The organism is Vagococcus acidifermentans, assembly GCF_003987655.1.
GTDB lineage: Bacteria > Bacillota > Bacilli > Lactobacillales > Vagococcaceae > Vagococcus_B > Vagococcus_B acidifermentans.
In genome coordinates this window covers 1-52,635 of record NZ_NGKC01000018.1, presented here as the reverse complement: position 1 = coordinate 52,635, position 52,635 = coordinate 1, and the positions used below count along the sequence as shown (strand labels likewise).

The following is a 52,635-nucleotide window of genomic DNA, read 5'->3' as shown; positions in this document are numbered from 1 at the left end:
ATTTGCTGTTTAAATTCCTTGGTAAATGTCCGTCTCGGTCTACGTTCTGACATGTTGATTCCTCCAGTGTGTTTTATTATAGTTTACACACCTTATTTTTATTGTCTAGTCCAGTGTAGCCTGTCCATATAGTCGCCTTTTAAGGTTAACCAAACACGTGCATATTCAATCTGAGAATCTGAGTATCCTTTTAAAATGTTTGAATCAGTCATATTTTGCTGCTCTGTTTCTAACTCAGATGAAGTTGATTTTGAACTCTTACTTTCGCTTTCTGCTATTTTATTTTTAGATTCAGAATGCAGCACTTCAGTTTCTGAAGTGTTTGTCTTGCTCGAATCCTTCTTTGAAATATTCTTTTTATCACATGCTGTAAATATAAAAATAATGATTAATAAGGTAGTACAAATAGCTAATTTTCTTCTTTTCATTTTTAATTAACACTCCTTTTATTAAGATATAAATAAAATTATACCATTTTTCTCATTTATTACAATAATATTACTTATATATTTCTTTAATGTTTCTTTAATATTTCATTATTCTTTTTTATGTTTTTTTCTGTTACTCAAAAAAAGCATATTGATGCAAGCATCGATCTTTTTCTCAAAAAATTTCAACTTCTGCAAAACTATCACTTTCATGTGCATGAGAAATTTCTTCAAAAGAAAGATTAATACGACTTAATAACTTTATAAAGTTTGCAAGAGAAATATCTGACTTTCCTCGTTCAAAATCTGACAAAAAATGTGTGCTTACAATCCCACCTGCTACTTCTTTCATTGTAAATCCCTTGGATTTTCTTAACATTCTAAATGTATTCCCATAATTTTCCATAATATAACTTATTCTGTTGCAAAGTTTTCCAGCAAAGCCATTTTAGGAAAAACTTTGCAACAAAACCATTTTAACAGTCCTCCAGTTTTCTGACCCTCGCCTAAAAAAATCCATAAGTATCGTCTAATTGATTAGCATAGCCTTCATACTTTAAAACTTCCCGAAAAATCATAATCACTTTTTCGCTATCATTTTCTTTCCCGTTAAATAAATCATAAATCCCTTCTAAATAAACATAAAATAAGTTACAGTGAATATTTTTCAAATCATTTTTCATAAAAACTTTTTCACGATACCTTATGAGGATTTGTTTTGCCTTTTGAAGATGATGATTGATGAGTAGATTAAGACAAAAATGAAGCGAAACATCCCAACGCCAGTTATTGATTGAGAGGCGTGTTTTTGTTTCAACAAATTTAACCCATAAAAAAGGGCTTCCTCCTCGGAAAATTCTTGGTAACAATAGGAGCTTAAAAATAATTCCAGTGTAGCCTGTCCATGACTTTCTCGCAAAAAATGTGTATGAGAATTCTAAGCAACTTGTTGACAAAGAGTTTCCATTTCTTGAGGAGTCAAATAATTAATGCTGCTGTGGATTCTAGTACGATTATAAAAACCTTCAATATATTGAAACAATGCTAGTTTAGCCTGCTCAAAAGACTGGTACTGGTTTTGGTAGACCTCTTCCTTTTTCAAAGTGGCATGAAAAGACTCGATACCCGCATTATCGTAAGGACACCCTTTGTGACTAAAGGAATGTTGAATCCCTAATTTGTTTATTTGATCTTTGTATTCTTGGCTTGTATACTGGCTGCCTAAATCTGAATGTAAAACGAGTTATTTAGACATCGTTTGTGTTTGAACTGCTTGGTTCAATGTGTCTAACACTAATTCTGTCGTCATCTTCTTACCGAATGACCAAGCAATAATTTTTTTAGAATGTAAATCCTGAATAGATGACAAGTACCACCAATCATCCTCGACAGTATGAATGTACGTGATATCTGTTACCCATTTTTGATTCAACCTTGTGGTTGAAAAATCGCGTTTTAAAAGATTCTCACGTTCTTGAATAATTCCCTTGTCAAAGTTGGACGGTCGCCATTTTTTAACAATAATGGAACGAATATTTAAGTCTTTCATTCTTTTTTGCACACGTTTGAGGCTGATGAAAACGCCTTGTTTGGCTAATTCCTGATAGCTTTTAGGTGCACCGTAGCGACGGCCAGAATCTTCATAAATCTTAAGGATCCTGTCGTTAAGCTCTTTATTCTCTTTTGCACGCTTGGATTCTTTCCGATTAATTTGTTCTTGGGCTTGTCTTTAAAAGTAAATTTGTTAACTAAATATCCTTGGTCACCAAAAGCCTTCGTTTTTGATACATATCGTTAGTAACATGAAGCTTTTTTGGTCCAGGATTATGTCCGCACCCCCTATTGTGTAGAAAAGTCTTGCAAAACACACCAGATTTTCGATTTACTTAAAGATGCGCCACATGAACTGCCAGAGGAGTTGAAGCATATCAAAAAAGCCTTTTTTAAATACGAGAGCGGTATTCCGCTTAGCCTTTACCACACCGTATTCCAATGGTCGGTTAGAGAACCTGCATACGCATATTAAGACCTTAAAACGAATCGCTTATGGCTTTAGGAGCTTTACCAATATGCGCACACGCATCTTTTTGCTGAGTGGCTTGATTCAAATAAAATAAAAAAACACCAGAGAAGGAAAACTATTCCTTACTCCGATGTTCATAGGTGATACTATCGGTCCGATTTGACGAAGTGCCTTAATACGTTGCTTTTTTCTTGGTCTTGCCGCTCCATTCGCTAAAGCCTTTTTTCAAAATATAAACATCCGTGTAGCCTTCTTTTTTCAGCATGGAGGCCACACTGATGGCTAGCTTCTTGCGGTCTTCATACAAATAAATCGGCTGGTCTTTACGAAGTGACGTCAAGTATTCTTTGTGGGAACGCGCCAGCGTGTATGGAATGCTGCGTGCTCCAAGAATATGACCGGCATTATAGGAATCTTTTTCGCGCACATCAATGACTTGTGCTTTGCGCATGCCTTCGATAAACTCATCCTGCTCGATCCACTCTGCGCCGCTCAGTTTGCGTTTAATAATAAAATACAGTTCATATAGTCCGAACAATGCGATGATTGTCAGCAAAAAAATGTTTAATGTTCTCAAAAAACTCATTACCGCAATTACTCCTTCTTTTCAATAGAATGACTACTTATTTTGCCGCCATTAAAACTAATGACGCCGCACCGATGACACCCGCTTCATTTCCCAGCTGTGCCAGTCTGATGTCCGTACTTTCCGTTACTTGCGGAAAAGTGAATGTTTTAAAATAGTCTTTGACGCGCTCCAATAAAAAGTTGCCTGCTGCCGATACGCCGCCGCCGATAACAATGCTTGACGGATTCAGCATATTGCCGATATTGCCGCATGCCAATCCCAAGTAAAAGCAAACTTTGTCCACGACCATCAACGCAAATGTATCATTGTCTTTGGCCAAGTCAAACACCAGCTTGCTTGAAATATCCTGGCCGTCGTCAATCATGTCTTTCAAACGGGAGTCGCCGGCAAATGCTTCGGACATCGTACGTGCCACACGTACCACACCGGTTGCACTGGCGACTGTTTCGAGACAGCCTTTTTTCCCGCATGTGCATTCAAAGCCTTCCGGGTCAACTGTGATATGGCCGATTTCACCAGCCGCACCGACAGCACCGTGCAAGAGACGCCCTTCAGCGATGATACCGCCGCCGACACCAGTCCCCAGTGTGATAAACGTCACATCGTCAAGATTGTCGCCGGCGCCTCTCCAGCGCTCTCCCAAGGCCGCCACGTTGGCATCATTATCAATATAAAACGGGATGCCCAGCGCGCTTTCAATTTGCTCTTTGACCGGCTGGAGCGTTTTCCAATTTAAATTGTATGCACCGATAACAGTCCCCTTATTGCGGTCCACGGTTCCCGGTGTGCCCATGCCGATACCGGCAAAGTCATCTTTTGTCAGCTGAAACAAGTCCAGTTTGTGTGTGATAGAGTCAATGATATCCGGCACGATATGCGACCCGCCATCAACAATATTTGTTTCAATACTCCATTTCTGCTGAATATCGCCGTCCATTGTCAGAATGGCAAATTTCACTGTGGTCCCACCTAAATCAATTCCTATCAACTTCTTGCTCAACTTTAAAACCCTCCCGTGATTGTTCCAATTCGTATTCTTTTGTCAGTACACGTACGGCAGACACATATTCCTCTTTTTGAATCAAGCCTTCGGTATACAACGCTTTTAACTCAATCTTCATTAATGCGATGTCACGAAGCCGGCTGCCGACATAAATAAAGGTACCGAACCGTTTCAGCAGCTGTTGCACATCGTATAATGTTTTCATTTTGACACTTCCTACTCTATTATACAGATTACTGCGCAAAATGACAGTCTCTTTCAGAAAATTCGAGAAAAATCTACAAGCCCACCTGACTGAATCCTAAAACGATGGAAAAGACGATAAGAAAAAGAAACACAATCAGCGCCAATATCCGTTTATGGATGTCGATGCCATCTTCAATATAAACACCGCTGCTCTCGACCCGCGGCACGGAGACAATCAATGTCATGAGGATACCGCCGATTACCCCGCCCAGATGGCCGAGGATATCAACGCCGGAGCTGAATAAATTCATCACCAGGTTTAAGATGATTAACATCGACATCGTACTGGACATGTGTCTCAGCACCGGATTATACGGATAGATTCTGCCGAGAACGATAAAGGCGACAAACATGCCGAAAATAGCTGTACTGGCACCGGCAGAGACAGATTGAAAGTTTCTGCCGAAACCGAAACTGATGACATTCCCGAGGATGCCGCTCAGCATGTACACCAAGAAAAAGCGGACATGACCAAGCACGTCCTCCAATATCCGGCCGACAAAATACAAGCTGACAGAATTCAGCAGGAGATGGGTCAAGCCGATATGCACAAATATCGGTGTGACAAACCGCCAGTATTCATGCTGAAAGACAATGCTCAGCGGCGACATCGCACCGAACTTCATTAACACGCTGATTGAAGTCGAACCGCCCAATTGGCCGAACCGCAACCCGTAAACTTCCATCATCAGATAGACAGCTACCTGAATAATTAAAAAGGCATATGTTAATAGCGGTTTGTTTAAAAAACGTTTTAATTTCATTTGCTGTTGATAATTCATTTTTCCACCTCGTCAAATTACTAGCCGATTAACAATTTTTGTACCGGACGGTCATACTCTTCCGGCTGCCAATCATTATTCAACTGCTCTGTAAAAATCAAACTGATTGTCCGTCCCTGATACCGGTCAAGGTACCGGTCATAAAAACCGCCGCCAAAACCGATGCGGTAACCGTCATCTCTAAACACGACCCCCGGGACAATCAGCAAATCAATCTGCTCCGGCCGTATCAGCCGGTCCGTTTCCGGTTCCAAAACACCAAAAGATGTGCGTGTCAGCTTGGTCTGACTGTCATATGCGTAAAAATCCATCTGCCCAGCCGGAAATGTCCGGGGCACACCGACTGTCTTGCCGTCTTGCAATGCCTGGCGGATGATGCGCTCGGTATTGAATTCAGTGTCCATAGACAAAGTCACTGCGACCACATCAGCCTTTTGCCATTCCTCGGCCAGAAACAAACGGTCAGTGACTTGCTCCTCCCGTCTGCATTTTTCCTGATAATCCCGGGACAATTCTTTCATGCGTCGCCGAACTGACTGACGGTATGTTTTCTTATCCATAGCTCTTCCCTTTTTCATCTTACTATACAAAAAAAACAGACTTATGGCAAATGGAACACGTATGCCCCAGCTAAAAAAGCGAAAAGACTTTCTCATCACTAAGTGTGAGAAAGTCTTTTTGTTGTTACCGTTTGACATCAGTCGGCGATGCCATATAATCTAATACGAACTCCCTGCTCAGAACCGGACTGTCTCCCAGCGTGGTATGGGCAAGTTCGCCGCAAGCTGTTGCATAATCCACCGTTTGCTGGCCGTCCCACTGCTCCAGCAGACCTGTCAGTATCCCGGCGGCAAATGCGTCACCGGTGCCGATTCGGTCAAGAATATGCACTTGACGCTCTGCCGACATAAACTGTGTCCCGTTTTCATACAGAAACCCTTTGATGGTTTTTGCCTGCTTGTCCTGACCGCGGATAGTACCGGCAAACCGTGACACCTGATACTCAGACATGAAACGCGCCGCTACCTCATCAGCAGTCTTGCCTGAGATGTCCAGCAACTCCTTCAAGTCCCTGGTCGAACCAAACACGATTTCCGCATGATGGAGAACTGTTTTATAAGCCGAAAGCAGCTCGGCGCGCTCGTCATCCGTATTCAACGAACTCCGGAAATTGAAATCAAAACACACGCTGATATGCCGGCTTGCCGCCTTCTCAGCCAGACGCAAGGCATTTTTACGCGACTGCTCCGACGTTGACAAGGCAATGCCGCAAATATGCAGCATGTCCACATCTTTCAGGGCAGCAGCCATCTGCTCATCTGACAAAAGGTGCTGATTAAATGCACTCTCTGTTCTATTCAGATACGTCACCTCTGAAGGGCGGTTGGCATAGCCCATCTCAAGCATGTAAATCCCCAGATGATTGCCCTCAAAAATCAGCGCTTCAGAGGATATACCTAGCCTGCGGACAGCCGCAGCAGCCGCCTTTCCGAGATTGTTATCCGGCAGCACTGTCAGAAGTTTTGCATTAAAGCCGTTTTGGATCATCCCTGCCATGACATTCAACCCGGAACCAGTATAATACATATCCAGCGTCTCAGTCTGCATCAATGTTTTGTATAATGGCGGATTCAACCGCAGCATCACTTCTCCATATGCTAATATGTTCACAGCTACTCTCCTTTAGCTAAAACCGCCTTCGTCATCTCAAAAAGCTTGCGCACATCTTCCGGACGCGTATCTCCTGTTTCAGAGTCAATAATCGAACTGTAAATGTGCGGGATGATTTTTTTCACTCCGGCATCAACGGCGATTTGCAGTATTTCCTCAAAATTAGACAAATCAATACCACCCGTCGGTTCCAGCGCAAAATCCATGGCCGCACAAGCTTCTGCCACCGCTTTGTACTCATCACGGTGTGCCAGGCCTTTCATTGGAAAATACTTAATAGACGTGCCGCCCATGTCCTTCAACAGATTGATCGCTGCTTCAATGGTGACTTCCACAGGTTCCATTCCGGATGTAATCGGACCCGTTGCAATGTTGACATAGCCGACTTTACCGGTTGGTGATACCAGCCCGTTAATCACCGTATCATTTTGTTTCAGCACACTGCGGGATCCACCGACTCCTGTAAACACTTGGTTCACATGCTGAGGCTGCAGCACCTCCGACAAGCGGATAACCATCTGGCTCTGGTTCGGGTCGCCGGCACCCAGTCCGACTGACAACGCATTGTCAGTTTTCTCCTGATACCGTTTCATGTCGGCGATGGCTTCTTCATCCGAGTCATAGTTTTTTGACAAAACGCCCAAGACCACATGACCTTCTGCCGCTTCAAAACAATCCACAGCATTTTCAACGGAATTAGCCAATACATTCAAACAAACTCTGTCTTGATAATATGATGGTACTTTTTTCATCTAATGTTCCCCCATAACTATTGATGTCATTTTTTTTGCAATCTCATTCAGTTCAGCTTCATTCACCGAACGGATATCAAACTCGATAATGCCGTTGTTCACTTGATACTCCCGCGTATATACAGCCGTATCCCCTGATTTCAATTGTGCCACAACATCAGCCGCGGTCAGTTTGTCCGAATCAACACGGACACGCGCCCGGTAAATATCCCGGCCTGCCCCGTCCTGTACGATGTCTGCCTTTATCCCGTCCAGCTTGTTCAGCGAGTCAATGAAAGGAGCCAGCCGCTGCTTCATTGATTCGCCGCTTTCAGCACCATGAGCAACGTAGCGTTCAAGCGCAGTTACAAGCCCGAGTATGTTGTCCTTGCCGATTTTCATTGATCTGCCCAACCCTTTGGACTGGCTCTGCACCCATTTCACATAAGGATTCCGCCCGATCACTAGACCGGAACTTGGTCCCTCAAATGCTTTCGCACCGCTGTAAATAACTAAATCCGCCCCGGCCTGATAATATTTCTGCAAGTCTTCTTCTGCAGCTGCATCAACAATGACCGGCACATTATTCACACGTCCGACAGCGACCATCTCTTCAACAGTCAGCATACTCTTCTGAACCGTATGATGACTTTTTATATACAGCAGTGCCGCCGTTTTATCAGTGATTTGCATCGCCACTTGTTCCGCTGAGCACTCATTTGCATACCCGGCTTCGACAACTTGGCCGCCGCCTTGCTGGACCATCAGTTCAACCGAAGTGCCGTAATTCACATTGTGGCCTTTAGGAATCACGATTTCCCGTTGCGTGATACGTTCCGAGTAAGGATGCATCGTGTGGTAATCATCGCCTCTGCCGATAACAGCACTGACTGACTGAGCAATAGCCGCACTGGCAGATGAAACGACGGTGGCATTTTCAGTACCGAGCATCTCGGCAATATAAAGCCCTGTGTTGGCAGTCAGTTCCGCCATCTCAAAGAAACTCTGACCGGCAAACCGCTGCATGTCAGCAACCTCGTCACTGACTTTTGACACACCAAGGATAGTCATTTTCCCACTGGCATTGATAACTTTTTTCAGATTATATTTTTCATAGATATTCATGATTTACTCCTTTGAAATAGGATAGACGTTGCCTGCGACAATTGCATATAGCGGCTCGACTGTTTGATTGACAGATGTTTGATTGCCATTGGAGTCAATCAGCATCTTCTCCTTGTCCGTCACATGGAAGACAGTGATATCGCCGTCTTTACCGACCGCCAGCTGACCTTTTTCCGTCAAATGAAAAATCTCCGCCGGATTTTTTGTCACCATGTCAATCACCGTTTTCAAAGAAAGACCCAGCGACAGCATTTTTTCTAAAGTAGTTGAAAAATCAAATACCGGACCATTTTCGCGATTGCGGTGATAAATATCTGTGCTGATTGTCCGGCAAATAACCCCTTCGTCCAGCGCTTCCTGAGCTACAGAAAAATTAAAACTGTCCGTGCCGTGCCCGATGTCAAAAATAATCCCGCGCTTGTATGCATCCCAGACAAAATCTTTGATTTTTCCTTCCTCACTCATAATACCATTTAATTTGCCATTGTAACAATGCGTCACAATGTCCCCCGCCTCCAGAAGAGCCAAGATATCAGACAGCTCTGGCGGAGCCGAACCGATGTGTACCATCAGCGGCAGATCCGCTAATTCTTTCTGCAGTTCCTTCGCCATTTTCAATGGGATGACATCATTATTGCCGACGACCGTCCTGCTCATCCGCGCCTTAATGCCGATAATAAAATCAGATAACTCTTGAATGCGTTCCTTGTCCGTCTCAAGATTGATATTGCCCAAGTCAGACAGTTCGTCCTGTTTGATGATGCCCCATTTAGATATGTTCAGCAATGCATACACATTCGTGGCCGCTTTTTTGGCCAACTCGTAAAAATCTTTGATGTTCGCTTCTCCTGTACTTCCCGCATCAATGACTGTCGTCACGCCTTTTTTTACCCCGATTTCATCAGGAAAATCATAGTACAACGTCATCTTTTCATAGCAATGGACATGACTGTCAATCCAGCCTGCAGAAATAATGGCGTCGTCCGTAAGACGCAGCACTTTTTCTGCCTCTTCTTCAATCTTGGCAGACACGTGACTGATTTTCCCATCTGTGATTCCGATTTCCAGCGGTTCGCCCGCCACATTTCTGCCATTTTTAATTAAAAGGTCAAGCATTTTTTTCAACTCCCATTATTAGTGAAACAGAAACTTGCTCCATGGGTTGATGTAATCCAACAGCAGCAGTTCCGCATCGCAAATACGTCCCACTTTGTTTTTCCGTTCATCTGTATGAGCTTCTAAGACGATTTGCAATTCATTTTTATACTTTCCGAATAAATCATTTCCGATGACAATGTCGCCGCGAGTGAATTCACCCTGATTATCATGCGGCGGATTTTCTCTGTTTTCGTAGATTTTACGAACAGCTGTTGAACGAATCATCCGCGCTGTGATGTCGCCTCTTCGAACATGCTGATTGTCGAATAAAATGTCTCTTTCAACATCATTAATCCCTGCTGAGACCTCAATACGAAAATCAACTTGATAACGATTCACTTCGCTCAGTGCACGCAGTTCCTCATCAGAGGCGTAAGCATTGCCGATAATCACATCATCAATCAGATTTGTTGCAAATAAGTGTTTAGCCTGCACGTCAATCGGCAATGTCCGGTGGATTTCAAGAGTAGGCAGTCCGTCATTAATGTCCCACGGTCCCAGCTTGCCGGCTTGCGAATTAACAAATGCGGCCGTTCGAATCCCTTCTTTCTTAAATCGTTCTGAGCAGCTGATGAAAAAGTCAAGCGGTAAAGCCGTCCCTTTTTGCGGATAAAAGTTGTGACACCCGTAAATAAACGGACGGTTTGGCTGATACGTCAAAATATTGTCCAGATACGCCACATCATTACTCATATTCAGCTCAATGAACAGCCCGTACGGATTAAACGAAAGCAGAGCTTCTTTGCTGCTGTCAAACGCCACATCCAGACGAAGCCCATCCGCACCAAGCTCGGCAAAATAACGCAAATCATCATACGAAATACCCAGCGCATCAAAAATCCCTGGTGCAATGTCCAAAGCGACTTCAAACCCAAGTTCTTTTGCATAACCAATCACTCTGCTGAATTTCCTGAAAACCGCTTCTTTATCATCGCCGATTTCCAACATACTCATAAAAACTCTTGAAAAGCCGAGTTTACCGGCTTTTTCAAGATACACTTTATCCTTTTCAAAATCACTGGAATCCGGATAAAGCGACAAACCAATCCGTCGTTTCATATTACCTCTCCTCTTTCAATAGCTGCATATTTACTGCGCAGTTTCCAATTGATGACAGACGCACAAAATATAGTTGCTGAAGCCGGAATAAAGCGCACATTCAACCATATACCAATAATGACACTTCCTAAAATGACCACTATTCCCAACAAAAGAACACGGAAAAAACGTGAAGCAAAAACAATCTTCGGCAACTTCTTTTTCTCAATGACAACCTGCGAAAACGTAAAAACTAGAAGATAACTTAACAGTTCCAGCAAATGTTTCACCTTCTTAATGTTGCTGTTATAGTATTTTTTGATTATGCTTTTAATTCAAGTTCTTTTTTCAACTGTTGTTGTTCGAACATTTTGAAAAATGGATAGTAGATAGCTAGTGTAATAAAGAAATTAATCACAACTAATACCCCTGCCATCACATTCCAATCTGTACTGATCCAAGCCGCAACAGGTGAAATAGTAGTAAACGGTAACCTTGCCATCATAACAGGAACAAGATTTGTAATTGTCAAGAAATAAGAAATTGTTGTCGTAACTAACGGTGCAAGAATAAAAGGTATACCCAAAATCGGATTCATCACAATTGGTGCTCCAAATATGACTGGCTCATTAATATTGAATAAACCTGGCAAGAATGATAATTTGCCCAAACTCTTCAAATACTCTGACTTAGAAAACAAGAAGAGTGTAACCAGTGCTAATGTCCCACCAGCACCGCCAATCCAAACAAACCATTGTAAAAATTGTTCTGTAAACAAATTAGGCAACTGGTCAGCTGGAACCCCGTCGGCAAATGCTTCAATATTCTCAGCAATTGACATATCCCAAAAAGGCCTGATAACCGGTCCCATAATAGCTGGGCCATGAATTCCCAATACCCAGAAAAAAGTGATTAAAAATACTGTAATCAATCCGCCGAATAAACTGTTGCCCGCCAATACATCTTTAAATGGCATAAGAAGTGTACTTAAGAAACCGTTAATATCAAAATGAAGTAGATATTTAATCGACCAGAATAAAAGAATAATAACTGCTGCCGGCGCTAGTGCTATAAAAGAATTTGATACTTCCGGCGGCACACCCTCAGGCAACTTAATCGAAATATTTTTGGACTTCATGAAATGGTAAATTTCAACAGACACAAGTGCAGTAACGATTGAACCAAACAATGATGCAGAACTGAGTGAACCGATGCTCATATACCGGCCGGCATCTATCACCCCTTCAACATTTTCAGCAATTTTAATCGGATTAACTGATGTAATCAAAAATGCCATGACTGCCAGCATACTGCTAGTCAAACCATCCAATTTATAACTTTGGGCCAATGAATAAGCAATGCCGAATGTCGCATACAGAGCTAAAATACCAATCGTAAACCGATTAGGAATGTCCAGTATCGCTTGATACGGCGCAATCATATCTGCAAGTGACTGAATAGGCGGATTGTTCAGAATCGTAAAAAATGAACCGACAATCGTCAACGGCAAAGTGGCAACAATCCCTTTTCTGATAGCAGCCATGTGCCGTTGAGAGCTTAACCTTCCTGCCACTGGTGAAACTTTTTCTTCAAGGAACAAAACAAACTTATTCATAACTAATCCCTCCAATAAAACTTTTTACCCCTACTTCAATATATCATTATAATGTTAAAAAGTAAACCTCCTCCTTTTAAATTTCATACTCAATTTCGTAAAGTTTTTTCATGGTATCATAATGGCCAATCGAATATTCCACCAATTTATTGGTCGCATTGTAAGAGTGACGTGTCCGTTTCAAGACGATATCCCCTTTTAACTGCAGCGCTTGTTTGACTTCCTCACTGGCTGTTTCAACAGAAAATGCGTCTTTAATGTATGAAATCCCTGTGCCTTGCTTTGTCAGCCAACTATACAATGATGTTTTATCTTTTTTCAATTCAGCCAAATTGCCTGCATTCGGTAAATAATGATCGAATAAAATATACGGTTCATTATCCAACAGATACATCCGTGTTAATTTCACGACATGAGTACCCATTTTTTTGACTTCTGGAATGGTAGATGCCGGGTCGACTTCTTCAAGTGCGATAACTTTTTTCTCAAGTTTGTGACCCATGTTTTCTAAAATATGGGAAAAGGAAACGGCTTTAGACAATTTGTTAAATGCACGGTTGCTGATAACACGTGTGCCTTTCCCGCTTTTTTTCACCAAATACCCTTCCTGAACAAGAATATCAACAGCTTTACGCACTGTAATTTTACTCACCTGGTATTTTTCTTCCAGCTCGATTTCTGTAGGAATATATGAATCAACTTCGTAAACGCCGCTTAAAATATCTTCTTTAATGTCGGCTGCAATTTCAATGTAGAGTAATTTTTTTGTTTTCACTAACGTCACCTCTCAAATAGTTTATCAAAAAAGAAAACAAAAAGCTATGCATTGTTTATCCTCTCAACAGCAAGTTTAAATTCCGTCATTTCTCCGTCTAACTTTTTCCGGATAGAGAACAAATCTGCTTTTATCAATTGTTTGTCCCGAACCAGCTGGCGGCCGTCAACCCACGTGTTGCGGACATCATGCGGACCGGCTGAATAAACGAGCACACTGTACGGGTCAAACATTGGAAACATCGCTGCTGATTTTGTGTCTATTTGAATGACGTCGGCCTTTTTGCCGGCTTCAAGACTGCCCGTAACAGCTGCCATACCCAGCACTTCTGCGCCGCCGATTGTTGCCAAACGAACGATGTCCCGTGCCGGAAAAAGTGCGCGGTCCTGCCAACGGGTTTTGTGAAAATTAGCAACCAGCTTCATCTGCGTAAAGTGGTCTAACGTATTACCGCTGCTCGGTCCGTCAGTCCCCAAACCGACTGCAACACCGCCGGCAAGCAGCTGCGGTATCGGAGCGACACCTTTGGCAGATTTTGTATTGGCACCGATACAATGGGCGACACCAACCTGACGCTTTTGTAATAGACTGATGTCTGATTCCTGGATAAAAATACCATGCGCTAAAATAAACGGCTGTTCCAGCAGCCCGATATCGTCTAAAAATGCAATTGGCGTTTGCCCATATGTTTCGGAAAAATAGGCCATCTCATAATCCATTTCTGAAACATGCATCGTCACCGGCGTGTTGCTGCGTTGAGACAGCTGTTTTATCTTGAGGAGCGTATCTTTTTTGACTGTGTTTGTGGCATGAGGTGCGATGACAGGGGTAATGCGCCCATGTGCCTGCCATTTCTGAATAAACGCATCCGCATAAACTAGTGCTTCGTCTGCATCTTTTGCATCACAGGTCGGCATGTCGATAATCGTTTCGCCGAGAAAAGCCCGTATCCCCATCTCATCGCAAACTGCCGCAATTTCATCTTCAAAATAATACATGTCACAGACTGTCGTGGTACCTGCAAGCAGCAGTTCGCAAACAGCGTAACGTGCGCTTTGAGCGGCCAGAGCGGCTGTCATGTGCTGTTCCAGCGGAAATAAATACTTGCGCAGCCGGTCAGGCACATCATCTGCTAAAGACCTGAAAGGAATCATGCCGAGATGGCAGTGCGTGTTGATAAATCCCGGCATGATAATATCGCCGTCAGCATCCAGCACTTGCCATGATGCAGCGGCATCGGGGCAGTCAGCCATCTGACCGAGCTGTTCAATCCGCCCCTCATCAAATAAGATAAACCCTTTGTCAAAAACATCAAAAGAGTCGTTCATTGTCAGTAGTAATCCATTAGTTATCAGTGTTTTCATGTCAGCTCTCCTACAAACATCGGGTAAAATTCATGTGTTTTCGTATCCATCATGCCGACATCTGTGACTTTTACTTGCGGCGACACAGGGAGTGACAAAGTTGAAAACGACATAATTTCATTGGTGTTCCGATAGCCCAGCTCGACCATTCCCCGCCGGACTGAATGCAGCGCTTCACCCAGCACATCAATGGGTTCCTGTGATAAAATACCGCCGATTGGCAAACAACATTCCCCAATCACCTCTTGATTTTTTACCACGACATAGCCTCCCTGCATTTCCAGAAGCCGTTTCTGCGCAGCAAGGATATCCGCCTTATTATTGCCCATAATCATCATGTTGTGATGGTCATGAGCCCAAGTTGTAGCAATACTGCCGTGTGTGTCAATCGGTTTTTCAATGAGCGAAACTGAGATGTTGCCGTTTTTGCCGTAGCGTTCCAAAACAATCAGCAAACAGCAGTCAGAATCTTCCCATTGCAGGATGCCGTTTTTGACAGGCAGTTCTTTTTTTACCAGTTCCGTAAATGTGCCGACTTCTTGTTTGCGGATAGCATGACATAAGACGGTGCCGTCCTTGACCGGTGCGCTGATGGTTAAATCGGACTCAGTCAGCTCGCGGCACACAACCGAGTGGTAATACGCCTCGGGAAATGTCTCGACCACAGCGGGATACGGGCGTGCATCACCTTTGACATAAACACAGGCTCCTGATTTGTAAACAGCTTCAATCGTCAAGTCAGTCAAATCGGAAACCAGCATGAAATCAGCATATCTGCCAGGGGCAATCAGCCCTCTGTCATGCAGTCCCATACGGCGGGACGGCGTATAGCTCGCCATATAAAGAGCCTGCTCCAATGGCAGTCCCATTTCAACCGCTTTAAGGACGATTTTATTCAAGTGTCCTTCGCACAAGTCATCTGCCATGACATCGTCTGTCACAAGACAGGCGTAGTCATAGTAGTTGTTGTCTCTAATGACAGCCATATTCTCACGGGTAATGGATTTTTCTTGGAACTGGATAAACATCCCGGCATTGATTTTCTCTTCCAGAGATTCCGGGAACTGATGCGTGTGATCCGAAGTGATGCCGCTGTACATGAAAGCGGCAAGCTCTTCGCCGGCGATTTTCGGCACATGCCCCTCAAGCGGCATCGTCGGCCGCTCTTTTTGGCATAGTGCAATCATCTGGCGGATGAGCGACTCCGGCTGGCTGGTGATTCCCTTAAAGTTCATCGCTTCGCCGAGACAGATGACTTTCGGGTGGGCAAGCAGTTCTTTGACTTCCGCCAGGCCGATGATACCACCGGTCGTTTCCAACTCGGGAGTAGTGGACGGCACTGAAGACGGAATGGCATAAAAAATGTCCAATTCCGTCTCAGCTTGCAGAAATTCGTAAATCCCCTGGATACCGGCAACATTGGCGATTTCATGGGTGTCTGCAACAACAGTCGTCACACCGTAAGGCAATACCGCTTTTGAAAAAATACTCGGTGTTGTCATGGAGCTTTCGATATGCATGTGGCTGTCGACAAATCCCGGAATCATATACTGGTTTTGCCCGTCAATCACCTGTTGCGGTTGCAGATAAGACAAGTCGTCGTTACTAATATAATAAAATTTCTCTTTGATAATAGAGACATTTTTCCGTTCAAACGTGCGCTTGATGCTATTAAAAACGTGAATATTTGTTATCAAAATGTCAACTATCACTGTTTCAACCCTTTCTACTGGTTCAGCAGTTTATTCCACTGATCGATCCATGAATCCAGCTGTTTATTCACAAATGTGTAATCAATGTTTTTTGCCCGGTCAGCCACTGCTCCATAAGTCATATTGCCGATGACATCATCCGCCAGCTCAACCGTGCTGTTCGTTGGCGATTCATTCAATGATGACGCGGTTTGTGTCTGCACTTCCTGACTGATACGGTGATTGATGTATTTGTATGCCAAATCAGTGTTTTTACTGTTTTTTGGAATATTGATAGTGTTGTAGTTGGCGTACGTGCCGCTCTCAGGCACCAAATAGGTCACATCTTCATCAGCGCCTTTGATGATGTCGACTGCAAAGTCGGACACGACCGCAACTGCTATTTCCCCTGACTGGAACATGTTCGCCAAGTCGGAGGATTTGGAATAAGTCTTGACAATATTCGGACTGAGTTTTTCGATTTCTTTAAATGCCGCTTCACCGTTATCAGATGCGATATCAACGCCGGCAACATCGCTTGCCAAATACATCATCGGAATACCGGCTGTTGACGTGATTTCCGGAATGGAAATTTTGCCTTTCAGGCTTTCATCCCAAAGATCGGCCCATTCCTTGATTTCTTTGCCGGCTTTTTCTTTGTTGTAGATGATGCCCACGCTGTTCAACGTATACGGCACACCAGCACCGGCATCAAATATTTCCCGTGCCCCGTCTGTTAAATTTGCCACATTTTCGATTTTGGATTCGTCCAGTTCAAGGAACAGGTCGTCTTCATTGGCACTGACGGCGTTGCCTTGTGCCAGTTCGATAATATCGATGGCTGCGTTAGGATTGTTCAGCAACTTCATATAGCGGTCTGCGCTGTTGCCGACTTCAAGCGTCACTTTGGCTGAAAATTCTTTTTCAAAAGGTGCCATGACATCACTCTTGACGATGTCTTCGCTTAATCCGAAGGTCGAGATGACCAGTTTGCCGTCGTCTTTCGCATCCTTCCCTGAGTCGCCCGAACCACATCCGCCAAGTGTCAAAGCTGCAATACCTGTCAACAAAGCTAAAGTCATTTTTTTCATTTTTTATGCTCCTTTTTCATCATTGTCTGTTAAGATTATCAATTTTTCTTTCGGCAGCTGCAGCCGCAACTGGTCATCAGTCTGGTAAATATCCTGATTGTCGCCGTTGACGATTAAATCGCCGACCGCCGTTGCCACCTCATACTGGTAGCTTTTGCCAAGAAATGTTCTGACTTTGACCGTGCCGCTAATTGTATTGGTACCGTCATTTTGAACAATCTTGATGTCATCCGGACGGATCGTGCCGACCAGATTTTTTCCGTCTTCGCCACTATATATACTTTCCAGTTTTTCGGAATGTTCAGTCAAATATAGATGGTCGCCCTGTTTTTTTAGCGGAATGAAATTTTCAAACCCGATAAACTGCGCCACAAATTTTGTTTTTGGCTGGCGGTAAATGGCTTCCGGCGAATCAAACTGCTCAATTACCCCTTTATTCATGACCGCGACCCGGTCGGAAATGGAAAAGCATTCTTCCTGGTCATGGGTAACAAAGACGGTTGTAATGCCCAGCGACTGCTGGATTTTTTTGATTTCCATCCGCATTTGAATCCGCAGCTTGGCATCAAGGTTGCTGAGTGGTTCATCCAGCAGCAGCAGTTTTGGTTCCACTACCAGCGCCCGGGCTAAAGCGACCCGCTGGCGCTGACCGCCTGAAAGCTGTTTAGGATAGCGGTCGCTCAAAGCCAGCAAATCTGTCGAGGAGAGTGAATTGTTGACTTTTTCCTTGATACTTTCCTTGCTTTCTTTGCGCAGCTTTAAACCAAACGCAACATTATCGAAAATCGTCAGATGAGGAAATAGCGCATAGCTTTGAAACACCATGCCAAACCGCCGTTTGTGGGTCGGCACTTTTGTCATGTTGTCGCCGTCCACTAGAAAGCTGCCGTCGTTGGGAGAAATCAAGCCGGCCATCACACGCAGTGTGGTTGTTTTGCCGCACCCGCTTGGCCCCAACAATGACACCAGCTCTCCTTTTTTGATTGATAAATGCAATTGTTTTAAAATGTCGTGTTTGCCGTCATAGGACACACGGATATTATTCAATTCTACAAAAGACATGTTTCTTCTCCTTCTATTTCCGCTAGACTATGGCGGAAAGTCCCAATGTTTTTTCGATGATGAACATCAGTACCACTGTCAGTATCATCAGTACCACTGAAATAGCGGAAACTGTCGGATCATAATTGTATTCCATATAGCTTAACAATGACGTCGGCAGTGTGGTCACGCCCGGGCCTGACAGAAACATCGACACCGGCACATTGTTAAATGAATTGACGAAGGCCAGCATAAACGAGGCGAAAATGCCGGATGAAATATTCGGCAGGACAATCTTGCCGAATGCCCGGACTTTGGTACAGCCCAGTGTCCACGCCGCTTCTTCAATGGAAACATCCAACTGTTCCATGCTGGCACCGACAACCCGGATAATATAAGGCAGGCTGATAAAGAAATGACCAATCAGCAAACCTTGAATGACCGGAAACTGAAACCGAATGACAATAAACTGAAAAAGGGCATAACCCACGACAATTCCGGGAATAATCGTCGGCGACAGGAAGAAACTTTTCAGAAATTCCCTGCCTCTAAATGTATACCGCGACAAAACATAGGATGCCGGTATACCGACCAGCAAGGCTAAAAGCGTGGCGCCAACGCCTATCATCAAGCTCAGTTTAAAACTTTCCATAAATGTTTCCGATTTAAAGGCTTGGATGTACCAGTTAAAGGTAAACCCTTTAATAGGAAACTGGATTGTGGATGCTTCACCGAAAGAGGTGACAATGATGACCACCAGCGGAAGAAACAGAAAGAGAAAAACCATAACGGCAATGACTGACATGAACCGTTGCTTACGCATGTGCTTCCCTCCTGTCTACTACTCTTAACATCAAATTCAATCCTTTCATCACCACAACAGTTGATAATATCATAATGAACGCAATGACACTGGATGCCTGCCAGTCACCGACGGTCATTGCTTTCTGATACAGCATGGTTGCCAGCATCATGTTTTTATTACCGCCAAGCAGCTGCGGTGTGGTATACGCTGTCAGCGTACCGGTAAATACGAGAATACTGCCAATGATTACACCGGGAAAACTCAGCGGCAGCACGATTTTGCGAAAAGCTGTAAACGGGCTTGCTCCCAATGTTTCGGCTGCTTCCAGCACTTCCCCGTCGATAGTTTCCATCACACCGACAAGCGTCATAATCATCGTCGGCAAGAACAGATAGACCGAGCCGACAATGACCGAAAACTCTGTGTACAGCATGGTCAGAGGTTCTTTGATAAGCCCCAGCGACAACAAAAGCGTGTTGATGACGCCGTTTTTTCCAAGAATGGTTATCCAGGCAAAACTTCGGATAACTGAATTCGTCAGCAAAGGGAATAGTGTCATCGCCATTAAAATCCCTTTCCATTTTGCTGAAACGCTGGCGATAAAATAAGAAGCAGGTATTCCTAGAACAGCAGACACCAGCGTGACAATCAGCGCAATGCGCAAAGTCCGCGTAAATACGCCGGTATTGTAGCTGTCAGTGAAAAAAGACGTGTAGTTCTGCAGGCTGAACGCGCCGTCAAAAAATGTCGGGAAAATAATGCCTGCCAATGGTAAAATCAGGAAAAATAAAATCAGTACGACACCCGGTACTAACATTAAATACTTAACATTTTTAGCCACTTAAACACTCCTTGTTCGTATTTCGGATAGATATATTATAGATTCTTTTGTCTTGCAACGCAATAAATTTTTAGACTTTTATTCGAATTAAGAGATTATTGTTCGGTTTTCAGTTATTTTACCGATTGTTTTGTGAACACCAAAAGAAACTGCGGCACAGTCTGCCAAACTTTTTTAAAAAAACAAATCCGTGTCATACACCGTGTAATCACAACGGTACACAAAGAGATAGCGGCCGTCTATCAGCAGGCCGGTGCTTTTGGGGACGTCGGTCTTGTAAAGAGAGACTTTATTTCCGGCATAAGTTGCCAGCGGTGTACCGTTTTGACTCCTGATAAGCACCACTTTCTTTTTGCCGGTAAATGATTGTTTGTATTGATTAACCATGGCATTCAAGACAGGTATCCCGCGTTCGATGTTTTGGTAGTCAACCGTTTTGGCATAGTCGTCGAAGATGTTTTCAAGACCTTGCTCCTCAATGACCATCGACGAGCCGACATGGTGCAGCTCCTTGCTGCCGATTGTCACACGAATCACGCTTGAGTCAGCACGCTCTTCATCTGAGTCGAACTCGCTGTCCCGCTCAATCATAATTGATTTGCCGCTGATTTCATCCATCACCTGGCTTTCTTCATCGTAAGTCCGAATCGTCATTTCCAATCCTTTGAAACTCTGTTCAAATCCTTTGAACCACATCCGCACATCCTGACAACCCGACAACGTAAACACCGCCCCAACCAGCAGGACTAACAGAAACGGCTTCTTGCTTTGTTTCATCCCTTCAACTCCCTCACTCAAAATAGCTTGCTTCTTATCTATCATATCATTATCCGGGCTCGGCGGATATTTTTTTATAGCTACCCAACGACAACTGACTTTTTTCGCAAACAAAAACATCCTTCAGTCGTTACTATGAACAACTGAAGGATGTGATTAACAGCTTATTTTGTTTCACGGTGCAATGTCACTTTACGCTGACGCGGGCAGTATTTTTTAACTTCCAGACGGTCTGGGTTGTTACGTTTATTTTTGTTAGAAAGGTAGTTTCTTTCTTTGCACTCAGTACATTCCAAAGTTATATTTACGCGCATGATTTTCCCTCCAATACTTGAAAAAGATATGGTCTCATCCGGACACTTGAATATCATATCATGTTTTCCGTGAATATTCTACCCTTTTGGCTAAATTTGTTAAGGAGTTCTACTTTACATCAAAAGTCAGCGCCTACTGGACTTTGTCGTCCATCATCTCATAAAAAGCATTAAATATCTGTGTGCCGATGGCGGTGTTCAGTCCATTGCTTTCATCAGTGATTTTCGGCAGAACAATGCTGATTGCGACTTTCGGATTATCAAACGGCGCATAGCCGACCAGTGTGCTGTTCACTACCGGCGTGTTGCCCACATAAGTTTCTGCTGTACCGGTTTTGGCTGCAACTGTGTAATTGGCCCCTTGCAGAGCCCGGCCTGTTCCGCTGCCGCCGTAGACAACTTGATAGAGTCCTTGCTGAATGATATCAAACTCCGACTGACGGCCTTCGATTTTACTTTTAACTTTCGGTTCAACTTTTTCTTTCAGCTCGCCGAGGTTGCCCTTCTCGTCATTGCCGTAGACTCCTTCGACCACATGAGGGGCCACCCGCACGCCGTTATTGGCAACAGTGGCAATGTATTGCGCCATTTGAAGCGGTGTATACAAATCATAGTTACCATAGGACAAGTCCAGCAGATTACCCATGATACCGGAAATCAAGTTGCCGTCTTCGTCTGTATATTGTTTATTGGCGTAGCCGGTTGATTCGCCCGGCAAATCCAGACCGGTCGCTGAGCCGAGCCCGAACTGCGCATAAGTATCGCGGAGTGTTTCAAACACGTCGGTGCGCGCCGGCAGCGTCATTCCGTCCCGGTATTCAATCCCCATCATCCCCATGGCAATTTTCATCATATACACGTTTGAGGAGACTTCCAGTGCCGTTGTCGTGTTGATGGCAACTTGGCCGAACGGATTAAAGACGGAGGTTTTCGGCGCACTTCCTGCTATTCTGATGGGTTCGTCCACCAGCGTGGCATTGCCTTTGATGATGCCATTCTCGTAGCCGGACATGACTGTCGCCGCTTTAATCGCAGAACCAGGCTCAAATGCATTGGTAAAGGTGCCTAACACATCATCGGTCAATTCACCGGTTTCAGTGTCATGTTTCAAACCGGCAAGGGCATAAACTGCTCCCGTTTCCGGATTCGTCACTACTACGTAAGCGCCTGGCGAATAACGTGCTTTGCCGTTATTAATCAATACCTGATAGTTGGATCTTAAAATCTCCTCGACCCGGCGCTGAAAATCAAGGTCGATTGTCAGTTTTAAATTATCGCCTTTTTGACCGGCCTGCACTTCTGTTTTGGAAATAATTCTGCCTTTGTTGTCTGTATTGACTTCATAAACGGTCTTTTTCCCTTGCAGAACATCTTCATAGGATTCTTCCAAATAACTTGTCCCGACACGGTCGTTTCGTTCATAGCCTTTTTCCAGATACTTGTCCAGCTGTTCTTTCGGCAGCCCTGCTGATTCGGACGACACTGTCCCGAACAGATTTTGAATCATGTCCTCCTCAGGGTAGTCCCTCTCCCAGTCGGTGCTCGTGGACAAACCCGGAATAGTTGCGGTATTTTCGCCGACCAGTGCAATTTCTTCGGTCGTGACATCTTTATTCTTGAGGGTGACCGTCCCCATGGCAACAGTGCCGTTGATTTTCTTGAAAATCGATGCCGCCTTCAGCGTGTTGTCATCAAATTGGATTTCTTCTTGTTTCACTTTCCCGACAACTTGAGCATAGTAATCGCCGTTAGACAGCAAGTTGCCTTTCTTGTCCAGCTTTTCCTTGTCGCTGAGGCGCTTTTCGGCCGCTTCGTAGTTCTTTGGTTCGGCAAGCCAGTAATCTTTTTTATCCCGTTCTGTCAAGTCATCTTTTGGTATGTCTACCAGGTCGTTGATTTGATTGGCAATATCAAGCAGTTCTTTGGCTGTCATGTTATTGCTCCGGGTAAACGTAATTGATGGATTGGCTTTGCTGCCGACCAGCAGCTTGCCGCTTAAATCATAAATGCTTCCCCGCAATGACGGTTCTTTGATTTGATTGCTTGATCCTTCGGAAATGATTTGCTGGTACTCCGCTTGTTTATTAATCTGCAAGTCTGCCAGACGAATGATTAGGGCTGAGAATAAAATAAACACGATAAAAAAAAGAAAATCCAGTCGGAACGGCACGTGCGATTTTCTTGTCGTTCCTTCAGTTGGTTTTTTCCTAAAAAAAGGCCGCCAGCCCTTTGGTTGATTGCGCATGTTTTGTTTCCCTTCCGCATAAGTTTACTCTGATTGTTAGTATAGGTTATTTTTGCTTAAAATCATTATATCAGAAAAACTTTAATAAAAGTTTAATGAAACGGTGACTTTTCCGTATCTTTCAAAGTATCTCATTTCTTTCCGGATTTTTCAATGCAAAAGCCACTAATTGAAGCAATTAGCGGCTTTGCTTGCCACAGACATTAGCCGTGGCTGTAATTATTCACTTCGGCAACGACAGACTCGATGAACATGTCCGCATCCATCACGGCTGTTTCCTTGCTGCCGTACTGGCGGACGTTTACACTGCCGCTTTCAATTTCCTTGTCGCCGATAACGACTTGGTAAGGAATTTTATTGGTTTGCGATTCGCGGATTTTGTAGCCCATTTTTTCATTGCGCGAATCTATTTCAAACCGCAGACCCAATTTATCCATCCGTTCTTTCAACTGGTTGGCATATTCGCTGTGCATGTCAAGGTTGACCGGAATGATGGTACCTTGTACCGGTGCCAGCCAAGTTGGGAACGCGCCTTTGTGGACTTCAATCAAATGGGCAACAAAGCGCTCCATTGTCGACACGATACCGCGGTGGATAACCACAGGGCGGTGTGTGTTTTCGCCGTCCTCGCCGACATAAGTCAAATCAAAGCGCTCAGGCAGCAAGAAGTCCAGCTGAATCGTCGACAGTGTCTCTTCGATGCCAAGGGCTGTCTTCACCTGAACATCCAGTTTTGGCCCGTAAAAGGCGGCTTCGCCTTCCGCTTCGAAGTATTGGACACCCAGTTCATCCATCGCCGCTTTCAGCATTTCCTGCGCTTTTTCCCACATGTCATCATCATCAAAGTATTTCTCTTTGTTGTTCGGGTCGCGGTAGCTGAGACGGAAGCGGTAATCTGTGATATTGAAATCCCGGTAGACTTCTGTCATCAAGTTAAGTGTCCGTTTCAACTCATCTTTAATCTGATCCGGACGGACAAAGGTATGACCGTCATTCAATGTCATTTCGCGCACACGCTGCAAACCGGAAAGCGCCCCGCTCTTCTCGTAACGGTGCATCATGCCCAGTTCAGCGATCCGAATCGGCAGTTCGCGGTAGCTGTGGATGTCATTTTTATAGACCATCATATGGTGCGGGCAGTTCATTGGACGCAATACCAGCATCTCCCCGTCGCCCATATCCATCGGCGGGAACATGTCATCATGGTAGTGGTCCCAGTGGCCGGATGTTTTGTACAGATTGACGTCTGCCAAAACCGGTGTGTAAACATGCTGATAGCCTAGGCTGATTTCTTTGTCGGTAATGTAGCGCTCGATGATGCGGCGGACAGTCGCACCTTTCGGCAGCCAGAACGGCAGGCCTGACCCGACTTCCGGGCTGACCATGAACAAGTCAAGCTCCTTACCCAGTTTGCGGTGGTCGCGCTCTTTGGCTTCTTCCCGCATTTTGAGATATGCCTGCAATTCCTTTTTATCAAAAAAGGCTGTCCCGTAAACACGCTGCATCATGTGATTGTTCGAATCGCCGCGCCAGTAAGCCCCTGCCACTGACAACAACTTAAAGACTTGGATGCGCCCGGTTGACGGTACATGGATACCACGGCACAAATCAACGAAGTCACCCTGATCGTAAACGGTGATTTCCTCGTCTTCCGGCAATTCATTGATTAATTCGATTTTATACGGGTCGTCTTTGAACATCTCAAGCGCTTCTTCCCGGGTAACAACTTTGCGGACAATCGGATTGTTTTCTTTGACGATTTTCATCATTTCTTCTTCGATTTTCGGCAAATCTTCTTGGGAAATTGCTTTTTCTTCATTGTCGGTGTCATAGTAGAACCCGTTTTCAATCGCCGGGCCGACCCCAAAATGGATTTCCGGATACAGACGACGCATCGCATTAGCCATCAAATGGGCGGCTGAGTGCCGCAAAATGCCCAGCGCGTCCTCGTGGTCCGGTGTCACAAGTTCCAGCTCGCCGTCCTCCTGCAGCGGACGCACCAAATCAATCAGTTCGCCGTTGAATTTAGCTGCCAATGATTTTTTAGCCAAGCTATTGCTGATGCTTTTAGCCACATCGAGCGGACTTGTTCCTTGTTCAACTTCTTTCACCGCGCCATCAGGCAACGAGATTCTAATAATTGACATAGTCAATACCTCCAAATTTTTTTAATAAAAAAATCCTAGTATTTCAATAAAGAAATACTAGGACGATTATCACCGTGGTTCCACCTATTTTTAGAATCAGCTTCACGGCTGATTCTCTCAAACGCGATAACGTAGCGAACGATTCAGTTTCGACTGAATACTCGAAAGTGGTCAGTGCCTGCGCTTGTCCGGAAAAATTTCAGTCGCGTTTTTCCTCCCTGAAGAACTGCTTACAAACTCTGGTGTCTTTCTCAGCGTTTTAACTATTGTAAATCAATTTAAACACTAAAACGGAAGAAATGCAAGAATTTTATCAAATATTATGCGGATCAGCCGGTTTGACAGCCAAACTGGCAAAAAACAGCGGGAAGTAATGGGATAACGTGTAAGAATCATCGGTGGTGAAGTCTTCATAAAAATCTTTCAGAAGAAAGCCGGCCTTCAACTGGTCGCCGATTTGCCTTTCCATCGTATGGCTGAATTGGTAGCCTTCTTCAGCAACACGTTTCTTTTGAGACGGCTTATCCAAATTTGCCAGCGAATCATACGGCAGTTTGTTAACCACTCGAATATCCGCCACACTGTCTGCATCGTTAAATAAATACAAATCTGGATTTGTGAACCCTGCAAGCAGCCGTCCGCCGGGCTTCAACACTCGGAAACATTCCCGCCAGACATGCGCGATATCCGCCACATAACAATTGGACACCGGATGAAAAATCAAATCAAAGCTGTCATCCGCAAACGGGAAGCGCTGAGTCATGTCGGCTTTGACAAGATTAATCGCGTATCCTTCGCGTTCCGCAACCATTTTTTCAGTAGCGAGCTGTGCATCGGACAAGTCCATTATCGTCACATCGGCACCTGCTGCGGTCAAAACTGGGCCTTGATGTCCGCCGCCTGATGCCAAACCGAGCACTTTTTTATCGGTCAAATCGCCAAACCACTCCTTTGGTACATTGACGGTCGGCGTCAGCAGCACCTCCCACTCGCCTTTCAGCGCCGACACATATGTTTCGTGAGTCACCGGCACGGTCCATATCCAGTTGTCACTGCTCCATCTGTCCCATGTTTTCGCATTAATTCGTGTATAGTCCATTTCTCCTATACCTCCGTCTACTCTGTCATTTATTTTTTTGTTTCACCGCCAACAGCGTAATTGCCTTTTGCCATGTCGCTGATGATGATGTGGACGTTTTCCTTTTGCGCCCCTGTATTTTTGACAATAGCATCTGTCACATCTCTGACCATGGCGTCCTTTTGTTCCTGTGTCCGTCCTTCAATAAGTTCAATATGTACAATTGGCATGTTCTTCACTTCTTTCTTTTTTTAAGATGCTCCGATTTCCTCTCGTTTAAATTGGCATCCTTACTGATTTACTATATCATATCACGGGGCTTTCGAGGAGTTGATTTATAAAAAAATCAGCGCCCCATCTGACTGCTGGGACGCTGAAGCTTCATTCAGTTTATTTGCCGGAGACTGTTTGGTCGTACAGCTGGTAACAGCGGGCTAGTGTAATGTCCTTGATATGTGTGACTTCCAAATCTGCCAGCCGGGTGTCCTGTGATGGAAATTCAGGATTTTTAAAGGCAATGCAGACCATGCCGGCATTTTTCGCCGCCTTGACACCGTTGCTGGAATCTTCGATAACCAGACAGTTTTCGGGATTGACCCCCAGCAGTTCTGCAGTCTTTAAAAACACATCCGGTGCCGGCTTGGAATGTTTGACATTCTCAGCTGACTCCATCACGTCAAAATAATCAGACAGACCAATCGATGACAAGTGCTTGTGAATCAACGCCTGTTTCGTTGAAGAAGCGACTGCCAGTTTCAGCGGACTAGCGGACAATTCAGCCAGCAGTTCTGGAATGCCGTCAATCATCGTGACGCCTTCTGTGTCAAACAATTTTTCCAGATAAATCGGGGCAATTTCTTTTAATTGTTCTAATGAAGCCGGCAAATTGAATTCATCTTTGATGTTTTGCCAGATGTAATCTTGCGTGGTACCGCAATACTTCGTAAAATGGGAAGCCGGCACATCAATCCCGTATTCAGCGACAATCTGCTGTTCGGAGCGCATATAAAATTTTTCAGTGTCGATTAACACACCGTCCATATCAAAAATCACTGCTTCAAGCATATACCTCACCCACGGTTTTCCAACCGTTCCTTTCCGTTTTTGTCTTATGTCACAATAACTCAGCCAATTGATTACTTTTCTGTCAACCAGCGGGGAACTTCATTCAGCGCGTCTTGCAGACCGGCAGGGTTCTTGCCGCCAGCCTGTGCCATGTCCGGCCGTCCGCCGCCGCCGCCGTTGACTTTTGGCGCGATAGCTTTAATTAAATCACCGGCTTTATATCCTTTAGCAATCATTTCTTTTGTCATGGCTGCCAACAAATTGACTTTCTCTCCTTGTACCGTCCCCAAAACCAGCACATCGGACGCTGCTTTCTGCTTCCACTGGTCTGCCAGCTGGCGCAACTGGTTCATGTCTTTGACCTGAACGTGTGCTGCAATATAGGTCATACCGTCAGCTGTATGGACCTCATTAAATATATCGCCAGCCTGGGCATTGGCGATTTTTGCCGCCAACTGCTCGTTTTCCCGTTTGGCTTCTTTCAGCTCTTTTTGCAGCTGTGCTGCCTTGGCTGTCGTTTCTTTGATTTGCGGTGATTTCACGATGGATGCCACTTCTTTCAGGCGCATCTCCTGTTCATGCAGCAGTTCATACGCTTCGCGGCTGGTCACTGCTTCGATTCGACGCACACCTGCCCCGATACCCGATTCAGAAACAATTTTGAATAGACCGATGTCTTCCGTATTGGCGACATGAACACCGCCGCATAATTCAATCGAGTAATCGCCAATTTTAACTACGCGGACATCGTGGCCGTATTTTTCACCGAAAAGTGCCATGGCGCCCATTGCCTTCGCCGTATCGATGTCTGTTTCAATGGTTTCGACGACGAGTGCATCCCAGATTTTTTCATTCACGAGATGCTCCATCCGGTTCAGCTCATCTGCTGACAACTGTTCAAAATGCGTGAAGTCAAACCGCAAGTAACCCGGTGCTACAAGCGAGCCAGCCTGATTGGCATGTTCGCCGAGCACATCTTTCAGTGCACGGTGGAGCAAATGTGTCGCTGTGTGGTTTTTGATGATTTTTTTACGCATCGCCCCATCCACACTCAGTGTATATGATAGACCTGCAACCAGCGGCTTCAGAATGTCCAGCCGGTGAAGAGTCTGTCCGTTTGGTGCACGCTGGGCATCCAGCACATTGGCAACAACAGCACCCGATGCATCACTGACGGTACCTTTATCAGCCACTTGACCGCCCATTTCAGCATAAAAAGGTGTTTTAGCAAAAATGGCTTGCGCTTCTCCGGCGCCGACTTCCTGTTTCTCCTCGTCGTCTTGAATCAGTACGAGCAAAGCGGATTCAGCGGTCGTCTCCGTATAACCCACGAACTCACTGACTACTTTGACGTCAGTCAGCAATGAAGACTGGACACTCATGGATTCCTCTTTCTTCCTTGCCGCTCTGGCACGTTCTTTCTGAACAGCCATTTCTTTTTCAAACCCGGCGTGGTCGACTTTCAATCCTTCATCTTCCGCCATTTCTTCTGTCAATTCCACCGGGAAGCCGTAAGTATCGTAAAGTTTGAAAATATCCTTGCCGGCAAGGACATCCTGACCGTTGTCTTTTAATTCGGTCAGCAAGTCTGTCATGATGCGCAATCCGTCATTGATGGTTTCATGGAAGCGTTCTTCCTCGGTACGCACGATCTTTTCAATGAATTCTCGGTTGGCCAGTATTTCCGGATAGTAGCTGTCCATGATTTCCCCGACAACCTTCACAAGCTTATACATAAAGGCTTCGTTGATGCCCAGCTTTTTCCCATGCATGACTGCCCGGCGCAGCAAACGACGCAAAACGTACCCCCGTCCTTCATTTGACGGCAGTGCCCCGTCCCCGATTGCAAAAGCAACCGCTCTGATGTGGTCGGCGATGACCTTAAACGAAATGTCCGTCGCATTATCCTTGCCGTACACTTTACCCGCGCTCATATTTTCTGTTGCGTTGATAATCGGCATAAACAAGTCGGTCTCAAAGTTTGTCGGCGCATCCTGGACAATGGAAACAATACGTTCAAGACCCATACCAGTATCAATGTTTTTATGCGGCAGCGGCTCATATGTCCCCTCCGGTGTATGGTTAAACTCTGAGAACACCAAATTCCAGATTTCCAGATAGCGTTCGTTTTCGCCTCCCGGATAGTTTTCAGGGTCATCGGCAGCCAGATTGTTAAAACTTTCGCCGCGGTCGTAAAAAATTTCAGAATCCGGACCACATGGACCTGCGCCGATATCCCAGAAATTATCCGCAACTTCAACGATATGATCCGGCGCCAATCCGACGACTTCCTCCCAAATACGTTTGGCCTCTTTGTCTTCAGGGTAGACGGTCACATAAATTTTTTCCGGCTCAAATGCCATCCATGCCTCATCCGTTAAAAATTCCCATGCCCAGACGATCGCCTGTTCCTTAAAATAATCGCCGATTGAAAAATTGCCGAGCATCTCAAACATGGTGTGATGGCGTGCTGTTTTCCCGACATTTTCAATGTCATTTGTCCGGATGCTTTTTTGCGCGTTGGTGATACGCGGATTGTCAGGCACGACCGAACCGTCGAAGTACTTTTTCAATGTTGCGACTCCGGAATTAATCCACAGGAGAGTCGGGTCATTGACGGGAATCAATGACGCACTTGGCTCGACAGTGTGCCCTTTTGATTTGAAAAAATCTAAAAACATCTGTCTGATTTGACTACTTGATAATTGCTTCATTTTCCTTATCCTCTCTCTAAAAAAATAAAAAACATCCTTGCAACACAAGGACGACACAGCGCGGTACCACCTTGATTGCAATGGATGTCAAACATTCATTACCTCTTGATTTCGTTAACGCGGAACGCGTGACAATTTCTTGTCAATTTACCCAAAGGGAGCCTTTGCCGGATGCCGTCTTTCTTTTCACCTGCCAGAAAGCTCTCTAAACGGTCAAACAGACAAATATATCCTTTGGCTTCTTCACAAAATTATAAAGAACGTATCATAAAAAGTCAACTAAAGTTGTTTTCTTTTTGCAATTCCTGCAATTCAGCCAGCAAATTGAAAAAAGATTCCTTGTCTTCCTCTTCAAGCGCCCGGTCAATGGAGGCTTCCAGATAACGGATACGGTACTGCCGCTCCTCTTCTAAAAGAAATCCTTCCAGCTCCTCTAAAAAATCTTCATCCACCGATTCGCTCCACGGTGCATAAGGATTGTCCTCAAGCACGGACAAATACAAGACGTGCTGATTGGCATCCTTGAACAAAATCTCAAGAAAAAGCGCCTCGCGCCAATTCATCCTGATTTCATGAAAAATCTGTTCCGGATCGTCAAAAAAATGTTTACCCTTTTTCAGCAACAGTCCCGGTTCATCGTGAAACACATCCACCATCAGCAAGCCGCGCGGAGTTTCATCACTTTTCTGAACGAATCGGACATTGTTGAGAATCATGTCGTGATTCAACAAATAATTCAGTATCCAATAGGCTTCCCGACGCTTAAACGACACTGATTTAAGCAGCCATTTTACAAACTCCTTCTTTTGAGACAATTCCATCTGCCTCACCTACCCTTTCTAATCATCCAGCAGTGATAGTATCTCTATATCGCCCGGCACAAGATGGAGGTAACGTGTCAGTATACTTTGCGACTCCTCCAGCAAGCCGTCTTCTCTTAAAAACAGGCCGTATTCTTTCAAAAAATCAGGTTCACTCCCCAGCCAATTAAATGCCCGGCGGTAATGCGTTCGTGCTTCGTCAAATTGTTCAAGGCCATTGTAAGCTTGTGCGAGGTACCAGTGGGCAAACCCCTGGTCCGGGTTTTCCAGTCCGCTCAGCAGCGAAACCACTTCATCATAGCGGGCCTCGTTGATTAATAATTCACTCAGTTTAAGCAAGGTGTGGTCCTTGTCCTCCTCCATCTCAAGCGCCTGATGGAGATAATCTTCTGCCAGTTCGACCATCCCCAAACTATAGGCATTTGTGGATGCCAAATGGTAAAGCGGAACGGTGAACGGACTTGCTGCCAGTCCCTGCTGCAGTACGTCGCGTGCTTCTTGATGGCGCCCCTCGTCATGGAGCATTTTCGCTAGCGGGTAATACACGGTCATGTAGTCCGGGTTGACAGCCTGAAGCTGCTGCAATAGTGTGATGGCTTTAGCAGATTCTTCCAGCTGCATGTAGGTGATTGCCAACTCGTAGAGCGTATCGTCAGAACCGGTGTCTTTGACAGCGTCCTCAAGGTAAGCAACAGCGGTCTCAAATTCACCCAATCTCGTATAGCTCACACCGATCCGTTCTGCTAAATTGACAGGCGCTTCAAAGGTACTGCTTGCGTTCAACATAAGATATAGCTCAAGCGCCCGCGCATACTGCTCTTCCGAAAAATACAGCTCTGCCAGCGCAAAGTCAAGGAGCGGTTCATCCGGCAGATATTTTTTAGCTTCCGACAATTTGTTTTCGCTGACTTCAGGCAACCCGAGCAGTTGATACAAGTCGGCCTGCAGCACAAGGCTTTGACTATACGAACTGCTGCCAGCCGGGATAGTTTCGAGAATTGAAAAAGCCTTGTCCGTTTCCCCATCTTCTATGGCGATTTCCGCCAACATCACTTTAAGCGAATCTTCTTCGGGAAATTCAGCCAGCAACTGCTGAATCAACTGCTCAGATTCATCTAAAAAACCCATCTGCAACAGTTCTTCAGCTAAGCCGGCGCGAATCTCCGCAGAGTCCTCTCGCTGTGTTTTTTCAAAATTAAGTTGTGCATCTGCTAAATCGCCTGCTGACAGCGCGGCCAGCATTTTTTCTGCATATGTCATTTAGTTCGTCTCCTCTGTTACAAATTGCGGTAATTGACGATACATCGTTATTGTGTCATATAAACGCTGTTCCGTCGGCCGTTCGCCTGAAGCCAACCGACCTATTTTTTTCAATGCCGGACAGGTGCTGAAGCGCCGGCACTCTTTGGCGATTCCGGCTGCTAAGTCAGCACTTAAAATCGTTTCCGGTATCCGGCAGTCCACCCCGGCCGCCGTCAGCCAGCCGACAAAATTTTCAAATTGAAATGAAAACCCCTGTTCCCTCTGACTCCACAACACCTGCAAAAGCAGTCCGATAAATTTCCGCTGGATACGGGGCAGATAGTAGCTGCCCTCCACATGATAAAAGCCGTTTGCAAAAGCCAGTCCGAAATGACTGTCGGACGGACGGTATGTTTGAAACAACGCGATTGTCGGCTTGATCAGCGGTGCCAGAAACTTCGACTGCCAGCCTTTTAACTGCGCAACGGTTTTGTACAGCATTTGAAGGTACTCATGATCCGTCGACAACCCAAGATGCACAAGGGTAAACAATTCTTCTAAAAAATTCACGTCATGCTTTTCCGGGGCAATCATCACATCATAGATGATGGTATCAGGCAATCTTAGCGTCGACAAAACCGGCCGGTCCACCGACAGCAGTATGTCTGACTGACCATACAGACCGGTAACGAATGACGTGACTGAAATCGGAAAATAAACAAAAGTTTGAATGTACCTGGAATGTGCCGCCAAGTAGCCGGAAAGATGAAAAATAGCTTCATTCCCTAAGCCGAAAAGCAGCGTATGTTCCGGTATCGTCATTTCTTCCATGAATTCCAAAATGGTTTGAAGCTGTTTCATTTGGTGCTCAGAAGGATGGTTCGGACAGATGAACCAGTTTCCCCATGACTTGTTAAGCAGTATGGGCGAGAACATCTCGTAATAACTGTCATAGTACTCCTGATTGGATAAGATAAACACGGCATCATAGTCTTGCGCCTGCTGCACCAGTTCTTTTTTAGTAACGACTGCAACAGGTTCCGCAAAAATAATTTCGCTTTTTTGCCCGTTGTTCCTATATACCTCCCTCATTTTAATCAGCTCCTTTGTCTATCATTTTACCACAAATCATGGTCAGCCATTAACTAATTACACAGCGACCCGTATCCCTAGTGACTATATAAAGAAAAAACAGACAGTGCCGATTGAATCAGCACTGCCCGTTTTTATATCACAACATTATTTAACCGCATCTTTAAGTGCTTTGCCTGGTTTGAAGGCAGGTACTTTGCTAGCTGCGATTTGGATTTCCTCACCAGTCTGCGGGTTACGACCTTTACGAGCCGCACGTTCACGAACTTCGAAGTTACCAAAACCGATCAATTGAACTTTCTCTCCATCAGCCAAGAAGTCTTGGATTGATGAAAAAACTGCATCAACTGCAACAGTTGCATCTTTTTTAGTCAGGTTTGTAGCTTCTGCTACTTTTTCGATTAATTCTGCTTTGTTTGCCATTTACATTTCACCTCCCTAACAGGAAATTAGATGTTACACATCGTTTCTAGGCAATCATTTTTGAGTGGTCCAAAAATGATATCTGGAAATATTGTCTTATCAATATTTCTTAAACCAAGATACCACAGGAAGCGTGTGTTAGCAAGGTTTTTCATAGTTTTTATCAGTTTTTTTATTAATGTTCATTACTTAGTTGCAAATCACGATTGGATATGATAAAATGCCCGACTTACTTCCGTTTTCTGGCTATAATACGTATCGGCGTGCCTTCATATTCAAAGGATTTCCGAATCTGATTTTCCAAAAAACGCGCGTATGAAAAGTGCATCAGCTCCTCTTCATTGACAAACACAACAAACGTCGGCGGCTTGACTGCTACTTGCGTGGTGTAAAAAATCTTGAGGCGCTTGCCTTTGTCGGTCGGTGTCGGATTGATGGCGACCGCATCCATGATGACATCATTCAAAATAGAAGACGGAATCCTCAGCGACTGGTTCTCGCTGACCGTTTCAATCATATCCGGCAACTGAGCCAGACGCTGTTTTGTCTTTGCGGACACAAAGGCAATCGGTGCATAATCAAGATAACGGAACTCGCTGCGTATATCCTGCTCAAATTCCTTCATCGTGTGGTTGTCTTTTTCAATTGCATCCCACTTGTTCACCACGATAATGATGCCTTTCCCTGCTTCATGGGCAAAGCCGGCAATCCGCTTGTCGTATTCCCGGATGCCTTCCTCGGCGTTTAACACGACCAGCACGACATCAGACCGGTCAATAGCACGCATCGCACGCATGACACTGTATTTTTCCGTTTTTTCATAAACTTTCCCACGTTTGCGCATTCCTGCTGTGTCAATCATTTGAAATGTTTGACCAGACTCGGAAACAAAGCTCGTATCAATGGCATCACGCGTGGTCCCCGCAATATCCGATACGATGACCCGCTCTTCCCCAAGGATGGCATTGATTAATGAAGACTTGCCCACATTGGGACGTCCAATCAGACTGAATCTGATGACATCATCTTCCTCTTCTTCCTGCTCATCTGCAAAATGTTTGATGACCTCATCCAGCAAATCGCCTATGCCAAGGCCGTGACTGCCGGAAACAGGAAACGGGTCTCCCAGTCCTAACGCATAAAATTCATAAATATCACTGCGCATCTCGGGATTGTCTACTTTATTGACAGCCAGCAGAACCGGCTTGTTGCTGCGGTACAGAATTCTGGCCACATATTCATCCGCATCAGTCACGCCTTCACGTCCGCTGACAACTAAGATGATGACATCTGCCTCATCAATCGCGATTTCCGCTTGGTGCTTGATTTGATCCATAAACGGCTCATCGCTCAAGTCTATTCCGCCTGTGTCGATTAAATTGAATTCTCGTCCCAGCCATTCTCCGTGGGCGTAAATACGGTCTCTTGTCACACCGGGAACATCCTCCACAATGGAAATTCTTTCTCCGGCTATTCGATTAAATAATGTGGATTTTCCAACATTCGGTCTCCCGACAATTGCTATTGTTGGATTTGCCATAAATCAACAGGCCTCCTTCAATGATACTCTCATTCCTTAGTAGTTTAACCAAACCATTAGGGAGATGCAAGAAATTTCTTTTAAAACTTTTGATAATTCTTCTGAGGCAGACGATTATGCATCTAAACACTTCTTTACCATATAAATAAGCCGGTGCAGCGTGCACCAGCTTATCACAACATTTCAGTATTTAAGCAAATTAATCCTCTTTAGTTAAATCCTCTGCATTAATAATGTCGCCTAGAGTAAAACCAGTGCCCTCTTCCGGCATCTGATAATCATCTTCAGCTGCAACTTCATCATCTTCTTTTTGTTCAAGTGCCTTGATGCTTAAGGCTATGCGTTCGTTATCAGGATGAACTTCAAGCACTTTCACTTGAATCTCCTGACCTTCTTCCAGTGCTTCGTGCGGTGTGGCAATATGCTTATGAGAAATCTGGGAGATATGGACCAGACCCTCAACACCCGGGAATACTTCAACGAATGCGCCGAATGAGGTCAAGCGTTTGACAACCCCAGTCAACACAGAGCCGACAGGTGCTTTTTTGTCAATATCTGTCCATGGTCCCGGCAGTGTTTCCTTGATGGAAAGCGACACACGCTCTTCTTCAGGTTTAACTGACAAAACTTTGACATTGACTTCATCGCCGACAGTCAGCACATCTTCCGGCTTGTCAACGTGTGTATGTGCAATCTCCGATACGTGAACAAGTCCATCAACGCCGCCTAAATCAATGAAAGCGCCAAAATCAGTCAGGCGGGCGACCTTTCCGGTCAACACATCACCGTCATGTATGTTACTTAAAACCTCCTGTTTCACCGCTTCTTTTTCTGCCTCAACCACTGCCCGGTGAGATAAGATCAGGCGATTTTCGGAAGGTTCGATTTCCACAATCTTAAATTTCAGTGTTTTCCCTTTGTAATCAGAGAAATCTGAAACAAAATGGTCTTCTACCATTGAAGCAGGCACAAATCCGCGGACACCGGCATCAACTACCAGTCCGCCTTTGACGATTTCTGTCACAGGCGCTTCGATCAGCTTGCCTTCTTTGTAATCCTCTTCAATTTCTTCCCAAATCTTTTTCGCGTCAACACGACGTTTGGAAAGTAGATAACTGCCATTTTCTTTATCTTTACCCATCTCTGAGATAACGACTAAATCGATGATATCTCCAACGTTAACGATATCTGTAACGTTTTCAACGGCTAAAGTGGATAATTCTTTCAGAGGGACAACTCCTTCAACTCCTGCTCCGATGATCCCCACAATTGCCTGCTTGTTATCATCAATCGATAATACCTCTCCCTGCACAAGGTCACCAACCTTGACTTCCTGAACGCTTTCAATCGCATCTAACATTGTCTCGTTATTTTGCTCTGTCATCTTTTTTCCTCCTACGCCAGTTGCTCAAAATACTTACTCAATCCATTTTACCTAAAAAAAACTCACTTGACCAGAGCAAAGTGAGTTTTTGTATTAGTTTCTTGCATTTTCGGCATAATTTAAAATACGGTCGACGACTTCTTTGATACTTAAGCCCGTTGTGTCTAATAGTATCGCATCATCTGCTTGCACTAACGGAGAAGCCTGACGTGTCGAGTCTTGAAAATCCCGTAATTCAATTTCGTTTTTTAATCGGTCATAGTCAGTCGGAATGCCTTTTTCCTGATTTTCTTTGTAACGGCGCATGGCCCGTTCCTCAACACTCGCCACTAAAAATATTTTTAATTCTGCGTTAGGCAGAACCATCGTGCCGATATCTCTGCCATCCATCACGATCCCGCCGTCAGAAGCGATTTGCTGCTGACGTTTGACCATTTCTTCCCGAACTTGTTTGTGTGCCGACACATCCGACACATGTCTTGTTACATCATGCTGGCGTATAGCTGAGGTCACATCCCGCTCATTTAAAAAGACAAGTTGCCCATCCGGCTGCTGTTGAAAAGTAATACTGATTTTATTCAGCAGAGCCAACAGCCCCTCTTCATCATCAGGTGCAACACCTTCCTCAAGCGCAGCCAGTGTCAGTGCTCTGTACATCGCACCAGTATCACAATAAATATAGTGGAGTTGGTTGGCCACGATTTTCGCCACAGTACTTTTCCCGGCAGAAGCCGGTCCGTCTATCGCAATTTGAATTGTCTTCTTCATCTCAAAAAACCTCTTGCTTTCCTAAAAAATGACTGCCAGACATATCTGACACAAAAAAAATACAAAAAGTCGTCAGCTGACGACTTTTATTTCGTTCTAAGAACTTGCCCGACACTTAATGTGGTATCTGGTGTGATACCGTTCAAATTAGCCAGTTCTTGCGTTGTCATACCATGGTTTAATGCAATACGATATAAATTATCCCCGGCCTGAACAGTGTATGAACCGCCAGCTTCTGGCTGCTGTTCTTGCTGTTGCTCCTGAGCCTGCTGTTGATTTTGCTGTTCTGGCTGCTGTGCCTGTTGAACTTCCGAACTGCTTGATTCTTTTTCTGTCTCGGAGGTTGTTTCTTTCGTGCTTGTTGACGTTTCTTTGGTCGAACTGGACGTACTGCCTTCGACAATGTACGGCACAGAACTGTTGGTATCTTTTTCCACGCCAGTATTTTTCTCCTTGTTATCGTTCAACATAAAGTAGGCAAACACAGCCACACCGACAACCAAAAATACCAGCATAATCAAAACAACTGTATTGATACTCTTGCCTTCTGATTTGTTGCGGCGTTCACTACGCGATGTCATCTCTTCTTTGCTGGTGTCATAAATGGGCTGATCCCAGGGTTTTTTGTCTTGGTCTTTCTTACTCACTGTTATCCTCCTTACAAAAGTTCCACTGACTATTCTACCATATAATCGAAATCAAAGTCTTTAAAAATCGTTAAAAAAGAGCATTTTTAATATAATCTTCCAATTTTTTTCGATATCTACGCGGTTTGTTGCCTTAAACGGTTCGGAAGCAATCACTTTTTGGGGCAGACCGCAATTATCGCAACAATAAAATGCGGATGATTTTGCCAGTTCTCCTTCATCAAAATATGTCAGCAGTTTCTGTCGCCGGCAGCCGCTGCTGTGAACGTAATTTAAAACACTGTCCAACTGCAGCCGGCTTTCCAGCTGTTTCAGTTCGGCAGTCCGCTCAAAAGTCGTCCAGTCCATCTGGTCAGCAGTCAGTTGCTTCAACCATTTGCGCTGTACATCAGTCAATACGTCATTATACCCTTGTTTTTGCTCCGCCGACTTTTCCCTAAGAAATAACAGGGCTTTTTTTCCTGATAGCTTTCCTGCATCATCCGCCGATGAATCATCTCATCGCCTTGATTATAGAGAATAACCGATAAACTTTGCCCGCCGTCTCTGCCGGCTCTGCCGGACTCCTGCAAATAGCTCTCCAGACTGTCCGGCAAATGATAATGGATAACAAAGCGGATATCCGACTTGTCGACCCCCATCCCAAATGCACTGGTTGCACACAAGACATCCAGCTGTCCAGCTAAAAACTGTTGTTGGATTTTGGTGCGCTCCTGACTGTTCAAGCCTCCATGATAATACGCAGCACGCCGGTTGGTCAGCTGTCTAACTTTTTCTGACACCTGTTCAGTCATTTTCCGGCTGGTGAAGTAAACGATGCCCGGCACGGGATGAGCCTCCAGAAACTGTGTGATAAAGGCAATTTTATCGTCTGTTTTTGTAACAGCATAGGCAATATTCGGACGATTGACCGATTTTTGCACCAAGTGAAACCCGTCGCCGCCAAACAATTGCTCGCCAATATCTTGTCGGACCCGCTCAGTCGCTGTCGCTGTCAACGCCAAGGTCACCGGATGGTCAAGCTCTTGTTTCAACTCTTTCAACTGCAGATAGTCCGGTCTGAAATCAAATCCCCATTGCGAAATACAGTGAGCCTCGTCAACCACCAGAAGCGATACTGGCAGCTGCTTTAGCCTTTGTCGAATCCCCTTTTGCGCCATTGTCTCAGGACTAATAAAAATATATTTATACTCAGACAAATGCGACAAAATATAGCGCCGGCTGTCATAGTCAAGCAGACTGTTCAGGGCAACGACCGATTTATCGCGCTGTTTCAACCGACTGACTTGATCATCCATCAACGACAAAAGCGGTGAGACAATTAGAGTATGGCCGGGCAGTAACAAACTGGGCAATTCATAACAAAGAGATTTCCCGGTGCCGGTCGGCAAAACAGCCAGTACATCCTGATGAGCCAGCACATTGTCGATCACTTCTTTCTGGCCTTCTCTGAATGTGTCAAGATGGAAAACATCACGCAATATATGTTCAACAGCACTCATCGGACCACCTCCTTCTGGACACAGGCAAGCTGGTAAAAACGCATGCCGTGGTAGGTCAGCTGGGGATGCCGGCTATGGACTTCCTGCCATTGCCAGTTTCTGACATTTGGATGCTGCTGCCGATAGCCGGACAAAATTGCTGTTTCTTCATCTGATAAAAGCGTCAAATACGGAAAGCCAGCATCCTGAAACGAACAATCGATGATATGGTCATAAATCGTGTTTGGCCTCAACCGACGTCTGACAGCAATTGCCTCTGCACTCATTCCCTGACAAAACAAAGAAAACGTTTCAGCGGCACTCTGATTGCCGGAATGAACGGTAAACTGCTCAGTCAAGCTTTTCATTAGCGGAAACACGGACACTTTTTGCGTCGCAGCCGACATGAGGTGGTGCAGATGATTTTTAAATGTCAGCTCTGTGCGCAGTATCTCTTCCTGACGGTTGTCTGCTGCCTGCTGCAATGTCAACCCTGTCCGTAAATAGCCTGACAGCTGGCTGGCAAACAGCAGTGCATCTTTTTCCGGCAAAGACTGCAAAAAAAGGTACCATTCATTGTAGAGCAGTTGAGACGCGTTTTCCGGCTGCTGTTTCAGCCACCGTTTAAATATCTTTTGCCTGTAAACATTCGACTCCAGAGGAATATACTGATTGTTGCCGTGACTTTTTTCCGACAGTACTTGTGTGGCAAACGTCAGTATTTCCCAAAACAGCTCGTCCTGTCCGGCAAAGCGGTACCCGTCCAAATGCGGCAGCGGTTGAAACAGGTCGGCGTTTTGCAAACAGTCCTGTCCTATTTGAGTGATGGCTGCCAGATTGTCCTCAGAAATGATTAAAAAGCCAGCCGCACTCAGGCGTTGAACTGTCTTGTGGTAATCAGATTCTGTCAACTGTGGCAGTAAGCCGAAAAAAGGCAGGCAATAATAAAAATACCCGTAAATAAGAATGGAAGCTGTCCGTTTGCCGCGAAGCAAATGATAAAGGGTCGAGATTCTTGCCTTGTCACCATGACTGAATAAGGTTAGAATAAATAAATCAAGTGTTTTGATATCAATCACCTCACAGGAGTGTATCTTTAGATGCTATGCCAAATTATACCAGAAAAATGCATTGCTTGCGGTCTGTGCCAAGTAAAAGCGCCAAATATATTTGACTATACCGATGATGGTATCGTGATTTTCAAGGATTCCGACCAACTGGAGCAAACCATCCCTGAAAAAGAACAGGAACACTGTTTGGCTGCTTATCAGAAATGCCCGACCAGAGCAATTATCTTGCAAAAAAAATAAGAAGACGTGAGTCACGTGTTCTTATTTTTTTAGTTCTTTGATGATGAGCTGCGCGACATATTCTGCGAAATAGCCGGCCCCTGTATGATTCATATGGATATCATCTTCCTCGAACCAGTCATCATGATGTTGGGAATATGTTTTCCAGTCAATCAAATGGGCATTATCAAATCGTTTTGCCGTCTTTGCCAGCTCTGTATTGACCGATTTCTGCCATTTCCTGTTCACGGTCGTATTCACAAAAAACACCGGTTTGCCGTCCGCTACGTTCATCAAGTTGTCCATGTCTTTAGCCGAAAAACTGCCGTTAGCGCCTAAAACAACCAGGATGACATCACCGAAGGTCTGCTCTTTTTTCAATTTTTCAAAATCTTCGATGCTTTCAAACAGCTGACGCCCCACCTCGGCATCGATGTAACTGTTAGGAAAGATTTCCTGAATACTCGGTGCAGCACTAAGTAAAATGGAATCACCAAACCCGGTTAGGCTGATTTTCTTCGCCGCTTCAAGTTCCGCCGGTGTCATTTTTTTGACCGCCGATTTTTCTTTCTGTGCTGACGACTCTTTATTGAGTGCTTTTTGATTTTTTTCGAGCAGCCGCTGTAAGTCATTGGCTGCCTGATTTTTTCCGGACGGCGCTTGTATAAATCCTGCAACAAAACTTATCCCGAGCAGCATCACAGCAAACAGCGCCGCTTTATGGTGCCATAACTTACTCAAACCGTCCTTGCTGAACGTCAGCCCGGAGAGGTACACTGTCCGCTGAACGATGCGGTAGCTTACTTCCGATATGAGAAGGATGACAGATAGCTGCACAACTGTATGCAATACAAGATGACTGCCATCTTGGTGCACCAGCGTTTCATAAACAATCATTACCGGGAACTGCCACAAATAAATTTCATAACTGCGCGAACCGCACCAAGCAAACAGAGGATTAGACATCAGACGGTCAACATCAGGAAATTGAATGACCGTTCCCACAAGCAGTGCTGCTATCAGACTGAACACCAGCATTCCCCCGCGATAGACAATGGCCGAAGTATCTCGGACATGGAAAAAGCAGACCAAAATAATCATCAGGCAAGCTCCGGCAGCAAAAAAGCCCGTATAACGTGACACTTTTTCGAGTTCTGTGCGGTAAATCGACAGAACAACTGATAAAAGCGCGCCTAATAACAGCGAAAATACTCTGGAAAACGTGCCGAAATACACGATGTTCACATTGGCAGGTGTATAAAAGACTGCCATCGTGGCAGCCGAGAGGACGATGCCAATGCTGATAATTTTAGCCAGCAATTTGTCGTCATCAGCAACCCGGTAGTAAAGTTTTAACAAAAAAAGCCAAACGAGATAAAATTGGCCTTCGATAGACAAATACCAGAGATGACTAAACGGCGATGCTCCGGTAAACCGGTCGAAGTAAGACTCACCATTAAACAACTGCCACCAGTTATTGACAAACAACAGACTGCTGGCAACAATTTCCCGAAAATTACGCATCAGCGAACGGTCGATAAACGGCAGGACGGCACCGCAAATAAACAGGAAAAAAACCAACGGCGGGAGTAGTCTGCGCAGCCGGCGGAGGTACAGCTGTTTCAACTCAATGTCACCGCTCTTCTCCCGGCGTTTTCTGACACTGGTTGTCATTAAATAACCGGAAATAACAAAAAACAGCGGAACACCAAGGTAGCCGCCCGGCATTTTATTTGGTAGCAAATGATAAAAAATAACTCCTAAAACAGCTAATGTACGGATGCCGTTCATTCCGGCAATATACTTGCGGTTCACCACAAAATCACACCTGCCCTGCAATTAATATATGTTTTTAATATTACATTATTATTACTAAAATTTCAATACAGTCTTTGTTTTTTACTTATGTGTTACTTTCTTTCTTTTATGATAACAAATGAAAGCGTTTAGTTACAATTGGTACATTAATTATTTACTATTTTTTAAAAAAATACCGTGAAAAATAAAAACCCCCGCAACAAGTTGGAACAACTGTTGCGGGGATTGAGTTTATTCAATACGCTTTATTATAAAATGTTGACTTATTTTGACGGATGAATCATCATTGTTTTATTCTGAAGACTTGGAATAAGATTTTTATACACAACGAAGAAAACAACGCTGACCAAAATCACCTTCATGATATTAAACGGAATAACCCCGACCATCACGATTTTGCTAATCGGCATGCCCAAATCAAGGCCGACTACTTTCAAGTAGAAAGGCAACATCACAAAGTAATTGGCAGCGACCATCACCAGCGTCATTGCTATCGAACCTAACGTCAGACCTGATACCAAATGTTTGTTGTCGTTCTGTTTTTTTACCATATAATACACAGGCAGCAAATACGCTGTCGTGGCCAAAAAGCTTGCAGTATTCCCGATCAAGTTAGCTGGTCCGGCACCATTCATTATGAAATTTAGCAATGAACGGACAAAAGCCGTCATCACTCCCGGAATAGGGCCTAGTATGAAGGTACTGATTAAAATCGGAATATCGCTGAAGTCGACTTTCAAAAAAGGAAAGGCCATTATCAGCGGAAACTCGAACTGAATCAACAAATAAGCCATGCCTGCCAGTATTGCTGTGATAATCATGCGTTCTGTTTTACTTCTTTTCATCAAAAAATCCTCCTGTCAAGGATTCATCTTCAAGAAACATGTCGAGTGATACGAAATCAAAAAAATCTGCCTTTTTGCGTTCACGAACGAAAAAAGCAGAAGTCTTATCTGATAACATATACTCAAACAAGCCCTATCTTCTTTACTCAGACTGTAACTGTCGGTGCTGGAATCTCACCAGCTCGGCTGAACAATGTGTAACATTGAACAGTTCGTGGACTATACCACCGGTCGGGAATTGCACCCTGCCCGTGAAGACGAACCTTATGATATTTTATTTTACATCCTCATTATAACCTGTGTAGAAAAATTTGCAACTATTTAACCTGCTTTTGAGAAATTTTTTTCAATCTTTTATCCTACCAAGTCTTGTATTTCTTTTTTAGTGAGTTTTCGGTACTCTCCCGGACGTAAGCCAGCCAGAGTCAAATCACCGAATTTTTCACGCTTCAACTTCATCACCGGAAACCCGACCGCGTGAAACATTTCTTTGACCTGATGGTTGCGTCCTTCATGGATCACCAGTTCAACGATACTGGTTTTCTTTTCATGGTCAACAGACAGCACATTGAATCTTGCCGGAGCAGTCCGTCTGCGTTTAATCATTATCCCTTTTTTAAATGGCAGCAAATCTTTCGGATAGACGACTCCCTTCACTTTGGCAACGTATGTTTTCGGGACTTCGTGTTTCGGATGGGTCAGCTTATACGAAAAATCCCCATCATTGGTCATCAGCAACAGACCTGTCGTGTCATAATCCAGACGTCCCACAGGAAAAATTCTTTCTGGCACGTCAGTGAAAAAATCTGTGACGACTTTCCGTTTTTTGTCATCCGTCACAGCAGAGATGACACCGCGCGGCTTGTAAAACGCATAGTAAACATGACTTTCGCGTGCTATCGGCACACCATCGACTTCGATTCTATCCTTCACACCCACCTTGATGCCCATGTCGCGGACGACCTGACCATTGACAGCTACCCGTCCTTTGGCAATCAGCTCCTCTGACTTCCGACGTGACGCCACTCCGCTGTGCGCCAACACTTTTTGCAATCGTTCCATAATCAATCTCCTAAGTCTTCTGTATATTCGTCTTCAAATTGCTGGTTAAACTTATCAAAAAATAAATCCGTGGGAATATCATCGCCCACTTGTGTTTCTATGTCTTCGATGGACGGCAAATCATCAATCGTTTTAATGCCGAAGTAGTCATAAAAATAGGCAGTGGTACCATACAGGATGGCACGGCCCGGTCCGTCGACACGGCCCTTTTCTTCAATTAATTGTCTCAGTACCAGCTTTTGAATGGCACCGGATGACTGCACCCCGCGAATGTGATCAACTTCGACGCGGGTGATCGGCTGTTTATAGGCAATAATCGACAGACACTCCAAGGCAGCTTGCGAGAGCTGCTTCGACATGGACGATGTTGCATAAGCTTTCAGCAAATCTGAAAATTCTTTTTTAGTAGTCATTAAAAAACGGTCGCCAACTTCCAAAATATGGAGTGCACTGTCACCGTCAGCCGCATATTTCTGTTTCAGCCGTTCTACGGCGTCAAAAGCAGCAGATGTAGACTGCCCGCTTAAATAAGCCAGCTCATTGAGAGACATGCCTTCATCACCTGCTACAAATAACAGTGCTTCTATCTTATTTATTTCATTCATTCATTAACCCTCGTTTTTGTTCGTCGGTATAAATATATCGGTTCATGCCGTGTTGCCTGCTTGGCAACCACATCGCCCGACTTGACAACTTCCAGCAGTGCCATAAAAGTCGTGACGATTTCGCTCTTGGAGAACGAAGTGAACAGGTCATTAAAGTGAATCCCCTGGGAAGTCGGCAAATGTGTCAATTTAGTTAAAATGTGATCGATTTTTTCTTCAATCGTAAAACTTTCCGCTACAATGGTTGTTGTCAAAGGCTCTTGCGCTTTTTGCCGGTTCAGCATTTCATGAAATGCAAAAAACAAATCAATCGTAGTGATTTGATTTGGTTCCAACGGCGGCACATCTTCCCGGTAACAGTCCAAATTGGCAGCTTCTTTGGTGTAATAATGCCCACGTTCGATTTCTTTGTCTTTCAATACATCTGCTGCATATTTGTATTTACGATATTCCAAAAGCTGTGCAACCAGTGCATCCCGCGGGTCTTCCCCTTCGTCTGGATAATCGCTGTCCTCATCATAGGCGATTTCCTGCTTCGGCAGCAGCATTTTACTTTTTATCGACATCAGTGTCGCAGCCATTACAATATACTCGCCTGCCAGTTCCAAGTCCAGTACTTTCATTGTATGAATGTACTCCAAATACTGTTCAGTGATTTCTGAAATAGGGATATCATAAATATCGATTTCCAGCTGTTTGATTAAATGAAGCAATAAATCCAGCGGTCCCTCGAACACATCCAGTTTGACGTTTAATTCTGTCACTGTCATCCAACTTTCTTTCAATCTGACTAAGCACGCGGAAAATACTTTTTATACACATCAGCCATCCGCTGCTTCGTAATATGCGTATATATCTGCGTCGTCGAAATATCTGCATGGCCGAGCAGCTCTTGAACCACCCGCAGGTCGGCGCCGTTCTCCAGCAGATGAGTGGCAAAACTATGGCGCAATGTATGCGGCGTGACATCTTTCTGGATTCCCGCCTGCACAACATAAATCTTCAAATTTTTCCAAATCCCCTGCCGTGAAAACTGACGTCCTTTATAGTTCAAAAACAAGTAGGGATTGTCCCTGTTGCCTGAACGGTAGACTAATTCGGGACGCGACTTTTCCAAGTACTCATTAATCCAATTGATTGCAAGGTCGCCCAGAGGGATGATGCGTTCCTTGTCACCCTTGCCGACAGTCTGAATCAGCCCAAGTGAAAGATGCAAATCGTCCAGTTTCAGCGAAATCAATTCTGTCACACGCAAGCCTGTCGCGTACATGACTTCCAGAATGGCACGGTCGCGGATACCGAGGCTTGTCGTTGTATCCGGCATCTCAATAATTTTTTCAACCTCGGCAACAGATAATGTTTTGGGGAGGCGCTGCGTTTTTTTCGGTGTATCGACATACTGCATCGGGTCTGACTCCGTGTACCGTTCTTGGCGCAAAAACTGATGGAATTTCCTCAGACTGGACACCATCCGGATAATCGTTGCGGAAGACTTCCCTTCATTTCTTAACTCTTCCAGAAAGTCCAGCACGTGGTAGCGGTCAATATGTGACCAGTCAGCCACGTCCCTCTCCTCAAGAAATCCAAGGTAACGCACCAGATCCCTCTCGTAACTGGCCAGAGTATTTTTTGAAAGGCCGCGCTCTATTTTCAAATAGTGAAGATAATCTGTCAATGCTTCTTTCATAAACTCACTTGCCTTCATCATTATTCCTGTAATATCATATCAGTTTTTTACGGTAATTTCTAGGATTATGTTAACTAATCGACCGGCATACGCACGTTAAAAAATTTTGACAATAATAAAAATTCCTTTTTGGCAAAAATGTTTTATAATAGAGATGTACAGGAGGGGGTTTTTTGATAAAATTTGACCATTGTTTAACTTTGTTGCAAGACATTATATCGAAATTTAGTTCAAAAAAAATAAGTCTGTACGATGATTTGGTAGTTGTTCGCAAGTCAATCAGCGGCTCGAAAGTAATTGTCGATTTCATTTATGAGTCGGAAGATATCGTCCCTACCAAAGGCACAGACGATTTGTTTTTTGAAAAAATGAGAGTGCTTGATATTATTATGGAGTTAAATCATTGTGTCGATATAATGATCGAAGCGTTGGCGGATTTGGACAAATGCGAACAGGCACAACAGCAAGTTGACTCCTGAGCGTTTATCCGGTATTCACCAAAAAATGTCACATGAAAAACCGTTCATCACATCCTTTGTTGATCCAGATGAGCGGTTTTTTCATGCCATCAAGTCCCTTCGCTTTACGTGGCTGCCGCCGAATCAGGAGAAGCCTTTCATTTCAATCCTTTAGGTGCTACAATTAATGTAAGGAGGCGGTTTCAATGGAAGAAGCATATAAAAATGTTTTAGCAGCTTTTGACGGTTCGGCGCAATCTGAAAATGCATTGAAAAGAGCAATGTTCATCAGCAAACGTAATAACGCGGAGTTAACAGTCGTCCAAGTTTTTGATACCTTCGACTTCGTTTCCTCAGATTCAGCAGTATTCAACGCTGTATATGAGCAGCATAAATCAAACGAACAATCCGCCAGAGAAGAACTTGAGTCCAAAATTGAAAATCTCAACTTTGCGCTCAGTAAACCGGTCCAGATCATCACTCCCCATGGGAATGCCAAACGGGAAATCGTCAAGCTGGCTAAGGAAAAAGATGTTGACCTCATCGTTATCGGTGCCACCGGCAGACATAATGTGGAACAATTTTTTGTTGGCTCGACGGCATCATACGTCTTGACACATGCACACTGTACTGTATTAGTCGTTAAATAGGCAGAATACTTTCGATAGAAAAAAGACGTGCTGATTGCGCGTCTTTTTTGATGCTTCTGTACACTATTACAACGACTCAATTGACTCTCAGCCGGAAAACAGCAAAAGATATTTTTCACAAGCTAACTGCTTTGTGTTTCAGACAATTCATGTTATCCTGTTTACATTCCACAGTATAGCATTTAGTTGGCACCTCCTTTTAGATGTGCCCTTTTTTTATGCATAAACAGGTCTCTGCTGATTAATCCTTTCTGACTTTTGAAACAGACACTTTCGATACCGCCGTACTTTTGGCGAAACTGAATGATTTGATAAAATCAATCAAATAAGACGACAGTGTGACTGTTATCAACGAAAAAATAATTTTCTGCCATGAAATATAGCTGAGCGACAACAACAACACTGTCAGGTCCGTTGTCAAATAGGCTTTAGAAATCCTGATGTGGAATAACTTCGAGATGACAAGCGCCAGCGCATCATCTCCCCCGCTCGAACCGCCTTGACGCACAATAATACCGACCCCTACACCAACAAACAAGCCGCCCAAAATGGCTGCCATCAGCGGAGCATCAGCATAATTAGGCAAAACGGGAGCACTTAATTCCCAAAGCCTGAAAAAAGATGCCAGACTGATTGATGAAAACAACGAGAGTTTGATAAAGTTTTTCCCAAGATACTTAAAGGCAAACACATAACACAACAAATCAAGCAACGGAGACACAAACGAAGACGGCAAACGAAACCAGTGATGCAATAATAAAATAGCGCCCAGTACACCGCCCTCACTCACACCGCTTTGTTGATGAATGTTGTAAATACCGAAAGACAATGCTGCTGTCCCCAACGCAATCAACACCATCCGCTGCATTGAAAATAAAGCAACCGTCTCTTGCCACTCCAACTTAAGCTTTTCAATGACACCCATTAACTATCCCATCCAATTTTTATTCTCCCCTTTATCATACAAAAATAGACAACATAAAGCAAATAACGCTTACAATATTCCGAGTTCGTCAGCCGTTAGCAAGTAAGTTTTTATTTTTTATAAAAATATAAGTGTTTTTTCATTTGATTTTCAGTTTGGAGCTGTAGAATTTACAACAATCAATCATTCTTTTCATTTCAAAAACTCCGCATGCAGTTGCATGCAGCTAATCTAGTTTTCCGGGTTTTCCCGGTAACATTGAAAGACATCCCTTCACCAGGTGTCTTTTTTTTCAAAAAAATTCTCATGCTGCTTGAAAAATCAGCCGCTATCATCTATAATTTTCATTATGCGGGTGTAGTTTAGTGGTAAAACTGCAGCTTCCCAAGCTGCCATCGCGAGTTCGATTCTCGTCACCCGCTTCATTCTTCTTATTTACATCCGCTCATTTTTACGACAAATCAGCAGCCTCCTCTCCTCGACAGACACAATTTCCGGTTAACCGGCTGACAACCCAACAATCATTCGTTTAATTCCACGTTTTATGCTTAAAATGTATGAAAAATTTATATATATGTTATAATGAATGTAGTTATTATGTATTAAGCGAGGTGAACTTCTTGAAAAAATTTAGACTTATCGGCGTGTTACTGCTTGCAGTGCTGTTCGTAGTGTCTTCACCGTTCTCTGCTGTTGCGAGAGGCCATGGAAATGGACACGGACATGGATACCGTGCTAATAACACTCATTGCCCAAGATATGAAGAAGCCGGACAATGTGTCAACAACCAGACTCCCCAACACCAGCGGCAAGCTCAGCAAGTTGAAGAACGTCCGTTGAACAGATGCCAAAGAGAAGATTGCATTTATAAAGAAGACTGTCCATACTATAACGATGATGTACGTGTAAAACAACATCATTATCATGAACATGGCTATTGGATGGGGAACTGTCCTGCCAGAAGTTAATCACGCCGTAAAAAGGAAGCAGATGAACATTCTGCTTCTTTTTCGATTTCACGGTCATACTTCAGGACATTTTTTTCTCTGCTCTATGGATGCGGATCGCAGGTAACATGTTGCAGTGTTTCATTTTCTCGAACACACCATATACTCGCAGCGCATTTTGCCCGACTATCAAATTCCCAAAGTAAAAAACTATCCTTCAAACCGGTTGAATGCTTTTAAGGAACAAAGAAGTAGCACATGCGAAATTTCGAAACAACTTAGGATTATCTGAAAAAAATGGGTATGGCAGTGCCTGAAAGCCGGACCAAACTTGACTGATGATAATCGGATATCTATAATGTTGTCAGATTGGAGGGAAAAATGAAACTAATCAAAGAAGTTGACATCATTAATGACAAAAAGGCTATTGTGTGGTTGAATGTTGTAGCAATTTTCCTTGTAGTGCTCTTTTGGTTTTTATTCAAAGCGGCTGCTTTACTAATAAATCCTCCCGCAGTGCATGGAACTAGCGGTTACGGTTTAGCAGTTTCACTGATAATTCTATTTGTTCTTGTGATTGTCCATGAAGGAATACATGGTTTGTTCTTTAAAGTGTTTAATCCGAAAGGAACTGTATCATTCGGATTCAAGAACGGAATGGCGTATGCAACAAGCCCTGGTTCGTTTTATCCTAAAGCAAAATTTGCCATCATTGCGGGAGCGCCATTTATAATAATCAGCAGTGGTTTATTGATTGTTCTTGCAGCAGGAATTCTGAGTCCGCCTCAATTTACAGCAATTGCTGCTGTTCATGCCAGCGGGTGTGTGGGCGATTTTTACTGGTTACTCCTAATCAGCAAATCACCAAAAGGCGCCTTGGTCGAAGATACCGACAAAGGAATCAACATTTATGTGAGTGATGTGCATTCGCTGTAAAAGTATTAGACAAAAAAACAGTAAGCGCCTGATAAAACAGTATCTATCATCTGCTGCCACCCCCAAGTATACTTGAGCTAACAAACAACTATGGAGGTGGCATATTTGCATAAACCAAATGAAATAATCCCTATTCAACTCATCGAAGAAGTCAAAAGTGCGGACAAAAAAACACCGCGTCCAGCGAGACTTGCAGTGCGGTTAAGACACAAAGATGGCAGCGAGGTATTGATCTATAATGGCATCAATCAATACATTCTCCAAACAGTGTTAAAGGAGCTGAATACCGATGCTTCTTGATTTGACAGCTGTCAAACAGGTCTATATCGTGACTGGCTTTTGTGATTTACGCAAGGGAATCGATGGTCTGGCTGGTATCGTCCAACAAGACTATCAGATGGACGTCTATGATGATGCGATCTTTCTGTTTTGCGGCAGACGAAGCGACCGGTTCAAACTATTGTACTGGGATGGTGACGGCTGGCTGCTGTGCTATAAGCGTATCGAAAACGGACGCCTGCAATGGCCGCGCAAAAAAGACGAGGTGCGTCAGCTGACGCACCAACAAATACGTTGGTTGTTAGATGGGTTGTCGATCGACCAAAAACGAGCAATAAAACCCGGTGTTAACGGCCAATTTTAACAGAGAAAAAGTCGCGGAAAGGTTGATTTCATGCGCTTTCCCTCTGTTTTTTCGTGATGATTTAGGGTATAATAATAACGTAATCAAATGATAGAAATGCGGTGGAAATAGTGGCTTTATGTGATGATAAGATTCTTAAAAATAACAAAAATAACGATGTTTCCATCTTGCTTCAAGTCATTGAGACGTTAAAAGGAACCATCGAATCCACAAATCAAGCCAATCAACACTTAATAGCTGAAGTTAAGTTATTGCGTGAACAAGTAGCTTATTTGACTGATAAACGCTTTGGCCGCTCCAAAGAAACATTATCGAATCAAGTCAGCGGCCAGCTTAGCCTATTTTCGGAAGACCAGCCGTCAGAAGCAACACGTTCTGCAGAAACACCCGCAACGCAGACAGCCAGTGCCATCGAAGTCAATCAACACCGCCGAAAGGCCGGTCAAAAAGCAGCGAAGATCGCTCACCTGCCGGTGATTGATCAGCACCACACGTTAGCTGAAGGTGACCGGATCTGCGAGCAGTGCGGCAGTGTGATGACAGACATCGGCTCGACTCAGCTACGGGACGAGATTCTGTTCCATCAAGCAGCGCTTGACCGACTGAACCATCACCAGCACACCTATTGTTGTAAAACCTGTGATCACGCAGGCAGACCGTCTTTCAAAAAAGCGCCCGTGCCAAAACCGCTGATTCCCAATAGTTTAGGATCAAACAGTCTCGTAACACAGACCGCACTCATGAAATTTGAACAAAAACTGCCATGCTACCGTCAAGTCGAGTATTGACAACGCGTCCACGGATTAGCTATTACGCGGGACAACATCGCTAACTGGCATATCCTGGCGGTCAAGAACGCGCTGGATCCAATTGCAGAGCGGCTCAAGCATTACCTGTGTCAGGAAACCGTCCTGCATGCGGATGAAACGACGTATCGTGTCATCAACAGTCAGAAGGAAAAAACTTACTACTGGCAATTCTGCAGCAATCGTCACGGCAAACAGGCCATTGTCTA

At 44.4% G+C, this 52,635-nt stretch carries 57 protein-coding genes, 1 tRNA gene, 2 pseudogenes and 1 riboswitch; of the genes and pseudogenes, 10 read left to right on the top strand and 50 right to left on the bottom strand.

The genetic code is table 11. The features are described 5' to 3' along the window. Nucleotides 1-98 precede the first annotated feature (98 nt). From CBF27_RS12655 to CBF27_RS14425, 4 genes and pseudogenes are all read right to left on the bottom strand, one after another. A complete protein-coding gene (locus CBF27_RS12655; protein WP_126814868.1) occupies nucleotides 99-428 on the bottom strand; it encodes a hypothetical protein in 330 nt (109 codons plus the stop codon). 175 nt (nucleotides 429-603) lie between these two features. Then, entirely contained in the window at nucleotides 604-834 is a 231-nt protein-coding gene (locus CBF27_RS12650; protein WP_126814866.1) for a helix-turn-helix domain-containing protein, read from the bottom strand. A gap of 100 nt (nucleotides 835-934) precedes the next feature. Next, nucleotides 935-1,297 (bottom strand): hypothetical protein, encoded by a 363-nt coding sequence (locus tag CBF27_RS12645; RefSeq protein WP_148112305.1) that lies wholly within the window; start codon nucleotides 1,295-1,297, stop codon nucleotides 935-937. 68 nt (nucleotides 1,298-1,365) lie between these two features. Then, nucleotides 1,366-2,136 (bottom strand): annotated as a pseudogene (locus CBF27_RS14425) (IS3 family transposase); the annotation flags it as partial. 198 nt (nucleotides 2,137-2,334) lie between these two features. On the opposite strand from CBF27_RS14425, the pseudogene CBF27_RS14635 reads away from it, so the two are divergent. Next, nucleotides 2,335-2,545, top strand: a pseudogene (locus CBF27_RS14635) (transposase); the annotation flags it as partial. A 78-nt stretch (nucleotides 2,546-2,623) separates the two neighbouring features. On the opposite strand, the gene CBF27_RS12625 reads toward CBF27_RS14635, so the two are convergent. From CBF27_RS12625 to CBF27_RS12440, 38 genes are all read right to left on the bottom strand, one after another. Further along, nucleotides 2,624-3,037: a rhodanese-like domain-containing protein gene (locus CBF27_RS12625; protein WP_126814860.1), complete on the bottom strand. Its 414-nt coding sequence runs from the start codon at nucleotides 3,035-3,037 to the stop codon at nucleotides 2,624-2,626. Between the two features lie 37 nt (nucleotides 3,038-3,074). Continuing rightward, on the bottom strand, nucleotides 3,075-4,040 hold the full coding sequence (locus CBF27_RS12620) for an ROK family glucokinase (RefSeq protein ID WP_126814858.1): 966 nt from the start codon (nucleotides 4,038-4,040) through the stop codon (nucleotides 3,075-3,077). Beyond that, nucleotides 4,015-4,248, bottom strand: a complete 234-nt coding sequence (locus CBF27_RS12615; RefSeq protein ID WP_126814856.1) for a YqgQ family protein — start codon at nucleotides 4,246-4,248, stop codon at nucleotides 4,015-4,017. Before CBF27_RS12615 ends, CBF27_RS12620 begins: the two co-directional genes overlap by 26 nt. 73 nt (nucleotides 4,249-4,321) lie before the next feature. Then, nucleotides 4,322-5,071, bottom strand: coding sequence for a rhomboid family intramembrane serine protease (locus tag CBF27_RS12610; protein ID WP_126814854.1), 750 nt, complete (start codon nucleotides 5,069-5,071; stop codon nucleotides 4,322-4,324). Between the two features lie 20 nt (nucleotides 5,072-5,091). Continuing rightward, on the bottom strand, nucleotides 5,092-5,649 hold the full coding sequence (locus tag CBF27_RS12605) for a 5-formyltetrahydrofolate cyclo-ligase (RefSeq protein ID WP_170175115.1): 558 nt from the start codon (nucleotides 5,647-5,649) through the stop codon (nucleotides 5,092-5,094). Between the two features lie 106 nt (nucleotides 5,650-5,755). After that, entirely contained in the window at nucleotides 5,756-6,742 is a 987-nt protein-coding gene (locus CBF27_RS12600; protein ID WP_126814850.1) for a sugar kinase, read from the bottom strand. A gap of 2 nt (nucleotides 6,743-6,744) precedes the next feature. Beyond that, nucleotides 6,745-7,494, bottom strand: a complete 750-nt coding sequence (gene dagF / locus CBF27_RS12595) for a 2-dehydro-3-deoxy-phosphogluconate aldolase (RefSeq protein ID WP_126814848.1) — start codon at nucleotides 7,492-7,494, stop codon at nucleotides 6,745-6,747. Next, complete coding sequence (locus tag CBF27_RS12590) at nucleotides 7,495-8,598, bottom strand: DgaE family pyridoxal phosphate-dependent ammonia lyase (protein ID WP_126814846.1); 1,104 nt, start codon at nucleotides 8,596-8,598, stop codon at nucleotides 7,495-7,497. Nucleotides 8,599-8,601: 3 nt separating this feature from the next. After that, the gene (locus tag CBF27_RS12585; protein ID WP_126814844.1) at nucleotides 8,602-9,714 is read right to left on the bottom strand and encodes an amidohydrolase/deacetylase family metallohydrolase; all 1,113 of its coding nucleotides are present in this window, start codon (nucleotides 9,712-9,714) and stop codon (nucleotides 8,602-8,604) included. A gap of 18 nt (nucleotides 9,715-9,732) precedes the next feature. Then, nucleotides 9,733-10,815 (bottom strand): DUF871 domain-containing protein, encoded by a 1,083-nt coding sequence (locus CBF27_RS12580; protein WP_126814842.1) that lies wholly within the window; start codon nucleotides 10,813-10,815, stop codon nucleotides 9,733-9,735. Next, complete coding sequence (locus CBF27_RS12575; protein WP_126814840.1) at nucleotides 10,812-11,075, bottom strand: hypothetical protein; 264 nt, start codon at nucleotides 11,073-11,075, stop codon at nucleotides 10,812-10,814. The genes CBF27_RS12580 and CBF27_RS12575 overlap by 4 nt, the downstream gene beginning before the upstream one ends. Before the next feature lie 41 nt (nucleotides 11,076-11,116). Continuing rightward, on the bottom strand, nucleotides 11,117-12,409 hold the full coding sequence (locus tag CBF27_RS12570; RefSeq protein WP_126814838.1) for a PTS sugar transporter subunit IIC: 1,293 nt from the start codon (nucleotides 12,407-12,409) through the stop codon (nucleotides 11,117-11,119). Between the two features lie 76 nt (nucleotides 12,410-12,485). Beyond that, nucleotides 12,486-13,184 (bottom strand): GntR family transcriptional regulator, encoded by a 699-nt coding sequence (locus tag CBF27_RS12565; protein WP_126814836.1) that lies wholly within the window; start codon nucleotides 13,182-13,184, stop codon nucleotides 12,486-12,488. Nucleotides 13,185-13,228: 44 nt separating this feature from the next. After that, entirely contained in the window at nucleotides 13,229-14,548 is a 1,320-nt protein-coding gene (locus tag CBF27_RS12560) for an amidohydrolase (RefSeq protein WP_126814834.1), read from the bottom strand. Then, nucleotides 14,545-16,260 carry an adenine deaminase C-terminal domain-containing protein gene (locus CBF27_RS12555; protein ID WP_126814832.1) on the bottom strand — a complete coding sequence of 572 codons (1,716 nt, stop codon included), beginning with the start codon at nucleotides 16,258-16,260 and terminating at the stop codon, nucleotides 14,545-14,547. The genes CBF27_RS12560 and CBF27_RS12555 overlap by 4 nt, the downstream gene beginning before the upstream one ends. A 14-nt stretch (nucleotides 16,261-16,274) precedes the next feature. Beyond that, nucleotides 16,275-17,330: an ABC transporter substrate-binding protein gene (locus CBF27_RS12550; RefSeq protein ID WP_126814830.1), complete on the bottom strand. Its 1,056-nt coding sequence runs from the start codon at nucleotides 17,328-17,330 to the stop codon at nucleotides 16,275-16,277. A 3-nt stretch (nucleotides 17,331-17,333) separates the two neighbouring features. Next, a complete protein-coding gene (locus CBF27_RS12545; RefSeq protein ID WP_126814828.1) occupies nucleotides 17,334-18,392 on the bottom strand; it encodes an ABC transporter ATP-binding protein in 1,059 nt (352 codons plus the stop codon). A 22-nt stretch (nucleotides 18,393-18,414) separates the two neighbouring features. Then, nucleotides 18,415-19,194: an ABC transporter permease gene (locus CBF27_RS12540; protein ID WP_126814827.1), complete on the bottom strand. Its 780-nt coding sequence runs from the start codon at nucleotides 19,192-19,194 to the stop codon at nucleotides 18,415-18,417. Then, a complete protein-coding gene (locus tag CBF27_RS12535) occupies nucleotides 19,187-20,017 on the bottom strand; it encodes an ABC transporter permease (protein ID WP_126814825.1) in 831 nt (276 codons plus the stop codon). Before CBF27_RS12535 ends, CBF27_RS12540 begins: the two co-directional genes overlap by 8 nt. A gap of 174 nt (nucleotides 20,018-20,191) precedes the next feature. Next, nucleotides 20,192-20,794 (bottom strand): DUF5052 family protein, encoded by a 603-nt coding sequence (locus CBF27_RS12530; RefSeq protein WP_126814823.1) that lies wholly within the window; start codon nucleotides 20,792-20,794, stop codon nucleotides 20,192-20,194. A 164-nt stretch (nucleotides 20,795-20,958) separates the two neighbouring features. Beyond that, nucleotides 20,959-21,108: a 50S ribosomal protein L33 gene (rpmG, locus tag CBF27_RS12525; protein ID WP_126814821.1), complete on the bottom strand. Its 150-nt coding sequence runs from the start codon at nucleotides 21,106-21,108 to the stop codon at nucleotides 20,959-20,961. A 133-nt stretch (nucleotides 21,109-21,241) separates the two neighbouring features. Next, nucleotides 21,242-23,353, bottom strand: coding sequence for a peptidoglycan D,D-transpeptidase FtsI family protein (locus tag CBF27_RS12520; protein WP_126814819.1), 2,112 nt, complete (start codon nucleotides 23,351-23,353; stop codon nucleotides 21,242-21,244). Nucleotides 23,354-23,556: 203 nt separating this feature from the next. Then, nucleotides 23,557-25,494 carry a threonine--tRNA ligase gene (gene thrS / locus CBF27_RS12515; protein WP_211334668.1) on the bottom strand — a complete coding sequence of 646 codons (1,938 nt, stop codon included), beginning with the start codon at nucleotides 25,492-25,494 and terminating at the stop codon, nucleotides 23,557-23,559. Nucleotides 25,495-25,813: 319 nt separating this feature from the next. Beyond that, nucleotides 25,814-26,599 (bottom strand): class I SAM-dependent methyltransferase, encoded by a 786-nt coding sequence (locus CBF27_RS12510; RefSeq protein WP_211334667.1) that lies wholly within the window; start codon nucleotides 26,597-26,599, stop codon nucleotides 25,814-25,816. Between the two features lie 29 nt (nucleotides 26,600-26,628). After that, nucleotides 26,629-26,808: a 2-hydroxymuconate tautomerase gene (locus CBF27_RS12505; protein ID WP_126814814.1), complete on the bottom strand. Its 180-nt coding sequence runs from the start codon at nucleotides 26,806-26,808 to the stop codon at nucleotides 26,629-26,631. A gap of 160 nt (nucleotides 26,809-26,968) precedes the next feature. Then, nucleotides 26,969-27,643: an HAD family hydrolase gene (locus tag CBF27_RS12500; protein WP_126814812.1), complete on the bottom strand. Its 675-nt coding sequence runs from the start codon at nucleotides 27,641-27,643 to the stop codon at nucleotides 26,969-26,971. Between the two features lie 71 nt (nucleotides 27,644-27,714). Further along, nucleotides 27,715-30,357 carry an alanine--tRNA ligase gene (gene alaS / locus CBF27_RS12495; protein WP_126814810.1) on the bottom strand — a complete coding sequence of 881 codons (2,643 nt, stop codon included), beginning with the start codon at nucleotides 30,355-30,357 and terminating at the stop codon, nucleotides 27,715-27,717. Between the two features lie 275 nt (nucleotides 30,358-30,632). Then, the gene (locus CBF27_RS12490) at nucleotides 30,633-31,178 is read right to left on the bottom strand and encodes a YpiB family protein (protein WP_126814808.1); all 546 of its coding nucleotides are present in this window, start codon (nucleotides 31,176-31,178) and stop codon (nucleotides 30,633-30,635) included. 18 nt (nucleotides 31,179-31,196) lie between these two features. Then, nucleotides 31,197-32,438, bottom strand: coding sequence for a tetratricopeptide repeat protein (locus CBF27_RS12485; protein WP_126814806.1), 1,242 nt, complete (start codon nucleotides 32,436-32,438; stop codon nucleotides 31,197-31,199). Further along, on the bottom strand, nucleotides 32,439-33,512 hold the full coding sequence (locus CBF27_RS12480; protein ID WP_126814804.1) for a hypothetical protein: 1,074 nt from the start codon (nucleotides 33,510-33,512) through the stop codon (nucleotides 32,439-32,441). Nucleotides 33,513-33,659: 147 nt separating this feature from the next. After that, entirely contained in the window at nucleotides 33,660-33,935 is a 276-nt protein-coding gene (locus CBF27_RS12475) for an HU family DNA-binding protein (RefSeq protein ID WP_126814802.1), read from the bottom strand. A 229-nt stretch (nucleotides 33,936-34,164) separates the two neighbouring features. Beyond that, the gene (gene der, locus CBF27_RS12470; RefSeq protein WP_126814800.1) at nucleotides 34,165-35,475 is read right to left on the bottom strand and encodes a ribosome biogenesis GTPase Der; all 1,311 of its coding nucleotides are present in this window, start codon (nucleotides 35,473-35,475) and stop codon (nucleotides 34,165-34,167) included. Between the two features lie 199 nt (nucleotides 35,476-35,674). Further along, complete coding sequence (gene rpsA / locus CBF27_RS12465) at nucleotides 35,675-36,859, bottom strand: 30S ribosomal protein S1 (protein WP_126814798.1); 1,185 nt, start codon at nucleotides 36,857-36,859, stop codon at nucleotides 35,675-35,677. Between the two features lie 93 nt (nucleotides 36,860-36,952). Then, nucleotides 36,953-37,627, bottom strand: coding sequence for a (d)CMP kinase (cmk, locus tag CBF27_RS12460; protein WP_126814796.1), 675 nt, complete (start codon nucleotides 37,625-37,627; stop codon nucleotides 36,953-36,955). A gap of 86 nt (nucleotides 37,628-37,713) precedes the next feature. Then, the gene (locus tag CBF27_RS12455; RefSeq protein WP_126814794.1) at nucleotides 37,714-38,274 is read right to left on the bottom strand and encodes an SAG1386/EF1546 family surface-associated protein; all 561 of its coding nucleotides are present in this window, start codon (nucleotides 38,272-38,274) and stop codon (nucleotides 37,714-37,716) included. A 60-nt stretch (nucleotides 38,275-38,334) separates the two neighbouring features. Beyond that, nucleotides 38,335-38,670, bottom strand: coding sequence for a RecQ family zinc-binding domain-containing protein (locus CBF27_RS12450; protein ID WP_126814792.1), 336 nt, complete (start codon nucleotides 38,668-38,670; stop codon nucleotides 38,335-38,337). Beyond that, the gene (locus CBF27_RS12445) at nucleotides 38,667-39,776 is read right to left on the bottom strand and encodes a RecQ family ATP-dependent DNA helicase (RefSeq protein ID WP_126814790.1); all 1,110 of its coding nucleotides are present in this window, start codon (nucleotides 39,774-39,776) and stop codon (nucleotides 38,667-38,669) included. The genes CBF27_RS12450 and CBF27_RS12445 overlap by 4 nt, the downstream gene beginning before the upstream one ends. Beyond that, nucleotides 39,773-40,834, bottom strand: coding sequence for a YpbB family protein (locus CBF27_RS12440; protein ID WP_126814789.1), 1,062 nt, complete (start codon nucleotides 40,832-40,834; stop codon nucleotides 39,773-39,775). The genes CBF27_RS12445 and CBF27_RS12440 overlap by 4 nt, the downstream gene beginning before the upstream one ends. A gap of 21 nt (nucleotides 40,835-40,855) precedes the next feature. Here CBF27_RS12440 and CBF27_RS12435 point away from each other — a divergent pair, with 21 nt between their 5' ends. Then, the gene (locus CBF27_RS12435; RefSeq protein WP_126814787.1) at nucleotides 40,856-41,065 is read left to right on the top strand and encodes a ferredoxin; all 210 of its coding nucleotides are present in this window, start codon (nucleotides 40,856-40,858) and stop codon (nucleotides 41,063-41,065) included. 21 nt (nucleotides 41,066-41,086) lie between these two features. Here the strand turns inward: CBF27_RS12435 and CBF27_RS12430 are convergent, their stop codons facing one another. The 6 genes from CBF27_RS12430 to xerD form a co-directional block, all read right to left on the bottom strand. Then, the gene (locus CBF27_RS12430; RefSeq protein WP_126814785.1) at nucleotides 41,087-42,859 is read right to left on the bottom strand and encodes an acyltransferase family protein; all 1,773 of its coding nucleotides are present in this window, start codon (nucleotides 42,857-42,859) and stop codon (nucleotides 41,087-41,089) included. A gap of 266 nt (nucleotides 42,860-43,125) precedes the next feature. After that, nucleotides 43,126-43,707, bottom strand: coding sequence for an ECF transporter S component (locus CBF27_RS12425; RefSeq protein ID WP_126814784.1), 582 nt, complete (start codon nucleotides 43,705-43,707; stop codon nucleotides 43,126-43,128). A 131-nt stretch (nucleotides 43,708-43,838) separates the two neighbouring features. Further along, nucleotides 43,839-43,970: riboswitch (FMN riboswitch) on the bottom strand. A 91-nt stretch (nucleotides 43,971-44,061) separates the two neighbouring features. Then, on the bottom strand, nucleotides 44,062-44,769 hold the full coding sequence (locus tag CBF27_RS12420) for a pseudouridine synthase (RefSeq protein WP_126814782.1): 708 nt from the start codon (nucleotides 44,767-44,769) through the stop codon (nucleotides 44,062-44,064). A gap of 2 nt (nucleotides 44,770-44,771) precedes the next feature. After that, nucleotides 44,772-45,374 carry an SMC-Scp complex subunit ScpB gene (gene scpB / locus CBF27_RS12415; RefSeq protein ID WP_126814780.1) on the bottom strand — a complete coding sequence of 201 codons (603 nt, stop codon included), beginning with the start codon at nucleotides 45,372-45,374 and terminating at the stop codon, nucleotides 44,772-44,774. Beyond that, nucleotides 45,371-46,144 carry a segregation/condensation protein A gene (locus tag CBF27_RS12410; protein ID WP_281273705.1) on the bottom strand — a complete coding sequence of 258 codons (774 nt, stop codon included), beginning with the start codon at nucleotides 46,142-46,144 and terminating at the stop codon, nucleotides 45,371-45,373. Before CBF27_RS12410 ends, scpB begins: the two co-directional genes overlap by 4 nt. Nucleotides 46,145-46,164: 20 nt before the next feature. Then, complete coding sequence (xerD, locus tag CBF27_RS12405; protein WP_126814870.1) at nucleotides 46,165-47,061, bottom strand: site-specific tyrosine recombinase XerD; 897 nt, start codon at nucleotides 47,059-47,061, stop codon at nucleotides 46,165-46,167. Between the two features lie 173 nt (nucleotides 47,062-47,234). Here xerD and CBF27_RS12400 point away from each other — a divergent pair, with 173 nt between their 5' ends. Both CBF27_RS12400 and CBF27_RS12395 read left to right on the top strand, forming a co-directional pair. Then, complete coding sequence (locus CBF27_RS12400) at nucleotides 47,235-47,540, top strand: hypothetical protein (protein ID WP_126814778.1); 306 nt, start codon at nucleotides 47,235-47,237, stop codon at nucleotides 47,538-47,540. 185 nt (nucleotides 47,541-47,725) lie between these two features. Then, on the top strand, nucleotides 47,726-48,169 hold the full coding sequence (locus CBF27_RS12395; RefSeq protein ID WP_126814776.1) for a universal stress protein: 444 nt from the start codon (nucleotides 47,726-47,728) through the stop codon (nucleotides 48,167-48,169). Between the two features lie 241 nt (nucleotides 48,170-48,410). Here the strand turns inward: CBF27_RS12395 and CBF27_RS12390 are convergent, their stop codons facing one another. Continuing rightward, a complete protein-coding gene (locus tag CBF27_RS12390; RefSeq protein WP_126814774.1) occupies nucleotides 48,411-49,094 on the bottom strand; it encodes a DUF6198 family protein in 684 nt (227 codons plus the stop codon). A gap of 351 nt (nucleotides 49,095-49,445) precedes the next feature. On the opposite strand from CBF27_RS12390, the gene CBF27_RS12385 reads away from it, so the two are divergent. Beyond that, a tRNA-Gly gene (locus CBF27_RS12385) sits at nucleotides 49,446-49,516 on the top strand. A gap of 255 nt (nucleotides 49,517-49,771) precedes the next feature. Here CBF27_RS12385 and CBF27_RS14055 read toward each other — a convergent pair. Then, nucleotides 49,772-50,020 carry a hypothetical protein gene (locus CBF27_RS14055; protein ID WP_148112304.1) on the bottom strand — a complete coding sequence of 83 codons (249 nt, stop codon included), beginning with the start codon at nucleotides 50,018-50,020 and terminating at the stop codon, nucleotides 49,772-49,774. Nucleotides 50,021-50,422: 402 nt separating this feature from the next. On the opposite strand from CBF27_RS14055, the gene CBF27_RS12380 reads away from it, so the two are divergent. The 5 genes from CBF27_RS12380 to CBF27_RS14630 all read left to right on the top strand — a co-directional run. Further along, a complete protein-coding gene (locus CBF27_RS12380; RefSeq protein ID WP_126814772.1) occupies nucleotides 50,423-50,977 on the top strand; it encodes a DUF3267 domain-containing protein in 555 nt (184 codons plus the stop codon). Nucleotides 50,978-51,082: 105 nt separating this feature from the next. After that, nucleotides 51,083-51,277, top strand: a complete 195-nt coding sequence (locus tag CBF27_RS12375) for a hypothetical protein (RefSeq protein WP_126811759.1) — start codon at nucleotides 51,083-51,085, stop codon at nucleotides 51,275-51,277. Next, the gene (tnpB, locus tag CBF27_RS12370; protein ID WP_126814771.1) at nucleotides 51,267-51,620 is read left to right on the top strand and encodes an IS66 family insertion sequence element accessory protein TnpB; all 354 of its coding nucleotides are present in this window, start codon (nucleotides 51,267-51,269) and stop codon (nucleotides 51,618-51,620) included. Before CBF27_RS12375 ends, tnpB begins: the two co-directional genes overlap by 11 nt. A 101-nt stretch (nucleotides 51,621-51,721) precedes the next feature. Continuing rightward, nucleotides 51,722-52,408 carry an IS66 family transposase gene (locus CBF27_RS12365; RefSeq protein WP_126814769.1) on the top strand — a complete coding sequence of 229 codons (687 nt, stop codon included), beginning with the start codon at nucleotides 51,722-51,724 and terminating at the stop codon, nucleotides 52,406-52,408. 21 nt (nucleotides 52,409-52,429) lie between these two features. Further along, nucleotides 52,430-52,635 (top strand): IS66 family transposase (locus CBF27_RS14630; protein ID WP_148112306.1); only part of this gene is annotated, 206 nt, incomplete at its 3' end.

Excerpts from the sequence above, each read along its gene's own strand:
- der (WP_126814800.1), bottom strand. The coding sequence starts at position 35,475 with ATGGCAAATCCAACAATAGCAATTGTCGGGAGACCGAATGTTGGAAAA.
- CBF27_RS12610 (WP_126814854.1), bottom strand. The coding sequence starts at position 5,071 with ATGAATTATCAACAGCAAATGAAATTAAAACGTTTTTTAAACAAACCG.
- dagF (WP_126814848.1), bottom strand. The coding sequence starts at position 7,494 with ATGAAAAAAGTACCATCATATTATCAAGACAGAGTTTGTTTGAATGTA.
- CBF27_RS12480 (WP_126814804.1), bottom strand. The coding sequence starts at position 33,512 with ATGAGGGAGGTATATAGGAACAACGGGCAAAAAAGCGAAATTATTTTT.
- CBF27_RS12510 (WP_211334667.1), bottom strand. The coding sequence starts at position 26,599 with ATGGACTATACACGAATTAATGCGAAAACATGGGACAGATGGAGCAGT.
- CBF27_RS12500 (WP_126814812.1), bottom strand. The coding sequence starts at position 27,643 with ATGCTTGAAGCAGTGATTTTTGATATGGACGGTGTGTTAATCGACACT.
- CBF27_RS12390 (WP_126814774.1), bottom strand. The coding sequence starts at position 49,094 with ATGGGTGTCATTGAAAAGCTTAAGTTGGAGTGGCAAGAGACGGTTGCT.
- CBF27_RS12445 (WP_126814790.1), bottom strand. The coding sequence starts at position 39,776 with ATGAGTGCTGTTGAACATATATTGCGTGATGTTTTCCATCTTGACACA.
- CBF27_RS12420 (WP_126814782.1), bottom strand. The coding sequence starts at position 44,769 with ATGGAACGATTGCAAAAAGTGTTGGCGCACAGCGGAGTGGCGTCACGT.
- CBF27_RS12475 (WP_126814802.1), bottom strand. The coding sequence starts at position 33,935 with ATGGCAAACAAAGCAGAATTAATCGAAAAAGTAGCAGAAGCTACAAAC.
- CBF27_RS12410 (WP_281273705.1), bottom strand. The coding sequence starts at position 46,144 with ATGACAGTGACAGAATTAAACGTCAAACTGGATGTGTTCGAGGGACCG.
- CBF27_RS14055 (WP_148112304.1), bottom strand. The coding sequence starts at position 50,020 with ATGATAATGATGTTGTTTTACACGTACATCATCGTTATAGTATGGACA.
- CBF27_RS12505 (WP_126814814.1), bottom strand. The coding sequence starts at position 26,808 with ATGCCAATTGTACATATTGAACTTATTGAAGGACGGACACAGGAACAA.
- CBF27_RS12425 (WP_126814784.1), bottom strand. The coding sequence starts at position 43,707 with ATGAAAAGAAGTAAAACAGAACGCATGATTATCACAGCAATACTGGCA.
- CBF27_RS12650 (WP_126814866.1), bottom strand. The coding sequence starts at position 834 with ATGGAAAATTATGGGAATACATTTAGAATGTTAAGAAAATCCAAGGGA.
- CBF27_RS12560 (WP_126814834.1), bottom strand. The coding sequence starts at position 14,548 with ATGAAAACACTGATAACTAATGGATTACTACTGACAATGAACGACTCT.
- scpB (WP_126814780.1), bottom strand. The coding sequence starts at position 45,374 with ATGAATGAAATAAATAAGATAGAAGCACTGTTATTTGTAGCAGGTGAT.
- CBF27_RS12605 (WP_170175115.1), bottom strand. The coding sequence starts at position 5,649 with ATGAAAAAGGGAAGAGCTATGGATAAGAAAACATACCGTCAGTCAGTT.
- cmk (WP_126814796.1), bottom strand. The coding sequence starts at position 37,627 with ATGAAGAAGACAATTCAAATTGCGATAGACGGACCGGCTTCTGCCGGG.
- CBF27_RS12485 (WP_126814806.1), bottom strand. The coding sequence starts at position 32,438 with ATGACATATGCAGAAAAAATGCTGGCCGCGCTGTCAGCAGGCGATTTA.
- CBF27_RS12615 (WP_126814856.1), bottom strand. The coding sequence starts at position 4,248 with ATGAAAACATTATACGATGTGCAACAGCTGCTGAAACGGTTCGGTACC.
- rpsA (WP_126814798.1), bottom strand. The coding sequence starts at position 36,859 with ATGACAGAGCAAAATAACGAGACAATGTTAGATGCGATTGAAAGCGTT.
- CBF27_RS12530 (WP_126814823.1), bottom strand. The coding sequence starts at position 20,794 with ATGAAACAAAGCAAGAAGCCGTTTCTGTTAGTCCTGCTGGTTGGGGCG.
- CBF27_RS12545 (WP_126814828.1), bottom strand. The coding sequence starts at position 18,392 with ATGTCTTTTGTAGAATTGAATAATATCCGTGTGTCCTATGACGGCAAA.
- CBF27_RS12490 (WP_126814808.1), bottom strand. The coding sequence starts at position 31,178 with ATGGAATTGTCTCAAAAGAAGGAGTTTGTAAAATGGCTGCTTAAATCA.
- CBF27_RS12435 (WP_126814787.1), top strand. The coding sequence starts at position 40,856 with ATGCTATGCCAAATTATACCAGAAAAATGCATTGCTTGCGGTCTGTGC.
- rpmG (WP_126814821.1), bottom strand. The coding sequence starts at position 21,108 with ATGCGCGTAAATATAACTTTGGAATGTACTGAGTGCAAAGAAAGAAAC.
- CBF27_RS12585 (WP_126814844.1), bottom strand. The coding sequence starts at position 9,714 with ATGCTTGACCTTTTAATTAAAAATGGCAGAAATGTGGCGGGCGAACCG.
- CBF27_RS12590 (WP_126814846.1), bottom strand. The coding sequence starts at position 8,598 with ATGAATATCTATGAAAAATATAATCTGAAAAAAGTTATCAATGCCAGT.
- tnpB (WP_126814771.1), top strand. The coding sequence starts at position 51,267 with ATGCTTCTTGATTTGACAGCTGTCAAACAGGTCTATATCGTGACTGGC.
- CBF27_RS12655 (WP_126814868.1), bottom strand. The coding sequence starts at position 428 with ATGAAAAGAAGAAAATTAGCTATTTGTACTACCTTATTAATCATTATT.
- CBF27_RS12395 (WP_126814776.1), top strand. The coding sequence starts at position 47,726 with ATGGAAGAAGCATATAAAAATGTTTTAGCAGCTTTTGACGGTTCGGCG.
- CBF27_RS12550 (WP_126814830.1), bottom strand. The coding sequence starts at position 17,330 with ATGAAAAAAATGACTTTAGCTTTGTTGACAGGTATTGCAGCTTTGACA.
- CBF27_RS12540 (WP_126814827.1), bottom strand. The coding sequence starts at position 19,194 with ATGCGTAAGCAACGGTTCATGTCAGTCATTGCCGTTATGGTTTTTCTC.
- CBF27_RS12380 (WP_126814772.1), top strand. The coding sequence starts at position 50,423 with ATGAAACTAATCAAAGAAGTTGACATCATTAATGACAAAAAGGCTATT.
- alaS (WP_126814810.1), bottom strand. The coding sequence starts at position 30,357 with ATGAAGCAATTATCAAGTAGTCAAATCAGACAGATGTTTTTAGATTTT.
- xerD (WP_126814870.1), bottom strand. The coding sequence starts at position 47,061 with ATGAAAGAAGCATTGACAGATTATCTTCACTATTTGAAAATAGAGCGC.
- CBF27_RS12625 (WP_126814860.1), bottom strand. The coding sequence starts at position 3,037 with ATGAGTTTTTTGAGAACATTAAACATTTTTTTGCTGACAATCATCGCA.
- CBF27_RS12580 (WP_126814842.1), bottom strand. The coding sequence starts at position 10,815 with ATGAAACGACGGATTGGTTTGTCGCTTTATCCGGATTCCAGTGATTTT.
- CBF27_RS12520 (WP_126814819.1), bottom strand. The coding sequence starts at position 23,353 with ATGCGCAATCAACCAAAGGGCTGGCGGCCTTTTTTTAGGAAAAAACCA.
- CBF27_RS12570 (WP_126814838.1), bottom strand. The coding sequence starts at position 12,409 with ATGAATAAGTTTGTTTTGTTCCTTGAAGAAAAAGTTTCACCAGTGGCA.